The organism is Streptomyces sp. NPDC055400 (assembly GCF_053644375.1).
The window spans coordinates 112,993-170,663 of record NZ_JBSHLM010000001.1; the positions used below are offsets into that span (position 1 = coordinate 112,993).

General features: G+C 69.5%; 45 protein-coding genes and 7 pseudogenes (2 of these 52 only partly in view). 37 read left to right on the plus strand and 15 right to left on the minus strand.

The genetic code is table 11. The features are described from left to right. The 4 genes from ACWIGU_RS00520 to ACWIGU_RS00535 form a co-directional block, all read left to right on the plus strand. Nucleotides 1–1,364 carry the 3' portion of a purple acid phosphatase family protein gene (locus ACWIGU_RS00520; protein ID WP_454395950.1) on the plus strand. It extends 205 nt beyond the left edge of the window, so only the last 1,364 of its 1,569 coding nucleotides appear in the window; the start codon falls outside the window, past its left edge; it ends in the stop codon at nt 1,362–1,364. Between the two features lie 524 nt (nt 1,365–1,888). After that, entirely contained in the window at nt 1,889–2,830 is a 942-nt protein-coding gene (locus ACWIGU_RS00525) for an ABC transporter ATP-binding protein (protein ID WP_454395952.1), read from the plus strand. Next, nucleotides 2,827–4,197: an ABC transporter permease gene (locus ACWIGU_RS00530; protein ID WP_454395954.1), complete on the plus strand. Its 1,371-nt coding sequence runs from the start codon at nt 2,827–2,829 to the stop codon at nt 4,195–4,197. Before ACWIGU_RS00525 ends, ACWIGU_RS00530 begins: the two co-directional genes overlap by 4 nt. A gap of 6 nt (nt 4,198–4,203) precedes the next feature. Continuing rightward, nucleotides 4,204–6,954: an alkaline phosphatase family protein gene (locus tag ACWIGU_RS00535; RefSeq protein ID WP_454395956.1), complete on the plus strand. Its 2,751-nt coding sequence runs from the start codon at nt 4,204–4,206 to the stop codon at nt 6,952–6,954. Nucleotides 6,955–7,067: 113 nt separating this feature from the next. On the opposite strand, the pseudogene ACWIGU_RS00540 reads toward ACWIGU_RS00535, so the two are convergent. After that, nucleotides 7,068–7,202, minus strand: a pseudogene (locus tag ACWIGU_RS00540) (IS30 family transposase); the annotation flags it as partial. 469 nt (nt 7,203–7,671) lie between these two features. Between ACWIGU_RS00540 and ACWIGU_RS00545 the strand changes: the two are divergent. The 10 genes and pseudogenes from ACWIGU_RS00545 to ACWIGU_RS00590 all read left to right on the plus strand — a co-directional run bounded on the left by ACWIGU_RS00545 (nt 7,672) and on the right by ACWIGU_RS00590 (nt 15,443). Continuing rightward, nucleotides 7,672–8,043, plus strand: a complete 372-nt coding sequence (locus ACWIGU_RS00545; protein WP_454395958.1) for a hypothetical protein — start codon at nt 7,672–7,674, stop codon at nt 8,041–8,043. Nucleotides 8,044–8,078: 35 nt separating this feature from the next. After that, nucleotides 8,079–9,304, plus strand: a pseudogene (locus tag ACWIGU_RS00550) (RNase A-like domain-containing protein). A gap of 15 nt (nt 9,305–9,319) precedes the next feature. After that, nucleotides 9,320–10,009, plus strand: a complete 690-nt coding sequence (locus ACWIGU_RS00555) for a contact-dependent growth inhibition system immunity protein (RefSeq protein WP_454395960.1) — start codon at nt 9,320–9,322, stop codon at nt 10,007–10,009. Between the two features lie 439 nt (nt 10,010–10,448). Beyond that, nucleotides 10,449–10,646, plus strand: coding sequence for a hypothetical protein (locus ACWIGU_RS00560; protein ID WP_454395962.1), 198 nt, complete (start codon nt 10,449–10,451; stop codon nt 10,644–10,646). Between the two features lie 58 nt (nt 10,647–10,704). Then, nucleotides 10,705–11,394, plus strand: a complete 690-nt coding sequence (locus ACWIGU_RS00565; RefSeq protein ID WP_454395964.1) for a contact-dependent growth inhibition system immunity protein — start codon at nt 10,705–10,707, stop codon at nt 11,392–11,394. Nucleotides 11,395–11,591: 197 nt separating this feature from the next. Next, the gene (locus ACWIGU_RS00570) at nt 11,592–11,756 is read left to right on the plus strand and encodes a hypothetical protein (RefSeq protein ID WP_454395966.1); all 165 of its coding nucleotides are present in this window, start codon (nt 11,592–11,594) and stop codon (nt 11,754–11,756) included. A gap of 169 nt (nt 11,757–11,925) precedes the next feature. Beyond that, on the plus strand, nt 11,926–13,017 hold the full coding sequence (locus ACWIGU_RS00575) for an integrase core domain-containing protein (protein ID WP_454395968.1): 1,092 nt from the start codon (nt 11,926–11,928) through the stop codon (nt 13,015–13,017). A 328-nt stretch (nt 13,018–13,345) separates the two neighbouring features. Continuing rightward, on the plus strand, nt 13,346–13,804 hold the full coding sequence (locus tag ACWIGU_RS00580; RefSeq protein ID WP_454395970.1) for a hypothetical protein: 459 nt from the start codon (nt 13,346–13,348) through the stop codon (nt 13,802–13,804). A gap of 2 nt (nt 13,805–13,806) precedes the next feature. After that, nucleotides 13,807–15,069, plus strand: coding sequence for an amidase domain-containing protein (locus tag ACWIGU_RS00585; protein ID WP_454395972.1), 1,263 nt, complete (start codon nt 13,807–13,809; stop codon nt 15,067–15,069). Between the two features lie 8 nt (nt 15,070–15,077). After that, the gene (locus ACWIGU_RS00590) at nt 15,078–15,443 is read left to right on the plus strand and encodes a hypothetical protein (RefSeq protein WP_454395974.1); all 366 of its coding nucleotides are present in this window, start codon (nt 15,078–15,080) and stop codon (nt 15,441–15,443) included. Nucleotides 15,444–15,882: 439 nt separating this feature from the next. Here the strand turns inward: ACWIGU_RS00590 and tcuA are convergent, their stop codons facing one another. Beyond that, the gene (gene tcuA / locus ACWIGU_RS00595) at nt 15,883–17,355 is read right to left on the minus strand and encodes an FAD-dependent tricarballylate dehydrogenase TcuA (RefSeq protein WP_454395976.1); all 1,473 of its coding nucleotides are present in this window, start codon (nt 17,353–17,355) and stop codon (nt 15,883–15,885) included. Nucleotides 17,356–17,618: 263 nt separating this feature from the next. Between tcuA and ACWIGU_RS00600 the strand changes: the two genes are divergently transcribed. The 5 genes and pseudogenes from ACWIGU_RS00600 (at nt 17,619) to ACWIGU_RS00620 (ending at nt 22,592) form a co-directional block, all read left to right on the plus strand. Next, nucleotides 17,619–18,503, plus strand: a complete 885-nt coding sequence (locus ACWIGU_RS00600) for a LysR family transcriptional regulator (protein WP_454395978.1) — start codon at nt 17,619–17,621, stop codon at nt 18,501–18,503. A gap of 461 nt (nt 18,504–18,964) precedes the next feature. Then, nucleotides 18,965–19,752, plus strand: a pseudogene (locus tag ACWIGU_RS00605) (integrase core domain-containing protein). A gap of 18 nt (nt 19,753–19,770) precedes the next feature. Then, the gene (locus ACWIGU_RS00610; RefSeq protein WP_454395980.1) at nt 19,771–20,757 is read left to right on the plus strand and encodes an MFS transporter; all 987 of its coding nucleotides are present in this window, start codon (nt 19,771–19,773) and stop codon (nt 20,755–20,757) included. A gap of 105 nt (nt 20,758–20,862) precedes the next feature. Beyond that, nucleotides 20,863–21,534: a GntR family transcriptional regulator gene (locus ACWIGU_RS00615; RefSeq protein ID WP_454395982.1), complete on the plus strand. Its 672-nt coding sequence runs from the start codon at nt 20,863–20,865 to the stop codon at nt 21,532–21,534. 50 nt (nt 21,535–21,584) lie between these two features. Continuing rightward, nucleotides 21,585–22,592 carry a 1-aminocyclopropane-1-carboxylate deaminase gene (locus ACWIGU_RS00620; protein WP_454395984.1) on the plus strand — a complete coding sequence of 336 codons (1,008 nt, stop codon included), beginning with the start codon at nt 21,585–21,587 and terminating at the stop codon, nt 22,590–22,592. Between the two features lie 179 nt (nt 22,593–22,771). Here the strand turns inward: ACWIGU_RS00620 and ACWIGU_RS00625 are convergent, their stop codons facing one another. From ACWIGU_RS00625 to ACWIGU_RS00635, 3 genes are all read right to left on the minus strand, one after another. Then, the gene (locus ACWIGU_RS00625; RefSeq protein WP_454395986.1) at nt 22,772–23,386 is read right to left on the minus strand and encodes a hypothetical protein; all 615 of its coding nucleotides are present in this window, start codon (nt 23,384–23,386) and stop codon (nt 22,772–22,774) included. A gap of 82 nt (nt 23,387–23,468) precedes the next feature. Further along, entirely contained in the window at nt 23,469–24,233 is a 765-nt protein-coding gene (locus ACWIGU_RS00630; protein WP_454395988.1) for an IS5 family transposase, read from the minus strand. A 238-nt stretch (nt 24,234–24,471) separates the two neighbouring features. Then, nucleotides 24,472–25,116: a LysE family translocator gene (locus tag ACWIGU_RS00635; protein WP_454395990.1), complete on the minus strand. Its 645-nt coding sequence runs from the start codon at nt 25,114–25,116 to the stop codon at nt 24,472–24,474. 143 nt (nt 25,117–25,259) lie between these two features. On the opposite strand from ACWIGU_RS00635, the pseudogene ACWIGU_RS00640 reads away from it, so the two are divergent. The 6 genes and pseudogenes from ACWIGU_RS00640 to ACWIGU_RS00665 all read left to right on the plus strand — a co-directional run. After that, nucleotides 25,260–25,475 (plus strand): annotated as a pseudogene (locus tag ACWIGU_RS00640) (transposase family protein); the annotation flags it as partial. A 293-nt stretch (nt 25,476–25,768) separates the two neighbouring features. After that, complete coding sequence (locus tag ACWIGU_RS00645) at nt 25,769–26,146, plus strand: hypothetical protein (RefSeq protein WP_454395992.1); 378 nt, start codon at nt 25,769–25,771, stop codon at nt 26,144–26,146. Between the two features lie 154 nt (nt 26,147–26,300). Beyond that, nucleotides 26,301–26,996 carry a hypothetical protein gene (locus ACWIGU_RS00650; RefSeq protein ID WP_454395994.1) on the plus strand — a complete coding sequence of 232 codons (696 nt, stop codon included), beginning with the start codon at nt 26,301–26,303 and terminating at the stop codon, nt 26,994–26,996. Between the two features lie 274 nt (nt 26,997–27,270). Continuing rightward, nucleotides 27,271–28,366: pseudogene (locus tag ACWIGU_RS00655) on the plus strand (integrase core domain-containing protein). 209 nt (nt 28,367–28,575) lie between these two features. After that, nucleotides 28,576–28,755, plus strand: a pseudogene (locus ACWIGU_RS00660) (alcohol dehydrogenase catalytic domain-containing protein); the annotation flags it as partial. Nucleotides 28,756–28,771: 16 nt separating this feature from the next. Continuing rightward, nucleotides 28,772–29,452, plus strand: coding sequence for a zinc-binding dehydrogenase (locus ACWIGU_RS00665; RefSeq protein ID WP_454395996.1), 681 nt, complete (start codon nt 28,772–28,774; stop codon nt 29,450–29,452). A gap of 73 nt (nt 29,453–29,525) precedes the next feature. Here the strand turns inward: ACWIGU_RS00665 and ACWIGU_RS00670 are convergent, their stop codons facing one another. The 6 genes from ACWIGU_RS00670 to ACWIGU_RS00695 form a co-directional block, all read right to left on the minus strand. After that, nucleotides 29,526–30,410: an aldehyde dehydrogenase family protein gene (locus ACWIGU_RS00670; RefSeq protein ID WP_454395998.1), complete on the minus strand. Its 885-nt coding sequence runs from the start codon at nt 30,408–30,410 to the stop codon at nt 29,526–29,528. 67 nt (nt 30,411–30,477) lie between these two features. Beyond that, entirely contained in the window at nt 30,478–31,962 is a 1,485-nt protein-coding gene (locus ACWIGU_RS00675; RefSeq protein ID WP_454396000.1) for an MFS transporter, read from the minus strand. A gap of 40 nt (nt 31,963–32,002) precedes the next feature. Continuing rightward, a complete protein-coding gene (locus ACWIGU_RS00680; protein WP_454396002.1) occupies nt 32,003–33,061 on the minus strand; it encodes an amidohydrolase family protein in 1,059 nt (352 codons plus the stop codon). 18 nt (nt 33,062–33,079) lie between these two features. Next, nucleotides 33,080–34,567, minus strand: coding sequence for an aldehyde dehydrogenase family protein (locus tag ACWIGU_RS00685; protein ID WP_454396004.1), 1,488 nt, complete (start codon nt 34,565–34,567; stop codon nt 33,080–33,082). Further along, nucleotides 34,564–35,241 (minus strand): nuclear transport factor 2 family protein, encoded by a 678-nt coding sequence (locus ACWIGU_RS00690; protein WP_454396006.1) that lies wholly within the window; start codon nt 35,239–35,241, stop codon nt 34,564–34,566. The genes ACWIGU_RS00685 and ACWIGU_RS00690 overlap by 4 nt, the downstream gene beginning before the upstream one ends. A gap of 39 nt (nt 35,242–35,280) precedes the next feature. Next, nucleotides 35,281–36,738 (minus strand): carotenoid oxygenase family protein, encoded by a 1,458-nt coding sequence (locus ACWIGU_RS00695; RefSeq protein ID WP_454396008.1) that lies wholly within the window; start codon nt 36,736–36,738, stop codon nt 35,281–35,283. 134 nt (nt 36,739–36,872) lie between these two features. On the opposite strand from ACWIGU_RS00695, the gene ACWIGU_RS00700 reads away from it, so the two are divergent. Beyond that, entirely contained in the window at nt 36,873–37,652 is a 780-nt protein-coding gene (locus ACWIGU_RS00700) for an IclR family transcriptional regulator (protein ID WP_454396010.1), read from the plus strand. A 22-nt stretch (nt 37,653–37,674) separates the two neighbouring features. On the opposite strand, the gene ACWIGU_RS00705 is transcribed toward ACWIGU_RS00700, so the two are convergent. Continuing rightward, the gene (locus ACWIGU_RS00705) at nt 37,675–37,977 is read right to left on the minus strand and encodes an SDR family NAD(P)-dependent oxidoreductase (protein WP_454396011.1); all 303 of its coding nucleotides are present in this window, start codon (nt 37,975–37,977) and stop codon (nt 37,675–37,677) included. Here ACWIGU_RS00705 and ACWIGU_RS00710 point away from each other — a divergent pair. The 6 genes from ACWIGU_RS00710 to ACWIGU_RS00735 all read left to right on the plus strand — a co-directional run bounded on the left by ACWIGU_RS00710 (nt 37,976) and on the right by ACWIGU_RS00735 (nt 48,986). Further along, nucleotides 37,976–38,182, plus strand: coding sequence for a hypothetical protein (locus ACWIGU_RS00710; protein WP_454396013.1), 207 nt, complete (start codon nt 37,976–37,978; stop codon nt 38,180–38,182). The two genes, ACWIGU_RS00705 and ACWIGU_RS00710, sit on opposite strands and share 2 nt — an antisense overlap. A gap of 63 nt (nt 38,183–38,245) precedes the next feature. Beyond that, the gene (locus ACWIGU_RS00715; protein WP_454396015.1) at nt 38,246–39,826 is read left to right on the plus strand and encodes a TIGR02677 family protein; all 1,581 of its coding nucleotides are present in this window, start codon (nt 38,246–38,248) and stop codon (nt 39,824–39,826) included. Continuing rightward, nucleotides 39,823–41,079 carry a TIGR02678 family protein gene (locus ACWIGU_RS00720; protein WP_454396017.1) on the plus strand — a complete coding sequence of 419 codons (1,257 nt, stop codon included), beginning with the start codon at nt 39,823–39,825 and terminating at the stop codon, nt 41,077–41,079. The genes ACWIGU_RS00715 and ACWIGU_RS00720 overlap by 4 nt, the downstream gene beginning before the upstream one ends. Next, nucleotides 41,076–45,191 (plus strand): TIGR02680 family protein, encoded by a 4,116-nt coding sequence (locus tag ACWIGU_RS00725; protein WP_454396019.1) that lies wholly within the window; start codon nt 41,076–41,078, stop codon nt 45,189–45,191. Before ACWIGU_RS00720 ends, ACWIGU_RS00725 begins: the two co-directional genes overlap by 4 nt. Further along, nucleotides 45,188–46,636 (plus strand): TIGR02679 family protein, encoded by a 1,449-nt coding sequence (locus tag ACWIGU_RS00730; protein WP_454396020.1) that lies wholly within the window; start codon nt 45,188–45,190, stop codon nt 46,634–46,636. Before ACWIGU_RS00725 ends, ACWIGU_RS00730 begins: the two co-directional genes overlap by 4 nt. Before the next feature lie 133 nt (nt 46,637–46,769). Further along, on the plus strand, nt 46,770–48,986 hold the full coding sequence (locus ACWIGU_RS00735; protein WP_454396022.1) for a hypothetical protein: 2,217 nt from the start codon (nt 46,770–46,772) through the stop codon (nt 48,984–48,986). Nucleotides 48,987–49,157: 171 nt separating this feature from the next. Here ACWIGU_RS00735 and ACWIGU_RS00740 read toward each other — a convergent pair. Continuing rightward, a pseudogene (locus ACWIGU_RS00740) lies at nt 49,158–50,167 on the minus strand (integrase core domain-containing protein). Here ACWIGU_RS00740 and ACWIGU_RS00745 point away from each other — a divergent pair. Continuing rightward, nucleotides 50,063–50,287, plus strand: coding sequence for a hypothetical protein (locus ACWIGU_RS00745; protein WP_454397295.1), 225 nt, complete (start codon nt 50,063–50,065; stop codon nt 50,285–50,287). The pseudogene ACWIGU_RS00740 and the gene ACWIGU_RS00745 sit on opposite strands and share 105 nt — an antisense overlap. A 233-nt stretch (nt 50,288–50,520) precedes the next feature. Further along, nucleotides 50,521–50,928 carry a DUF6281 family protein gene (locus ACWIGU_RS00750; RefSeq protein WP_454396024.1) on the plus strand — a complete coding sequence of 136 codons (408 nt, stop codon included), beginning with the start codon at nt 50,521–50,523 and terminating at the stop codon, nt 50,926–50,928. A 40-nt stretch (nt 50,929–50,968) separates the two neighbouring features. Here ACWIGU_RS00750 and ACWIGU_RS00755 read toward each other — a convergent pair whose 3' ends face one another. Together ACWIGU_RS00755 and ACWIGU_RS00760 are read right to left on the minus strand one after the other, a co-directional pair. Next, entirely contained in the window at nt 50,969–51,730 is a 762-nt protein-coding gene (locus ACWIGU_RS00755; RefSeq protein ID WP_454396026.1) for an IclR family transcriptional regulator, read from the minus strand. Next, complete coding sequence (locus ACWIGU_RS00760) at nt 51,727–53,328, minus strand: APC family permease (protein ID WP_454396028.1); 1,602 nt, start codon at nt 53,326–53,328, stop codon at nt 51,727–51,729. The genes ACWIGU_RS00755 and ACWIGU_RS00760 overlap by 4 nt, the downstream gene beginning before the upstream one ends. Nucleotides 53,329–53,608: 280 nt before the next feature. On the opposite strand from ACWIGU_RS00760, the gene ACWIGU_RS00765 reads away from it, so the two are divergent. From ACWIGU_RS00765 to ACWIGU_RS00775, 3 genes are all read left to right on the plus strand, one after another. Next, nucleotides 53,609–55,060: an APC family permease gene (locus tag ACWIGU_RS00765; RefSeq protein ID WP_454396030.1), complete on the plus strand. Its 1,452-nt coding sequence runs from the start codon at nt 53,609–53,611 to the stop codon at nt 55,058–55,060. A 70-nt stretch (nt 55,061–55,130) separates the two neighbouring features. Next, nucleotides 55,131–57,110 carry a primary-amine oxidase gene (locus ACWIGU_RS00770; RefSeq protein ID WP_454396032.1) on the plus strand — a complete coding sequence of 660 codons (1,980 nt, stop codon included), beginning with the start codon at nt 55,131–55,133 and terminating at the stop codon, nt 57,108–57,110. Further along, nucleotides 57,101–57,671: the 5' portion of a hypothetical protein gene (locus ACWIGU_RS00775; RefSeq protein ID WP_454396033.1), read on the plus strand. The gene runs 35 nt beyond the window's last position; the window shows 571 of its 606 coding nt (coding positions 1–571); it begins with the start codon at nt 57,101–57,103; its stop codon lies off the right edge, out of view. Before ACWIGU_RS00770 ends, ACWIGU_RS00775 begins: the two co-directional genes overlap by 10 nt.

A 57,671-nucleotide genomic window follows, 5' to 3' on the forward strand; every position in this document is an offset into this window, starting at 1 on the left:
GCGCCCTGGTGGCCCCCTTCGGCCGCCATCTCGCCTTCGGCAACGACCCCCGCACGGAGATCACCGTGTCCTGGCAGGTCCCGGTCGCGGTAAAGAACCCCTTCATCCGGATCGGTGCCACCCCCCTGGACCTCTCCCGCAAGATCGAGGCCGAGGTGCGCACCCTCTACACCCCGGCCGGCGTCGGCGCGAGCGGTAACCACACGCAGTACTACCTGCACGCCAAGCTCACGAACCTGCGGCCGGGCAAGACGTACTACTACGGCGTCGGCCACGCGGGCTTCGACCCGGCCGAGTCGCACCTGCTCGGCACCCTCGGCACCTTCACCACGGCCCCCGCGAGGGCGGAGCCGTTCACCTTCACGGCCTTCGGCGACCAGGGCGTCAGCTACCACGCGCTCGCCAACGACAGCCTGATCCTCGGTCAGAACCCGGTCTTCCATCTGCACGCCGGCGACATCGCCTACGGTGACCCGGCCGGTCAGGGCAAGGCCTCCGACACGGGTTTCGACTCGCGCACGTGGGACCAGTTCCTGTACCAGACCGAGTCGGTCGCCAAGCAGATCCCGTGGATGGTGTCGTACGGCAACCACGACATGGAGGCGTGGTACTCGCCCAACGGCTACGGCGGCGAGGAAGCCCGCTTCACGCTCCCCGACAACGGCCCCGACAAGCAGCACCTGCCGGGCGTCTACTCCTTCGTCTACGGCAACACGGCGATCATCTCGCTGGACCCGAACGACGTCTCGTTCGAGATCCCGGCCAACCTCGGCATCTCCGGCGGCACCCAGACGAAGTGGTTCGAGGCTCAGCTGAAGAAGTTCCGGGCATCGGACGACGTCGACTTCGTCATCGTGTTCTTCCACCACTGCGCGTACTGCACCTCCACTGCGCACGCCTCGGAAGGAGGCGTGCGCCAGGAGTGGGTGCCGCTGTTCGAGAAGTACGACGTCGACCTCGTCATCAACGGCCACAACCACCAGTACGAACGCACCGACGTCATCAAGGGCAACGAGGTCGCGAAGAAGCTCCCGATCGGCGGTACGGCGTACCCCGAGACCGAGGGCGTGGTGTACGTCACCGCGGGTGCGGCGGGCCGCAGCCTGTACGCGTTCACCGCCCCGGACTCGTACGAGGGTCATGAGAACGAGGTCGAGTCCGTATCCTCGTTCATCTGCCTCAAGGACGGCGCAAAGCAGAACGAGACGGTCGCCTGGTCCCGGGTTCGCTACCTCAACTACTCCTTCCTGCGCGTGGACGTCGAGCCCGCGCCCAAGGGCCGCTACGCCAGGCTGAAGGTCCAGGGCATCGCCGAGACGGGCGACCGGATCGACCACTTCACGGTGGCGCGCCGCGCCAAGTAGGGCCACCCGTGCGCCCGGACGGCGGGCACAAGACCAGCAGGCGGTCCTCATACGCGTGTGAGGTCCGCCTGCTTGGCGTGAACTCCGACCGTCCCCGCGGCGGGCGCGGCGAGCACCTTCCACGGCGGCGGTGACCCACCTTCCGGCTTCGACCCAGCGATGTTCCAAGTAGAGCTTGAACGGGTCGAGTTCACTGCCCCGGCGGGCGGTTACTGATGCAGGACTCCCGGCATCTGGATGTTCGCGCACAGGGTCTGGCGGTCGGGCGAGAAGGGCCCGCGAAGGTGGCGGTGCCGTCGTGGTTGGACAAGTCCGGCTTGGTGCCTGCTACTTCGCGCAACACGCACGCGCGACACCTGGTCGTGATCACGATCCAACCGGCGGCGATGTTCGATCTCGACCGCAATCGGCGGGGCATCGGCGCGGGTACCCGCCATCTTCCATTCCATGAACGTTCAACCAGCCTTCCTGCCGAACGTTGGTTGCCACACCTAAAGTCCCCGAAGATACGAAGGAGGGGACTTATGGACAGGCCTATCTCACTCAAGGCTCGCGGGATCACCAAGTGTTTCGGCGACGTCGTCGCACTCGACGGCATCGACCTGGATGTGACGCGAGGTCAGATCCATGGCTTGGTCGGACCGAACGGCGCCGGCAAGACCACACTGCTCGGCCTCCTGCTGGGCCTGGCCGTCGCCGACAGCGGCAGCCTCGAGATCCTGGGTACGCCGGTCGGGCGGGCCCTCGACGTTGCCGACGGCGTCGCCGGCTTCGTGGACGGGCCAGGTCTCTACCCCTCGCTCACCGGTAGGCAGAACCTCACGGCGCTGGCCGCACTCCGAGGCCACGACGCGCGGACGACGGGAATCGACGACGTGCTCGACCAGGTCGGGCTCACCGATGTCGCCGACGACCGCACCCGCGGCTTCTCCCTCGGCATGCGCCAACGGCTCGGGCTCGCCGCCGCTCTGCTCACCAAGCCCCGGCTGCTCGTGCTCGACGAACCGTCCAACGGCCTCGACCCGGCGGGCAAGAGGCAAGTGCACGGTGTCCTCAACCGGCTCGCTGCCGGCGGAACCAGCGTCGTGCTGTCGAGCCACCGCATGGACGACCTCGAGGCGCTGTGCTCCGAGGTGACCATCCTCGCCACCGGACGCGTCGTCTTCTCCGGCCCGCTGAGCAAGCTCGCCACCGAGAGCCGTGAACTCGACTACCGGCTGCTCACCTCCGACCCGCAGGCCGCCCGCCGGGTGGCCGACGACGCGCCGGGGATCCAGGTCGTCGACGACGCCGGGGTACGGCAGGACGCCGAACTGCTCGTCGTACGCGCCCTGTTGCCCGCCCTCGACGGACTCGTGGCGCGGCTCGTGGAGAAGGGCGTCGCGCTGCGCGAGCTCACTCCCGTCGTGTCGCCGCTCGAAGCCGCGTTTCTCGCCCTCACCGAACAGCAGGAGTCCGGCAGATGACCACGACCCTCACCCGGGGCCGGGAACAGGAACAGGTGACCAGGGGCCGTCGCGTCCCCGTCACCCGCGCCTGTCGCTTCGAGCTCGTCAAGCTCGTCTCCCAGTGGCGGATCCGCCTCCTGGTCCTCGCCTGCTGGATTGCTCCCGCCCTCTTCGTCGCCGGCGTGAGCCAGCAGAGCACACTCCCCGTGGACACCCTCTTCGGACGCTGGATGCACGCCTCCGGGTGGGCCGGCCCGCTGGTGATGCTCGGTTTCGCGGGGACCTGGGCGCTCCCGCTGCTGACCTCGATCGTGGCCGGTGACGTGTTCGCCTCCGAGGACCGGCTCGGCACCTGGCGCCAGTTGCTCGTGGCGGTCCGCTCGCCCCGGCGGATCTTCGTGGCGAAGGCAGCCGCCAGCCTCACCGTCCTGCTGCTGCTCGTGGCCGGGCTCGCAGTCTCCAGCACGGTCGGCGGCCTCCTCGCGGTCGGCAACCAGCCGCTGGTCGGCCTCGACGGCCACCTCCTGGCACCGTCGGACGCCGCCGTTCAGGTCCTGCTCTCCTGGATCTGCGCCCTCGCCCCGACCCTGGCGCTCGCCGCGCTCGGCTTCCTCGGGTCGGTCACGCTGGGACGCTCCCCGATGGGGCTCCTGGTGCCCGTACTCGTCTCGCTCGCGATGGCGGTCGCCCAGATGTTGCCGCTTCCCGCGGCCGTGCGCGTCGCCCTGCCCAGCTACGCCTTCATCTCCTGGAACGGACTGTTCACCGGCCCGCAGCAGCTCGGCCCGCTGCTGATCGGCGTCGTCGTCAGCCTCGTGTGGGCCGTGGTCGCGACGGCGCTGGCCTATGTGCTCTTCGTACGGCGCGAATTCACCAACCCGACCCACGACGGTTCGGGCCGCCGCGCGATCACCGTCGGGGTCCTGCCGCTGGTCGGGTTGGCCGCCGTGTCGTTCGCGGTCGTCGCCGCGATGACTTCGGCGACGGGCTCCGGGGTCACGCAGGACAAGGTGCAGGGCTCGGTCGCCACGGCGTTCGCGCACCTGTACCGCATGCAGACCGGCCAACTCAACAGACCCGCCGTCACCGAGGCCCAGTTGAAGGCCACGGCGGCGTGCGACAAGGGAAGCACCGGGGTCGCAGCGCAAGGCCCGGGCAACGACTGGCGCTGCGTCGTGACCTGGCATCTTCCCGGCGTCGAGGCCACAGGACAGGCCATCTACCAACTCGACGTCACTCCGGACGGGCGGTTCATGGCCGATGGCGATGGACCGAAGGAAGTGAACGGCTACTTCCTGGTGCGGACCCCCGAAGGGGACGCACCGAACCCTCTGTGGCAGTTCGACGGCAACGTCGAGCTGCTCGACACCACCCTGAAGGGATAACACTCCATGCAGGTAACTCGCCGCCGCAAGCTCGCTGAGGAGGCTCGGATCAGCCTCCTCGGCAGACTCATCGGCAGACGGATACCGCTGTTCACGGCCGGCGCCACCGCCGTCGCTCTCGTGGCCGCCGGCACCGCGTTCGCGCAGACCCACCAGTTCGGCACGGACCAGGTCGGTCAGGTCACTGCCGACGGCCAGGTCGTCTCCGCCAACCAGTACATCGCCCCGTACGGCGACCGACTTGTCATCAACGAGGGCAAGATCATGTCGTCCTCGATCAGCCCGGACGGCACGCACATGGCCGCCTCGGTCACCGACGGTGGCGCGGCCCTGGCCATCGTGGACCTGAAGAACTGGAAGACGCAGCAGCTCGTCAGCAACGCCGCGTCGTCCAACCCCCGCCTCAGCAGCATCAACGTGGGCCAGGAAGGCCCGACGTACTCGCCCGACGGCAAGCAGCTGTGGCTGGGCCAGCCGGACGGCTACACCGTGCTCACCGTGAACGCGGACGGCAGCGTCTCCAGCCCGAGGACCGTCACCATCGCGGCGCAGGGGTCCAAGCACGCCCTGGTGGGCGAGGCGGTGTTCTCGGCCGACGGCAAGACCGTGTACTCCGCGGTCAACGGCCAGAACCGGGTCGTCTCCATCGACGCGGCGACCGGGACCATCAAGCAGAGCTGGGCCGTGGGCAACGCCCCGCGCGACATGATCGTCGTCGGCGGGAAGCTCTACGTCAGCAACGAGGGTGGCCGCCCGGCCAAGCCCGGCGAGCCCACGATCAACTCGTACGGCACGCAGGTACTCGCCGACCAGAAGACCGCTGCCGCCACCAGCGGCACGGTCAGCGTCATCGACCTGGCGAACCAGGACGCCGCCGTCTCCAGCATCGATGTCGGTCTGCACCCGACCGCCCTGTACGCCAAGAACGGGACGCTGTTCGTCACCAACACCGCGACCAACGACGTGTCGGTCATCGACACGGCGAAGGGCAAGGTCGTCCAGACCATCGCCACCCAGCCGTGGGCCAAGGCCTCCGTGGGTTACGAGCCCAACGCGGTGACCCTCACCGACGACGGTCACCTGCTGGTGACCCTCGGCCGCGCCAACGCCGTCGCCGTCTACAAGTACACGTCCGCGCAGGAGCCGGTGAGCTACGTCGGCCTGCTCCCGACGGACTACTTCCCCTCGGAGATCAGCACCGTCGGCGACCAGGTCTACGTCTCCAACACCCGTGGTATCGACGCGCGCCGGAAGGCCAGCGGTCACGGCACCCACGACACGACGTCGAGCGTGCAGAAGTTCACGCTGCCCGACGACAGCGTGATCAGGTCCTACACCGGCAAGGTCTTCAAGCAGAACGGCTGGAACGGCGAGTCGCTCAAGAAGTCCGACGGCTCCCCGGCCAAGCCGGTGCCGGTGCCGGTCAAGCTCGGCGACCCCTCGACGATCAAGCACGTCTTCATGATCGTCAAGGAGAACCGGACCTACGACCAGGTCTTCGGTGACATGCCGCAGGGCAACGGCGACCCGTCGCTGGCGCAGTACGGCGAGAACGTCACACCGAACCAGCACGCCCTGGCCAGGCAGTTCGGCCTGTTCGACAACACGTACGACATCGGCACGAACTCCGCCGAGGGTCATAACTGGCTGATGCAGTCCGACAACCCGGAGTACACCGAGTCCTCGGCCGGCGAGTACACCCGCAGCTACGACACCGAGGACGACGCCCTCGGCCACCAGCGGACCGGCTTCATCTGGACCGGTGCGCAGGACGCGGGCAAGTCCGTGCGGAACTTCGGTGAGTTCCAGCAGTTCCTGACCAAGCCGTCGGGTGCGAGCTGGCAGAACCTGTACTGCGACAGCAAGAACATGGCGGCGACCGGTCAGGACACCGCCTATCCGCTGAACTCGACCTCGCCGATCCCGTCGCTCAACGACGTGTCGGTGCACGGCTTCCCGAAGTTCGACACCAGCGTCCCGGACGTCTACCGTTCCGAGATCTGGAAGAAGGACTTCCAGAAGAACGGTCCGGCGAACCTGAACATGTTCTGGCTGTCCAGCGACCACACCGGTGGCCCGGTGAGCGGTGCCGCCCAGGTCGCGGACAACGACCTCGCCGTCGGCAAGATCGTTGACGAGATCTCGCACAGCAAGTACTGGAAGGACTCGGCGATCTTCGTCGTCGAGGACGACTCCCAGGCCGGCACCGACCACGTCGACGGCCACCGCGCCCCGGTCCAGATCATCAGCCCCTGGGCCAAGCACGGCGCGGTGGACAGCCACTACTACTCGCAGATCAACATGATGCGGACCATCGAGCAGATCCTCGGGGTCCAGCCGATGAACCAGAAGGACACCGCGGCCAGCCCGATGGCCGCGGCGTTCACCCAGAGCCCGGACTTCACGCCGTTCAGCGCGCTGCCCAACCGGGTCTCGCTGACCGACGGTGTGAAGAACGGCGCGCCGTCCTGTGGTCTGGACACCCCCGCGGCGCAGAACCCGAAGGCGGAGGCCGTGCCGGCGGCCTCGGTGCCGGCGGACATGAAGAACGTCGCCGCCGAGTGGGACCAGTGGAAGTCGAAGCAGCGGCTGACCGGCCCCCACGCCGTGCCGGACTACGCTCCCCCGGCGCAGATGAACCACCTGGCCTGGTACGAGCGGTACAACTGGAAGAAGCCGTTCCCGGGCGAGAAGAAGATCTACGCCCCCCAGGACGTGCCGGGCGCGCTCATCCCGTCGGCGGAGAACGACGGCTGACGTTTGCCGGTAATCCGAGCGGCAACTGCCGTTAAAACGCCCCGGAGCTTGATGGCGGATTCTAGTGATCGTCGCAACACGTGATTACTGACATGTGGTGGCGAGCAGTTCTGCAGGCGCTCGGCTGGGGTTTCCCAGCCGAGCGTTTTGCGTGGCCGCCCGTTGAGTTCGGCTGCGACGGCGTCGAGGTGCTCGCGGGTGTGGACGGCCAGGTTGGTGCCCTTGGGGAAGTACTGCCGCAGCAGGCCGTATTCCTCCCGCTCGCGCGTCAGCTTCTTCGACTACCGGCTGTACGCGCACCTCGCACGCCCACCGTGCCTCCCATCGAGACAGAGCTACTCAATCCGCTGACGCCCTCGACGCCCGCCGTGAGTCACTGCAGCACGTACACCGCCGGAAGAGATTGTTGGCATCAGTACGAGGCCCCCGTGCCGAGAAGGCGTGCCCTCAACTCTCGTAATCGCCACCGAAGTTTTGTGCTCGTATGAGGTGGCCAGGGCGGCAGGTGGACGGCGAGAAGGAGTCGATCGTGCCACGACGCGAGACCTCTGCGAGCCGACGCCCTACCAGGCTCCCAGCACTCATGCCGACCTGCCCGCCCTGCGGAAGCTTGAACGGAACTTTGCTGTCGCTTGACGCCGATCTCGACTGCGAAACCCGCAAACCATTCAGGGTCTTCGGGCTGGAGAGCCAACGGAGGGGACGGGGCAGAGAACCATGGGTGACCAGGGCAGTGGCGACGACGGCGAGATACTCGACATCAAAATCACCGACCTGAAGAAGACAGCCCCGTATTTCCACACGCTCAGCACGGACCTGGCTAAGGCGCTGACCAAGCTCAAGACGGGCCTGGCGGCGGCTGGTTCACCGTGGGGGGACGACAAGCAGGGCAAGCAGTTCCACGGGCACTACGGCCCGAACGTGAAGAAGATGGAGCACGCGGCCGAGATCCTGGCCCTCGGCCTGGCCAGCATCCACGACGCCATGAAGGACATGTCGGACGGCCACATCGACAACGAAGAGCTCGTCCGCTCGATGTTCAGCAAGATCAAGGCCACGCCGCACGACCGCCACGGAACCGACCAGTGAGCGTGGCCGACAAGGCGAAGAAGATCGTCCAGGACATGACCGGCATGTGGTGGCCGGATGCCGATGAGGACGGTCTGCGACACGCGGCCAAGGTGTGGCGGGACTTCGCCGACGACCTCGAAGACGTCACGGCCGCCGCGAACAAGTCGGCCCGCGGCATCATCGAGCACAACAAGGGCGAGGCGATATCCGCCTTCGACGACCCGTACTGGCGCCGCTACTACCACGACGGGCATGGCTGGCTCCAGGACATGATCGACGGCGCCCGCGACATGGCAAAGGCCCTCGACCAGTACGCCGATGCCGTCCACCACGCCGTCAAGCGTCTGGAACACGAGCTGGAGATCGTCGGCACGACCATCGCCGCCGGAACCCTGCTGGCCGTCTTCACCGCCGGCATCTCCGAAGCCGCCGCCGCGACCACCGCAACAATCGTCGACCTGGCCGCCATCCTCGGCGTGGCCGTCTCGACGGAGATCGCCACCATCGCGGGCACCACCCTGGCCACCGCGGCGATAGCAGGCATCGAATCGATCACCGTCGACCTGGCCGTCACCCAGCCCGTCGCCATGGCCACGGGAGAGAGCAAGGGCCTCAACCTCGACGAGGCCCATCAGGCACTGCTCTACGGCGCCCTCACCGGCGGAGCTCTCGGCGGCGCGTGCGCCACGTACCGCGCCGCGCAGAGTGCGGGCGGAACGACCGAACTGCTCGGCGGCATACGCATGCCTGGCTTCGGACCCCAGGTCGCCGTCGCGGGCGGCGAATCGGCAAGCCTCGAAGACCTCGGACTGCTCATCAAGGGCGACGGGGAACCCAGTGCCTGGCCACGGAGCAAGCGCAAGGGGGCACAGAAGCCGAAGTACAGAAGTGATCTCGCAGGTGATGAGGGGCAGAAAGGAGCCCACACCATCGATCGGCACGTCGAGAAGACAGACCGCGACCTGCGTGCCCGACTGCGCTCCGACAAGAACATCACCGGTAGCTCCAGCTTCATTAACGAGCAGGCGGCCCAAGACCTCACCGACCGGGCCGTGATCAAGAACAGACCAAAGTGAAGCGCTGGCTGGAGAAGACCCCCAAGAAGGAGCTGGAGCTCAACGTCGACTTCGGCCAGGAGACCACCGGCCGTAGCATGTCCCGCGATGACTTCGTCCGAGGCACAGGACCGCACAATGTGCACAAGGTCTTCGTTCTCCTACGCCGCGACCCCGACATGCCAAGCGGCTATCGCATCCACACCGCCTATCCGAAAGCCTGAGAGCAAGGACCACCCGTGCCCCAGCCCAAGGACATCACCGAGGACTTCATGGAGGAGGACGAGCGCTTCCCCCAGCTCCATGAACTGCTCGACTCCTACGCCTTCGCCGGCAACGCATTCACGGACACCGTCGAGACACCAGGCCCTGCCCTGCAGGCGTACGTACGTCAGGCCCTCCGCACGCCCGGTCTGCTCGACGAGGTGATCGGCGAGATCGACGACCTGCTGCAGGTCGGCCTGTTCAGCGATGAAATCGCCGACGACGTGGAGATCCTTCCGCACATCGAACCGCCGGAAGGCTGCACGGTCGAGCAGTGCCTCCAGGTGGCCCGGGCCCACCTGGAGCGCATCCGCAACGACGGCGCCTACCAGCACTCCGACGTCCCCCAGACCGACTGGGAATGGCGCAAGCAGTTCCCCGACCTCGGACACCTGTTGGCCGGATACTTCCACCAGGACTTCTCCAGGTTCTACGCCTCACACAGGGAGGCACTGGACGACTACTTCACCGGAAACCCTCCGGAGATGTTCACCCAGGCAGCTGAAGAGCTCCGCTCCTTCACCGAACTCCTGACCTCGGACAGCGAACTCGACCAAGCCACGCGCGTCCTCGGCCTGAGCATCTATCCGCCCGAGGGTGTCTCCCTCCGTCAGTGGCTCACCGATATCCAGGACATCCTCGCCCACCACCGCCCCACCACCTGAGAGTCACCTCACGCTCGCCCCCGCCGCAGGCCGTATGCAGCCGAGCCCCGAGATGCCCACTCTGATGTTCACCGACCTCAACGGCACTCCCGCCGTCCCGGACTGCGGAACCGAGTCGTTGGCTGATGGTGTGCCAGGGGCGGTATTGCCGGGGTTGCCCTTGTCCGAAACCTCATTCGCCCAGGTGGGGCCGGGTGTACAAGGTGACGGGACATCGAAGGTTGTCGCTTGAACAGGCGCTCTCGCGCGGCTGGTGGTTGTCGAGGCATGATGATCGACGCTGCAGGTGCGACTGGCGTTGCCCTTGCCGAATACCTCTTCCATGCAGGAGGGAGCGGGTAGCGGCGCCGGCTGAGACCGCTCGAGTCCCAGCTATCGCTTGGCGGCGGTAGGCGCGGCATGGTGATCAGTCGCGCTTCTGAGACTGGCGTACCTGGTTGTGACGAACGCGTTCGCGATGCTGCGACTGCTGCCGATGAGCGATCGGGAGAAGGATGTCGAGATCCTGGCCTTGCGCCACCAGATCGGCGTGGACTTCACCGTCGACCTTGGCGAGCCCACGGGGTTGAGCTTGTCGCGTAGCAACTTCAAAAACGGCTTGCCCCCAGAATGGGTCACGGCGCAACCGTGGTTCTGAAGAAGGATCCGACCGCTGCGCTGGGCTACCGAGTCCTGACCTCCTACCCCACCACCCCATGAACACCACACCGGACAGGCAGCCCATGACGCCGACGCCCAACGACCGTTTCCGCGAACTGCGCGACCTGCTCCGCGCTTACGAATCGACCGGGCACACCTTCGACGACACCCTGGAGACACCCGGCACCGCGCTGAGTTCCTATTTGCGTACTGCAGCGTTCGCACCCGAGCGAGCGGAGACTGCGGCGCGAGAGATCGACGACCTCCTCGCCGCCGGTCTGTTCAGCGACGAGATCGCCGACGACGTTGACCTCCTGCCTCACATCGAGCCCTCCAAGGGCGTCGGCGTTGAGGAGTGTCTGCGTGCCGTACGGCACCATCTGAGCATCTTCCTGGCGAAGCGCCCCGCGCCCAAGGCCGGCTTCCGCCCGCAGACTTCGTGGGAATGGCGGCACCGCTTTCCAGCTCTCTCACACCTGTTGACGTCCTACTTCCATCAGGACTTCTCGCTTGAGTACCAGTCCCGGGGGGAGGCGATCGACGACTACCTCTCAATCGAGGCAGGAGAAGACCATGAGGCCGTTGATCAGGAAGTTGTCGGATTCCTCGCTGTCAACACGAGCGACGACGACCTGCAGGAAGCCACTCGCGTTCTCGGCCTGCGGATTGCTCCACCCGGTGATGTGACGTTGCGTCAATGGCTCCTCGACATTCAAGGCATCCTCCGTCACCATGGGCTCCAATAGCCCAAGAAGCCGCGCGAGCGTGTGGGGTTCCAGAACCCGGCCTGGCCCGGTGACCAGCCGCGGATGGGTAGAGCAACGCGCGCCGGGAAGGATCTCGGACTGTGTCGCTACGTCTGCACTAGCTGGTCTTCACCCGACTGCTCGGCTGGCTGGCGCTTCTCTGCCGCTCCTCAGCGTCCAAGGACATCGAGCTGCTGGTGCTGCGGCACGAGGTCGCGGTGCTGCGCCGCACGAACCCCAAACCACGCTTCGACTGGGCCGACCGCGCCTACCTCGCCGTGCTGATCCGACAGCTACCCCGGCAACTGCGACGACACCATCTCATCACGCCCGACATCTGCGGTGGCACCGTCGGCTGGTGACGAAAAAGTGGACGTACCCGAACCGGACAGGCCTGTAGGTGCCAGCAATCTCATCCGTGCTGGTCAGTCCGCATGCGGGCACTGTCGTGGGTCCCTGCCGTTCGGCGGTGATGGTGGGGGCCTCGCCCGGTGATTGCGGGCCCGCTGCGGCCGACGCCAGGATGGTCCGGTGCTGCTGCGACTGCCCTACCTGGCCCTGACGAGCGTGTTCACCCTGATACGGCTCCTGCCGATGGGCGACCGCCACAAGGATGCCGAGATCTTGGCCCTGCGCCATCAACTCGCCGTTCTGCAGCGGCAGATAGACAAGCCGAAGCTCACCTGGCCCGACCGCGCGCTTCTCGCCGCTCTTCTGCACCGCCTCCCCCGAGGGCAACTTCATCGACTCCAGTTGATCGTCTCCCCCGACACGCTGCTGCGCTGGCACCGCGACCTGCTGCGCCGCCGCCACGCCAAGGCCTCACGCCCCAAGCGCCCGGGCCCACCGCGCACCGTGCGCTCCGTCCGCACCCTGGTGCTACGGCTCGCCAGCGAGAACCGCAACTGGGGCTACAGGCGCATCCACGGCGAGCTCGCCGCGCTCGGAATCAACGTCGCCGCCTCCACCGTGTGGAACATCCTCAAAAAGCACGGCATCGACCCCGCACCCGAACGCGACCACACCACCTGGGCAGCATTCCTTCGCTCCCAAGCACACGCCATCCTCGCCGCCGACTTCTTCGAGACCAAGACACTGACCGGGACGACCCTGTACGTCCTCGCGGTAATCGAGCACGCCACCCGGCGCGTGCGAATCCTCGGCGCGACCACGCACCCCATCGCGGCCTGGGTCACCCAACTCGCCCGAAACATGGTCATGGACCTTCAGGACACCGGCGGCAGGGCGAAGTTCCTGATCCGGGACCGGGACGCTCGCTACCCCGCCGCCTTCGACGCCGTCCTGCACGCTGAGGGTATCGGGGTCGTCCAGAGCGGCGTCCGGATGCCGCGGATGAACGTGATCATGGAGCGATGGGTACGTTCCTGCCGAACTGAGCTCCTCGACCGCACCCTCGTATGGAATCAGGCCCATCTACTCCACGCCCTGCGCGAGTACGAGCAGTTCTACAACCACCACAGGCCCCACCGCGCTCTCGCAAGCGCCGCGCCACTCCGCGCCCTGCCCGAACCGATCACCAGGCCCGACCGACTCTCCCACCTCGACGTCCACCGACGCGACCGCCTCGCCGGCATCCTGCACGAGTACCAACACGTGGCGTGACCAGCCCGGACCTAGTTCTTGGCACCTACAGGGGTGAGCCACGAATACACGCAGGTCGCATAGGGCGGGCGAGTTTCGGGCACCCACAGGCTCCGTGCAGCCTGCAGAGCGGAACCGAGCTGCGACCGGACCCTTCCGGGGGCTGCCCGAAAACCTTCACAGCGGGGACATGTCTCCCGCCCATGGATTTGGCGTGTCCATTGCTATGGGCTGCTAGCTTGATTGGTTGCGGGTTGCTCCGTGAGGTACGGCGCTGCGGACTTGATCCGTCGATCGTGTCGCCGCGAGCGCGCAGGTGGGGCAGTACGTACGGGGGACGGGGACCTTCATGGCGTGGGACGAGTGGGAACAGCTGAAGGCAGAGGTAGCGGAGCGGCACCGGAACGCGGCTGGCGCATCCGATCGGCCGTCGACGCAGATGCGGCTCAATGAGCTTGCCGCCCCTGACGGCGGTGGCGGAGGCCGCCCAGACATCGACATCAAGCAAAAGGGCGTGCGCGGCGCCGCCGACGACACCGAGACCCTGTCGCGCGATGCCATGAAGCGCCTGGATCATGCACTCGACACTAGTGACGAGGTGTACGCGGCGCACTACGGCAACGGCTGGCTCAGCCCCGTCCAGCTTCAGGTGTGTGCCCTGAACTGGGAGGAACACATGGTGTCCCTCGCCAGGCAGATGGGCGATCTGAGCGCGAAGTTGAGGGATTCGGCCAACGGCTACCAGGGTGCGGACCTCGAGGCGGAGGCCCGGCTGCGTGCCGCCGTCCAGGATCTACGGAAGGGGTGAGCGTGGTCTCGTACGAAGGCATCAACAACGCACGCCCGAGCAAGTGGAAGACGGCCTCGGACGAATGGCACTCGCTGGCCGGGTACGCACTGGCTGCGGCGAAGGACCTGCGTGACTACGGGGTCAAACCCCTCGCCGAGAATTGGACCGACGCGGTTGGCAAGGGCGCCGCGGGCAAGTTCGAGAACCTGGCCAACCAGTTCGAGGTGGCCTACGACATCCTCCTCGCCGTCAACATGGTCGCCGACGGCATGACCACAGCCATCGAGACCGCCCACAGCACCATGCGCGAGGCACAGCAGCTCGCCGACCAGTACGGCCTGACCATCGGCATCGACGGCACGATCACCGGCCCACCCGTGCACAACAGGACCGAGGCCGAGGAGATGGGCCCGTACCGCTCGCAGGTGCAGGACCTCATCAACCAGGCCGTCGAGCAGGTGACAACCGCCGACAAGCTGGCCGCCGCCGAGTTCACCAAGCTCGCGAACCAGACGGGTCTGACCGACCCCGACAAGGCACTCAACGAACTGCAGACCCACGCCTCACACACGCAGATGGACATGCTGGCCGCCGATATCCCCGTAGGTCAGGACCCGACGACGGTCCGGCAATGGTGGAGCGGTCTGACCGACAAGCAGCGCAAGGACATGATGCTGGCCGAGCCGGTCCTCATCGGCAATCTCGACGGCATCCCGGAGGATGTCCGCACAGACCTGCGCGGCAACGGCAAGTACGACCGCGTGAAACTCGTCCAGTACGCCCTGGACAACTGGGACAAGGGCGACCCCACCGATTTCGGCAACAACTGCACCAACTTCGTCTCCAACGCGCTGCACGCCGCCGGGATGAAGGAGAAGACGTCGTTCTGGGAAGGCACGACCGACGACGACAGCTGGATGATCGGCAACCCGAGCGGCATCGACTGGGTCGACAAGAAACTGGCCTACTCGGACAACTGGACTGCTGCCGAGAACAACCAGAACTTCATGCTCCGGCATGGTGGCCAGGAGGTCTCGCGCGCCGATGTGAAGCCGGGTGACATCCTCTACTACGAGCAGGCCGGCCCCAACGACTCCCTCGAGAAGGGCACCACGCACCACGCGGCGATCGTCACGGCGGTCATGCCGGATGGTGAGATCAAGTACACCCAGCACACCGACTCGTACCAGAATGTCAGCCTCGAAGGCCGGATCAACGCCACAGAGAAGCACGAAGGTGCGCAGAACGTCCGCATTGTTCGACCCAACCCCGACTGGTACTGATGTCAACGATGAGCCCCACCACGACTCCGTCCCGCAGCCGCAACGGCCTCCTCCTCGTCGCCGTTGCGCTGGCCGTCATATCGGCCGGGCTGCTCGCTGCTCACATCTCCTTCGACGGGGACACGTTCCAGAACTGCGAGTATCTGGGGCCTTCGACGAGGATGTACGTCACCGCGTGGGCAGGGCCCCTGTGCAGCGTCGCCGCGTTGGTGCTCACCTGCCGCCGCACCCCCCGTTTCACCGGCGCCCAGGTGACCCTCGTCTGCGTAGTCGCGCTGCTGCTGTTCGTCCAGCTCTTCGCGCTGTACTGGGTGTACGCGCCGGACCCGAGCGGTGGCACGGGCTGCTCGGGCCTCAGTCCTCTCATGCCGTAGCTGAGGGACTACGTCGACGTCCCGGTGCTTATTGACGAACAACTGTTGTCCGTCCAATCAACTCATCCTGTGCATACCACTTACGGGTTGATAGGCGGCAACAACAGAAACTCCCGACGCTGAACTTGTGGGGCTCAAAAACACGAATCTCATGCGGCTTTGAAGCCCGTCGCCATGAGGAACGGGACCCGGTCCCCGCGCATCGGTTCTACCGTCTGGATCATGCTCCGTATAGCACGTCATCAAGGGAGGCACACCGATCCGACCTTGACCCATCCTCCCTCGCACGGACAAAACGATGGCGCGCCGTCAGCGCCGTATGAGGTTCTTGCCGACCCGCCGCTGTCGGCTGATGTCGTTGGGTCGTGGATCGAAGCCCGTGTGGCACCGGATCGCGTGACGGTCTGGCCTTACGAGGTCTCACTCGGCTGGGGGGCCGTCAGCGCTTGTCGGTGGCTGCTGAGCGCCCGGCGCGCCTGCCGAGTACTGAACCGGCGGTGAGGCCGGAGCCGCCGGGGTAGTTGAACCAGAAGAGCCCGCCGACGATTTCGCCGGCCGCGTACAGCCCGGGGACGGGGTGGCCGCCCTGGTCCAGCACGCGCGCGTCGGCGTCGATCCGCAGCCCGCCGAAGGTGAAGGTGATGCCGCAGGTCACCGGGAAGGCGACGTACGGAGGAGTGGTCAGTGGCTGGGCCCAGTTGGACTTGGGAGGGGTGATGCCCTCGGTCCGGCAGCCGTCCTTGACCGTCGGGTCGAAGTCACCCGGGACAACGGAGGCGTTGAACCGGTCGACCGTGTCCGCCAGCTGGCCCTCGTCGATGTCGAGTTGCTTGGCCAGGCCCTCCACGGTGTCGGACTCGACCCTGGTGACGCTTGCTGAGGCGTACTCCTCGGGGCGCAGCAGCGTCGCGGACTTTGCGTCGAAGAGCTGGTAGGCGACACCCGCCGGTTGCTTGAGGATCTCGGCACCGTACTTGGCGTAGGTGTAGTTGCGGAAGTCCGCTCCCTCGTCGACGAACCGGCGGCCCTCGGCGTTGACTACGATGCCGAACGGGTAGCCGCCGCGGGTGAGTTGGTTGGTCAGCTCCCGGTCGCCGGTCGCTCGAGCCTGGCTGTCCCAGGCCACCGCGTGGCAGCCGCTCCAGTGGCCGTAGGGTTGCGCGCCGGCCGCGAGGGCCATGCGGATGCCCTCGCCGGTGTTGTGCGGGGTTCCGCGCACCAGGGCCAGGTCCCAGCCCGCGCCCAGGTAGCCGGCCCGCATCTGCGGGTTGGCCTCGAAGCCGCCGCTGGTGAGTATCACGCCGCCGGCCTCGATGCGCTGCCCGTCGGCGAGCATCACGCCGCGGACGGCGCCGTCGGGTCCGGTGTCCAGGTCGGTGACGGGGCTGTCGAAGCGGACTTCGACGCCGCTGCGATCGGCGGCGGCCAGGTGCTGGTCGATCATTCCTTTGCCCCCGCCGACCACGCCGACGGCCAGTCCGCCCCAGAACCGGTAGCGCCCGTCCACCTCGTAAGCCTGCCGGTGGAACATCAGCTCGAATCGCAGCCCCAGGTCGCGTAGCCAGGTCATCGTCTCGCGCGATTCACCGACCAGGATCCGGGCGAGTTCAGGGTCGGTCCTTCCCTGGGTCACCCGGGTCAGGTCGGCGAGGAAGTCGTCGTCGGTGTAGGGGGCGAGGTCGACGCGTCCTGCGCGGTCCGCGGGAAGCGGCTCGACCAGCGAGGTGAGGTCGGCGAGCCCGCGGTGGCTGGTGCGCATCGCCCCGGCAGTGAAGTAGGAGTTGCCTCCGGCCCACTGGCGGGGGGCCTTCTCCAGCAGCAGTACCTGTGCTCCCTGCTGTCGGGCGGACTGAGCCGCACTGAAGCCGGCGTTCCCGCCGCCGACCACGACGACGTCCCACTGCTCGGTCATGTGTACTCCCATGGGTTCGGTTAGCAGATGTCCGGATCGGAGTTCCTATCGGGCCTGGGGCGTACGGATCAGGGGCTTTGTGCGTACGCGCCGCAGCATGGATCTCTTTCACCAGGGCCCGGTGAGCGGGTCGACGGCTGTGCGGCCCGCCTGCCGGTCAGATACGACGATGCGCCAGCAGATGCCATCAGTACAATCGAAAGAAACTGATATTGCTTTCATGAATGCTTAAGGCGGTTGGGGTGAGCTTTGACGTACGACGCATGCTGGTGCTGGCCGAGGTGGCTCGCCGGGGCTCCATCACGGCGGCCTCGATTGCCCTGAGCTATACGCCCTCGGCGGTGTCCCAGCAGATCAGCAGGCTGGAAGCGGAGGCCGGGCAGCCGCTCATCGAGCGGCACCCCCGGGGCGTCACGCTCACCGAGGCCGGCCGCACTCTGGCCGAGCATGCTGCACGGATCGATCGCCAGCTGCGGGCCGCGCGCCGATCCCTCGATGACATCGCGGGCCTTTACAGCGGGACCTTGCACTTCGGCACCTTCCCCACCATCGCCGCATCCCTGCTGCCTCGCGTCGTGCGCGCCTTCCGCACCCGGCACCCGCAGGTTGAGCTGGTCGTGCACAGCGACCGCAACTCCGGCCTGATGGACATGCTGGAGAGCCGGGAGATCGAGCTGTCGTTGATGTGGGACTACCCGTGGCGGCGCCTGGACGAGACCAACCTCGATGTCATCCATCTGCTGGACGACCACACCTGCCTGGTCGTCGCCACCAGCCACCCGCTCGCCGCCCGGCACTCCGCCGGTTTTGAGGAGCTGGCCGAGGAGAACTGGATCGTGCGGGGCGATCACCCGGTCGCCGAGCTGCTCACCCGTAGCTGCCGTGCCGCAGGCTTCGAACCGAAGATCGCCTACCGGGCACACGACTACCAGGAGGCCCAGGCCATGGCGGCGGTCGGCCTGGGCATCACGCTCGCCCCGAGGTTCGCCCTGGCCGGCCTGCGGGATGACGTCACCACCATCGACCTGGGCCCCGCGGCCCCGGTTCGCCGCATCCTGCTCACCCGGCTGCGCGACAATCAACCGACACCGTCGGCCAAGGCCATCTCGGAACTGTTCATCGAGACCGCCGGGACCCTGCGTTCATAGGCAGGCGTTCCGTGATGTGACTGCCGGCGACCGGCCGCCGCCCCGGGGCGGTGCGGCATGCCCCAGGTCCCGTGGCCGCTGAGCTGCGCTAGAGGACGCAGGGGCGGCCGTAGGCGCCGCCGTGGACGCTGGCATGCCCCCTAGCACCAGGCGGGGACCGCTTCTTCACTGGTGACGCTGCGCCTGCCGAAAACTCCATCCACGCAGCTCGAGCAACATGTTGGTATTCATGGAGGACTCCGCCGAGGCGGTCTTTCCGACGTTGTAGGTGCCAGTAACCTCATCCGTGCTGGTCATGCTGTGTGTGAGCACAGTCGTGAGTCCCTGTCAGTCGGGGGTAACGGCAGGGACCTGCTCGATGATTGCCAGCTGTCTGCCGCCGACGCCGGGATGGTCTGGTGCTGCTGTGACTGCCGTACATGGCCCTGACGAGTATGTTCACCCTGATACGGCTACTGCCAATGGGCGCCCGCGACAAAGACGCGGAAATCTTGGCACTGCGCTATCAACTCGCCGTGCTGCAACGGCAGATCGACAAGCCGAAGCTCACCTGGCCCGACCGCGCACTACTGGCTACGCTGTTGCACCGCCTCCCCCGAGTACAACTTCATCGACTCCAATTGATCGCCTCACCCGATACGCTGCTGCGCTGGCACCGCGACCTACTCAGCCGCCGCCACACCAAGGCCTCACGTCCCAAGCGTCCCGGTCGACCGCGCACCCTGCGTTCCGTCCGCGTCTTGGTGCTTCAGCTCGCCCGGGAGAACCCGGTTTGGGGGTACCGGCGCATCCACGGCGAACTCGCGCCGCGGCCTGGGTGACCCAACTCGCCCGAAACGCGGTCATGGACCTTCAGGACACGGGCGCCAAGGTCACGTTCTTGATCCGGGACCGGGACGTTAGCTACCCGACCTCCTTCGACGCCGTCCTGTAGGCGGAAGGTATCGAGGTCGTACAGACCGGCGTCCGGATGCCGCGCATGAACGCGATCATGGAGCGATGGGTGCTTTCCTGCCGGACCGAGCTCCTCGACCGCACCCTCATCTGGAACCAGGCCCATCTACTCCACGCCCTGCGCGAGTACGAGCAGTTCTACAACCAGCACAGGCCCCACCGCACTCTCGCAAGCGCCGCGCCGCTACGTCCGCTGCCCGAACCGATCAGCGAACCCGACCGGCTCACCCACCTCGAGGTCCATCGACGCGACCGTCTCAGCGGCATCCTGCACGAGTACCAACATGCGGCGTGACCAGCCCGGACGTGGTTCTTGACACCTACAACGCTGCTCATCTGCGTCATGCCCTCGTACGCGGCGATCGGCGTGGCCGCGCCGATCGGCATCCTCGTGGCCCGGCTCAACCAGGGCTTCGCAGCGGGTGGGGAGTTCGGCAGCGCGACGGCCCTCATGGTCGAACTCATGCCGCGCCGAAGGGGCTTCGCGGCCAGCTGGCAGTTCACCAGCCAGGCCGCGAGCACGCTGCTCGCCGCACTCGCCGGCACCGTTCTCACCTCTGCCCTCAGCCCTGAACAGCTGGGCTCCTGGGGCTTCAGGATCCCGTTCGCCGTCGGCCTGCTCATCGCACCCGTGGGGATCTACATCCGCCGTACGGTCCCCGAGCCGCCCGCCGCCGCGCAGCACCGCACGCCGATCCGTACGGTGCTCCGCGGACACAAGACCGGCGTGCTGATCACCACCGGACTGCTCGCCGTCACGACCTGCCTCAACTACTTGTTCACGTACCTGCCGACGTACGCGACGAAGACGCTCGGGCTGCCCGACTCCACAGGCTTCATCGCGACCCTGACAGGCGGCCTGGTCCTGCTCGCGGTGACGAGTGTGGCGGGCCATTTCTCCGACAAGGTGGGCCAGATCGCCATCATGGTGCCGGCGGCGTGCAGCGTCCTGCTGCTCATCTACCCGATGTTCGAGCTCCTGGCGGCCGCGCCGTCGCTCGCTCTGCTGATCGGCGTCGTCATGGTGATGGCGCTCATGAAGGGCTGCTACTACGGGCCGATGGGCGCCCTGATGGGTGCGATCTTCCCCAGCGAGACGCGGGCGACCGGCATGGCCCTCGGCTACAACATCGGGGTCACCTTCTTCGGCGGGTTCACACCAATGATCATCACCTGGCTGCTCGACACGACCGGCCAGGCGGCCGCACCCGGCTACTGGGTGGCCATCGCGGCCATGGCGAGCCTCTGCAGCCTTGCCGTACTGCACCGCCAAGGACGCCGCCGATCCGTGCGGGGCTGAGCCCGACGGCCGCCAACTCTTCTGTTGCGCCGCCTCGTTGCGGGTGCCACTCGACGTGACCACCAACCCTTGACAGGCCGCATCATGCGAAGTGCAATATGTTGCATGCCAGTTCCGCAGAGCCGAGGACTCGTCTCCCGGTCGCTCCTTCGGGAGACGGCCTACCAAGCGATTCGGGACGCCATCGTCGACGGCACATTCGCTCCGGGGGAGCGTCTCAACGACGCGGCCCTTGTGGAGTGGTTGGGCGTCAGCCGCACTCCGGTCCGCGAGGCCCTCACCCGCCTCGAACAGATGGGCCTGGTGCAGACGAAGCCCGGCCGCTACACCCTCGTCAGTCCGCTGGACGTACGGGCCGTGCGCAACGCCCAGTCGGTCACCACGGCCATGCACGAACTCGCCGTACGCGAAGCTGTCCCCCACCTGTCCGCAACCGAACTCGACGCGATGCGGGACGCCAACGCACGCTTCGCTCACGCCCTGCGTGGCAATGACGCCGCGGCAGCGCTCGCCGCCGACGACGACTTCCACAACATCACCGTCACCGCCTGCGCCAACGACGCGGTGCGCACCGTCCTCGAGCAGTTCACCCCACTGCTGCGACGGCTCGAACGCGTCCACTTCTCCTCCCTGAGCGGACGCGGCTCAGTGGCCCAGCACGAGCGGATCATCTCCCTGTGCGAGGCCGGCGACACCGAAGGTGCCGTGGCCGCGACGCGCGCCAACTGGCAGACGTTGCGCCCCCTGCTCGACATCTCGCTCCCCGAAAGCCCTTGACCGGACGATGCCCCCAGCCCCAACAGCCCGTCTCTCGCATGGAGTTACCCATGCCCCTGAAGGACTTCGAGCGCCACCCCCTTCTGTTCGGTCACAGCCCGGTGCACCCCCTGGACCGACTCAGCGCGTACCTCGGCGGAGCCCGCGTCTGGGCCAAGCGCGAGGACTGTAACTCCGGACTCGCCTATGGCGGCAACAAGACCCGCAAGCTTGAGTACCTGATCCCCGACGTGCTCGCCCAGGGCGCCGACACCCTGGTGAGCATCGGCGGGGTGCAGTCCAATCACACGCGTCAAGTCGCGGCGGTGGCTGCCAAGTTGGGCCTCAAGGCCGTGCTGGTCCAGGAGAGCTGGGTGGACTGGCCCGACGCAGTCAACGACAAGGTCGGCAACATCCTCCTGTCCCGGATCATGGGCGCCGATGTCCGCCTCGTCCAGGCCGGTTTCGGCATCGGCTTCAAGGACAGCTGGCAGCAGGCCCTGGACGACGTACGCGCATCCGGCTCCACCCCGTACGCCATCCCGGCCGGCGCCTCCGACCACCCGCTCGGCGGCCTCGGCTTCGCCAACTGGGCCTACGAGGTGGAGCAGCAGGAGCGAGAGCTCGGCGTCTTCTTCGACACCATCGTGGTCTGCAGCGTCACCGGCTCCACCCACGCCGGCATGATCGCCGGCTTCGCCGGCCAGGACCGGCCGCGCCGCGTCATCGGCATCGACGCCTCCGCGAAGATCGGCGAAACCCGGTCCCAGGTGGAGAAGATCGCCCGGAACACCGCTGAACTCATCGGCCTGCGGCGGGAGTTGCACGACGTCGAGATCACCGTCCTGGAGGGCTGGGCGGGAGACCTGTACGGCATCCCCGTCGACTCCACCCTGGATGCCATCCGGCTCACCGGAGAGCTGGAGGGCGTGATCATCGACCCGGTGTACGAGGGCAAGTCCATGGCCGGCCTCATCGACCTCGTCCGCGACGGTGACATCCCCAAGGACTCCAACGTCCTCTACGCCCATTTGGGCGGCCAGCCCGCCCTCAACGCCTACAGCGGCGTGTTCGGCTGAACCGAGCACGACGGTTCGGGTCGCGGGCTTCAACCATATGGCGGCACGAGGGAGTCGGCATGCCTAGAGGCCTGGGGGCCTCCCCCAAGGCCGGGTAGTTAACGGATTCGCGCTGGTGGCAAGGGGTTTATGAGGTGCCTTGGCTGGTGTAGGCGGCGGGTCCGGCTTTGTCGGCGACGTCACCCTGGGCAGACGAAGCTGCGGCAGTAGTAGCGGTGCCACCAGGATCGGTGTTCGCTCAGCAGGCCCGTGGTGGAGGCGGCGAGGGTGCGGTCGACCGCGGCGAGGGCGAGGCGCGTGGTGCCGCTCGGCTCCTCCGGGTGCCGATACACGACATGGGCGGCCAGCACCCGGCGGGTGCCGTCGCTGCGCTCGCGCCAGGCCGTGGTCCAGCCGCCGCCCGCTATCAGCGGCTGCTCGACATAGGAGGTGCCCTCGGCAGTGCCGGTCGCGGGGTCCGGGGTGCCCACGTAGTCGGCGGGCTTGTCCTTTGTGCGCGACGTGGTGGCGGGCATCCAGGTGAAGGACCAGGCCGCGTCCTCTTCCCCCGGGCTCGGCTCGGTGAACGCCACCAGCGCGTCACGGGAGTTGTGCACCATGATGCTGAACGCGACGCTGCCCCGGACCGTTGTGATGGTGCCGCGCAGTTCGGCGTTGTACAGGTCGAGGGTCCAGTCGACGGCCGTGATCTCGCCGGAGAGGCTGAGGGTGAGACAGCCGATCGGCAGCCGGGAGTAGCCGATGGCCGCACGCCACTGCCCGCGCTGGTCCTGCACCTTGGTGTGGCTGAGCATCACCTGGAGGGTGTTCGCGGCGACGCCCTTGGAGACGACGGCGCCCAGCAGCCCGTTGCCGAGCAGTGAGCCTTTTTCAACCTCAGTTGCAGCAGGTCAGGTGCAGGACGAGGACGGCTTGGACGAGGTGGGTTATGCGGGTGGTGGAGCACGGAGGCTTGCGCAGTAGCCGCCAGGTCTTGAGGGCGGCCATGGCCTGTTCGACGAGTGCGCGGATCTTGGCGTGTGAGCGGTTGACCGCTTGCTGACCTGTGGACAGCGTCTCCCAACGGCCCCAGTAGGGCAGCCGTATGGTGCCGCCGGCGCCTCGGTAGCCCTTGTCCGCCCAGCAGGGCACGCGAGCCTCCGCAAGGGCGTCGATGATGCCGTGCGTCCGGGCCGCCTTGATGTCGTGGACCGCGCCCGGCAGTACGGGTGCGGCCCACAACAGTCGCCCGGCGTGGTCAGCGATGACCTGCACGTTCATTCCGTGTTTCTTGTGCTTGCCGGAGTAGAAAGGGCGGTCGGCGGCAACGCGGTCGATCGGCAACAGTGTGCCGTCCAACATCACGAACGCCTTGGTTGAGGCGGTCATCATGGCCTGAGCCAGGGTCGGGGCCCGGGTGGCCAAGATCTCGACGGCTTCGGCGATGTAGCGGTAGGCGGTGGTGGTGCCGATACCGAAGCCGGCGGCGAGCTGAGCGTAGGTGTGGCCGGATCGCAAGTGTGCGAGGACAAGCAGGGCCTGCCGTCCGGCGGTCAGACGACGCCATCGGGTGCCGCGTTCCCGGCGGCTGGTGCGCAGGCGGGCGGTCAGGAAGCGCAGGCTCTCGGTGGACACATCGACGCCGGAAGGATAGACAAGCACGCGGAAACTCCTGACGGACAGGCGATCTTGGTCGTGAACCCGTCTACCATGAGCTTATTCACGTCTCACCGCCGCCCCACCCCTCAACTACCCACCCCGCCGAATCAGGTTGGACGCGGCCCGTGTCCGTGGGTGGTTCGTCGATGTGGCGACCAATGTGATCGCGGGGATGGCCCTCACACTGCATGAGCCGGGCCGGGATGCGGCACTGGCCGCGTTACGGATACGAAGGCATGGCTCAAGTGGAGACGGGGGTGCGGGACAGTGCGGTGCGCAGAGCGAAGATGCCGAGCAGGCCGCCTGCCGTGAACCGCTGGGCGGTCATGACGCGGGGCCGGGCGGCCAGAAACCCGGACACCCGTGCTGCACCCAACATGATCACAGCGTTCACGGTGATCCCCACAATGATCTGTACACCGCCGAGCTGGAGCAGTTGCTTCCAGGCCGGACCCGCCTGAGGGTTCAGGAACTGCGGAAGTAGGGCGGCGTACAGCAGAGCGATCTTAGGGTTGAGCAGGTTGGTCAGCAGCCCCATCGAAAACAGTCGGACGTCGGAGACCGGGGTCAGGTCCTGGGCCGGGGCGAAAGGCGAACGGCCGCCGGGCTTGAGCATGCCCCAGGCGAGGTAGGCCAGGTAGACGGCCCCGGCAAGCTTGACCACTGTGTAGGCCACCGGCACGGCAGTGAACAGCGCGGACAGGCCCGCAGCCGCGGCCAGCAGGTAGCACAGGAAGCCCACGGCGGTTCCACTGAGGCTGACCAGACCCGCCCTGCGGCCTTGGGTGATCGCGCGGGATGCGAGGTGGATCATGTTCGGTCCCGGAGTCAGGGCCATGCCTAGTTCGACCAGAGCCACTCCTCCCACTGCGGACAGAGTGATCACCGGTCAACCTCCTGGTAGTTCGTCGGGTGCCTGGCACCCCGGAGTGGGGATGCGCCCACTGCAATGGATAACCGGCGCATCTACAGCGCCTGCTTCGCCCACCGCAGGATACGGCCTTGCCATTCGGCACATCCACGCTCGCTGTCCGGCTGCCCTACTGGGGCCGCTGGGAGACGCTGTTCACAGGTCAGCAAGCGGTCAACCGCTCACACGCCAAGATCCGCGCACTCGTCGAACAGGCCATGGCCGCCCTCAAGACCTGGCGGCTACTGCGCAAGCTTCGGTGCTCCACCACCCGCATAACCCACCTCGTCCAAGCCGTCCTCGTCCTGTACCTGACCTGCTGCAACCGAGGTTGAAAAAAGCTCACGGTCTGGGCGCATGATGAGGTAGCAGCTGCACTCGGGAGGTGACCTCTCACCGAGTAGTGTGACGTCCTTGAGCCTACTCAAGGTGCCTCAGCGGACCGATCTGACGAGGGCCCGACACCATGTGCACGCAAACCTTTCCTTCGCCTCAACAATCGTGTGTACAGCATGAGTTGAGTCGCCACTCAAGGGATCCCTCTGGCATCATCTAACCCTGCGCCGGCCCGGGCGAGTGAGCCGCCCGGCCGCCAGTCGTGCGCGCACGCCAGTTGTCGGAGGGGTACATGGACGCATCATCGCTTGCAGTGGCGGTCGCCACAGCCGTCGGACAGGGTGCGTTGAACAGCGTCGGCACTCGCGCAGTGGACAACGCACTGGAGATGATTCGGCACCGTTTCCGGCGCGACTCCGAGGCCACAGCGACCATCGATCACGCCGCCTCGGACCCCACGGCTCTCGCCACGGCGTTGGTACGGTATATCGAGACCGATCCGGACTTCGCTGCGGACCTGCTTGACTGGCTGAACGCGGCCGACCCTAGCCCCGCCCGTGAGATCTCCAACCAGGTCTCCGGCACGGTGCACGGGTCCGTCATCCAGGGCCAGAACGTGAACCTCAAGGGGCGCTTCTCGTTCCGCGGCTCTCGAGGCCAAGGGCGATAGTTCGGTGGGATCACACGGGTCGCGTTCCAGGTCCACCTCCGGCTCTCCGTCCCCTGCCGTCCCCGCGCCCGCCGCGTCAGATTCCAGCGACCGCACCAGCAACGAGATTTCCGACGGCTCTCGGGTGGGCGGCGACGCGTACCAGGCAAAGCACATGACCTTTGGCGCCCACCGCGCGGCGTTCACTGTCGTGGCGGTGGTGGCGGTCGCTGGCCTGCTGACCGCCGTTGCCCTCGCGTTGATCAACAAACCGGATGGCGACAAGAGCACATCCTCACCGTCCGCCGATCGGTCCGCCCCGGCGGTGCCCACAGGTACGGCACAGGGCACCAGCGCCAAACCGACGGCCACGAAGAAGCCTGCGTCAGCGACCGTGGAGTTCGCGGAGACGAACACCTACTGCTCGGGGTGGAGATCGACACCCGAAGGTTCCGAGGTCCTCAAGGCGCGTGGTTGTGTTCGTGTCACCGGCCATGACGCCGCGTTCGGCGTGGCTGTGAGGAACGACAGTAAGGATCAAGTCACGGCATCCGTACTGGTGCAGTACCTGTACGGGGGCAATCCGAAGGACTGCCCGCTGAGTCGGTATCCGGCCGAAGGGATTGTCATCAACCCCGGCGACACCTGGTACAGCAGCATGGCGAACTGCTCCGTGCCCAACCTTGGAACCCAACAGTTCCAGGCCGTCTCGACCGCAGTTGAGAACCCCGACGGGACGACGAGCATGAATAGCGGCAGGAACGTGTATTCGCCGAGCATGTCCATCAGCTCCACCGGCGGGCTCGCATGCCGCCATATGGACGACACTTGGGGCACCTGCGCACCGTTCGAGTACGTCTCCGGAAGCTGAGTACTCCCTGCGACGTCGGCGGGAAGTCCATACTCCTGTGCCCTTGTCGCGGAAGCGGGCAGGATCGCCGGGGCGTTGAACGCAGCCGATTCGCACTGCGCGGCCGTGGCGGCCCTCGGGGACTGGCGATATCTCTTCGGGCGGTAGCCGCGACCGACGCCTGCCCTTGCCGATAATCTCATCCATGCAGGTGGAAGCGGGTTTCGGTGCCAGCCATGATCACCCGCGTCAGCGCTCTCGCACAGGGGCGGTGGAGGCGGCATGATGATCGGCCGTGCTGTTGAGACTGGCGTACCTGGGTGTGACGAATGCGGTCGCGATGCTGCGACTGCTGCCGATGAGCGATCGCGAGAAAGATGCCGAGAGCCTGGCCCTGCGCCATCAGATCGGCGTTCTGGAACGGCAGCTGAACGGGCAGCAGCTTCGGTTCCACGCGAGCGACCGGGCGTTCCTGGCATCGCTCCTCCATAGCCTGCCACGGGAGGTGTTGCGCCGGATGCGGCTGCTGGTACGGCCAGTCACGGTACTTCGCTGGCACCGCAACGTCATCGCCCGCCGACACGCCGCTCGATCCCGGCCGAAGCGCGGAGGCCGGCCCCGCACCGTGCGCTCGGTCCGGGTGCTGGTGCTGCGCCTGGCCAGGGAGACCCCAAGCTGGGGCTAGCGGCGCCTACACGGAGAGGTGCTCGTACTCGGCGTGAAGGTGGCAGCATCCACGGTTTGGGAAATCTTGAAGGAGGCCGGCATAGACCCAGCTCCCAAGCGGACCTCGACCACCTGGGCGGACTTCCTGCGCTCCCAGGCCGACGCGCTCCTGGCATGCGACTTCTTCGAAACCGTCACCCTGGCCGGGACCCGCTTGTACGTGTTCGCCGCGATCGAGCACGCGAACCGCCGGATCCGGATCCTGGGCGCCACCGCGCACCCGACCGCGTCCTGGGTAGTCCAGGCCGCGAAGAATCTCGTCATGGACCTCGAAGACGCCGGCTGCCGAGCCCGCTACCTGATCCGCGACCGGGACGGAAAGTTCCCGCAGCTGTTCGACGACGTGCTCAACGATGCGGGCATCGAAGTGGTGCTCAGCGGCATCCGGATGCCGCGTATGAACTCGATCACGGAGCGGTGGGTTCAAACCTGCAGGCGAGAAACGCTGGACCGCACGTTGATCTGGAACCAGCGCCATCTCCTGTACGCCCTGAGCGAGTTCGAGACGTTCTACAACGAGCACAGGCCGCACCAGGGCCTCGCCAACGCCCGCCCTCCACCCGCTGCCCACCCCTATCGAAGACCCAGACCGGATCGCCCGCCTAAACATACGACGACGAGCACGACTTGGCGGCACGCTCCACGAGTACCAACATGCTGCCTGACCAGCGTGGATGAGGTATTCGGCAAGCGCAGCGCTGGTAGTCCACCGACACCACCGACCAGGCCACCCCTTCACACCGCACCGGCACCTGCGACTCGGCTTCGCCGCGCCGACTGCGCGTCCGCATCTCGCGGATCCGCGGTGACCTCTGTGTCGGCGGTGTTGCCGCCCTCGGCCTCGGCGGTCGGCGACGCGGCCGCCGAACGCTGGGGCGTACAGGTCGGCGACCGGGTCGCGGTCGAGGTACTCGTGCCGTGCCGGGCCTGCCGACGCTGCCTGTCGGGCCAGTACATGTCCTGCGCACAGCGCCGCGCCACGCACGGTTGTACGCCGCTCGACCGGGCGCCGGGCCTGTGGGGCGGGCTCGCCGAGTACCTGTACCTGCAACCGAACGCGGTGCTGCACAATGTACGCGGCGATCTGCCGCCCGAAGTCGCGGTCATGTACAACCCGTTGGGGGCGGGCGTGCGGTGGACCGCGCACCTGGGGCAGGTCGGCCTCGGCGACACCGTCGCCACCCTCGGCGCGGGCCAGCGCGGCATCCTCGCCGCCGCGGCGAAGGCGGCGGGGCGCATCCACCGTCGTCGTCACCGGGCTGGCAGCCGACGCGCACAAGCTGGCGCTGGCCCGCGAGTTCGGCGCGGACCACACCGTCGTCGTCGACGAGCAGGACACCGTCACCCGCATCACCGAGATCACCAACGGCGAACTGGCCGACGTGGTCCTGGAGATGACACCGATGGCCGGCCAGCCGCTGGACGACGCGCTGCGTGCCGCCCGGCACGGCGGCCGCATCGTCGCCGGCCTCAAGGGCGGCGCGAAGATCCCGCTCGACTCCGACCTCATCGTCAACAAGGCGCTCACCCTCGTCGGGGCGTACGGCGTCGACTCGCGTGGCTACGCGGAGGCCATCCGCCTCCTGGAGTCCGGCAGCTCCCCCTTCGAGAAGCTGCACACCCACACCTTCGAACTGGCTGACACCGTCGAGGCCTTGGACGCCCTGGCCGGTGAGGTCCCCCCGGCGAGGAGGCCGTCCACGCCGCCGTCCGACCGGGAGCCTGACCACGCACGGGGACGGGGCGCGTGATCTCCGGTGAGGACCTGGACATGGTGCCGCTCGGCGGGCCCGGCCGGCACAGGCCGGCCGGGCCCGCTTCGGGTCAGAACGGGTAGTGCGGCAGCTCCGCGCGGAGGGTGAGCCACTGTGTCTCGGTGAAGGCCTCCAGGTTGGCCTGGGGGCCGCCATGGCGCGAGCCGGTGCCTGAGGCACCAACGCCGCCGAAGGGGGCGGTGGGCTCGTCGTTGACGGTCTGGTCGTTGATGTGGACCAGGCCGCTGGGGATGCGATCGGCGAGGCGCAGTGCGCGGCCGAGGTCGCCGGTGAGGATGCCGAGGGACAGACCGTACTCGGTGGCACCGGCCAGCTCGACGGCCTCGTCCTCGGTCTCGAACGTCGTCACGGGCGCCACTGGACCGAAGATCTCTCGGGTGAAGGCGGGCGCGGTGGCGGGGACGTCGCCGAGGACGGTGGGCCGGTAGAAGAGCCCGTCGTACGTGCCGCCGGCGGCCAGCCGTGCGCCGGCCTCGACGGTGGCGGTGACGCCGACCACGCCGACGGGCACCCGGCGGGCCATGCTGAGCTGCGGCTGGGCGGTGCGCAGCAGCTCCCCGTACGGATGCGAGGCCAGGCCCGCCGCCTCGTGGCACTCCTCGGCCGCGGTGGCGGTCTGGAAGTGCGTGAGGCCCGGGGCCGCGCCGGTCTCGGCGGCGAGCCAGCCGCCGATCTCCTCGGCGTGCTGCTCGAACAGCTCGCCGGCCCGGCGCAGCACCGCGGCCCGCTCCTGGTGCGGCCGGGCGGCCCAGGCCCGCTGCGCGTCGGCGGCGGCGCCGGCCGCCGCGGCGACGTCCTCGGGGCCTGCGGCGCCCACGGTGGCGAGCCGTTCGCCGGTGGCCGGGGAGGTGACGGGCAAGGTGCCGGCACCGCCGCGCCGCCAGCCGCCGGCGAGCATCCGTTCCTGCCAGGTGCCGTCCTTGAGCAGAGTCATCCGCAATCTGTCCTTACGTTTCCAGGGGGTCGTGATCCCACGGCGGATGCCGTGGGATACGGGAAGGTCAAGCGGCCGTCGGAGCGGAGTCCCTGGGGGCCTTGGGGGCCGCGGCGGACTCCGTCACGCCGTCGCGCGGGCCGCCGGTGCCGTAGCTCTTCAGGTAGACCGCGCCGCAGATGCCCGCGAGGACCGCGCTCGCCGCGGCCAGCCACCAGAAGGCGATGAAGCCGTCCGCCGAGGGGAGTTTGCCGCCGGGGAGGCGGTTGGACGCGAGCAGTGCGGCGAAGAGGGCGCCGGATATGGAGCCGCCCACGCCCTGGGAGAGGATCGGGGCGATGCCGTAGACCCGGCCGACGTGCTGGGGCGGGATGTCCTCGACGTACATCAGCGCCCACACCGGGCCGATCAGGCCGGTGCCCGCGCCGATGACCACGATCGCGGTGACGACCTCGGCCAGGCTGCCGTGCGAGGCGATCAGGAGCAGGTAGCCGAGGGCCTGCACCGCCGGGCCCGCGACCAGGAACATGCCCTTGCCCCAGCGGGCCGTGAGGCGGCCGATCACCGGGCCGAAGCCCAGCATCAGCAGCTCGGCGGGGAGGATGAGCAGCGCCGCCGTCAGGCCGGACCTGCCCAGGCCGCCGAGGCCGGGGACCGGCGGCATCTGGATGAACGTGGAGGTGGAGGCCATCGAGCCGAAGATGGCGAAGCCCACGAAGACGGAGGAGATGTTGGCGATGGTGATGGGCCGGGAGAAGAACACCTTCAGGTCCACCAGCGGTTCGCGGGTGCGGCGTTCGATCGCCACCCAGACGGGAAGGGCGAGGACGCCGAACGCGCACAGGCCCAGGAATCGGGCCGAGCTCCAGCCCCACTGAGTGGCATACGAGAAGGCGATGGCGAGCGCCGCCACCGGGAGGACGAAGCCGATCGCGCCCGGGATGTCGACGGCCCGGATCCGCCTGTCCGGGATCGTGGGCGTGGCCGGCACGGCTGTCGCCACCAGCGCGAGGCCCAGCGCGGGCACCGCCGCCGACACCCAGAACAGGGTGCGGAAGCCGTTTGCCTCGTCCACCAGCAGCGCCGCCATGATGCCGCCGCCACCGGCGCCGGCGAAGAGCGACGCCGCCTTGATGGGCAGGCCGATCCGGCGCAGGGTCGGAGTGAAGTGCTCGTTGACGATGGCCGAGGTCATCGGCGTGGCGGCGGCGCCGATGCCTTGCAGTCCGCGGCCGAGCAGCAAGGTGGGCAGGTTCTCGCTGAGGGCGGCGATCGCGCCGCCGACGACGACGCAGGCCACGGCGACCAGCAGGATCTGCTTGCGCCAGCCCCGGATGTCGGCGAGTCGGCACAGCGACGGGATGAACAGGGCGCCGGTGAGGAAGGTGGAGATCGTCACCCACACCGCCTGCACCTCGTCGAGGCCGTACTCCCGCTGCACTTGCGGCAGGAGGGGCACGAGCATGTTGGTGGAGACGGCGTAGCCGAGCGTGACGTAGACGAACACCACGAGGACGGCCCGCATACGGGGTGCCGAGTACGGTGCGTTCACAGTCGCTCCTTTGCGACTCGGGCAGAGCTCAGGCGGAGGGTCAGGCGGGCGGGAGTCCGAAGACGTGCTCGGCGTTGGTCTGGAAGAACGCGCGCAGCTCGGCGTCGGGGAAGGGCAGGTCGTCCTGGGCGCGCACCTCGTCGGCGACGTACTGGTACGGGTAGTCCATGGCGTACATCACGCGGTCGGCGCCGAGGACTTCGTGGACGAAGCGGATCGCGGGCTGCCAGGCCATGCCGGAGGTGGTGACCCAGACGTTGCGGCGCAGGTATTCGCTGGGCTTGAGCTCCAGCGGCGGCATCGCCTCGTAGCGGCCCGCCTTGACGCTGGCGGCGTGCATAAAGTCCAGACGCGGCAGCCAGAACGGCAGCGCCTCGCCGAGATGGCCGACGACCACACGCAGCCGTGGGTGCCGGTCGAAGACGCCGGAGGTGATGAGCCGCAGCAGGTGCATCCCGGTCTCGACGGCGAATCCGTAGATCGCGCCGTCGAGGCCCGCCTCCAGGAGGGGGCCGATCAGGCCCTTGGAGGGGGTGTTGGGGTGGAGGTAGATCGGGGTGCCGAGGTCTTCGGCGGTGGCCAGGATCGGCTCGAAGCGCGGGTCGTCCAGATAGGCGCCCTGGGTGTGGGAGTTGACGATGACGCCGCGGAAGCCGAGGTCGCGGTGGCCGCGGGTGATCTCCGCGGCGGCCTTGCCGGGATCCTGCGGGGCGATGGCGGTGAGGCCGGTGTAGCGGTCGGGGTGGCGGCGGCAGGCGTCGGCGAGCACGTCGTTGGCCTGCTCGGCGAGGGCGACCGCACGACCCGAGTCGAAGATCTGCACCCCGGGCGAGGTCAGCGACAGGATCGCCCGGTCGATGCCGGTGGCGTCCATGTCGGCCAGGCGGCGCTCGCCCAGGTCGACGAGGCGTTCGCGCAGCAGCCGGGCGCGCGGGCTGTCGCCGGCGTAGAAGCCCCAGAGGCTGCTGAAGCCGGGGTCGTCGGCCTCGCCGGAGTCCAGCAGCGTGCGGTACTCGGCGAGGAGTTCGGGGGTGGCGAAGGCTTCTTCGGTGGCGATGCGCAGGTAGCCGCGGTCGCCGCCGGTGGTGAGGTCGTGCATGCAAGGTCCTTTGCGGGTTTACGAGCTGCGAGTCAGCCCGGTCCAGTGCTGAAGACCGGGCAGGGCGCCCGGAGGGTCGACGCGGACGACGGCCTGCGGCTCCTGGCAGGCCCGTACGGACGGCAGCCCGTGGTTGCGGCCGATGCCGGACTGCTTCATGCCGCCGAAGGGGACGGCCATCGGCGAGGCGCCGACGCGGTGGACGTTGACGAAGGCGCTGCCGCACTCCAGCCGGCGGGCCACGGCGGTGGCGTGGTCCACATCTGTGGACCACACGGACCCCGCAAGCCCGTACTCGGTGTCGTTGGCGAGCCGTACCGCCTCGTCCTCGTCGTCGAAGGCGAGCACGGGCACGATGGGCCCGAACTGCTCGGTGGTGACCAGTTCGGCGCCGGGGTCGATGCCGGTGACGACGGTGGGCAACTGGAACCAGCCGTGGTCCCACGCCTCGCCCCGCACTCCGACGGTGGCCACGTGGGCGCCCGCCTTCTCGGCGTCGGCGCGCAGCCGCGCCGTCCGCTCGCAGCCCTCGCGGGTGGCCAGCGGCCCCATGTGCGTACGCGGGTCGAGTCCGTCGCCGACGACGATCTGCGCGGCGAGGTCGGTGTAGGCCGCGACGAACTCGTCGTGGCGCGACCGATGGACGTAGATCCGCTTGACGTTGTAGCAGATCTGCCCGGCGGCGCTGAACGTGCCCGCGATGAACTCCCGGGCCAGCTCCTCCGTGATGTCCGCCGACTCCAGCACCAGCGCCGCGTCGTTGCCGCCCAGTTCCATGCCGAGTGACTTGAGGTTCCCGGCGGCCGCACGCATCACGGCCCGCCCGGTGGCGACGGAGCCGGTGAAGAGGATCTTCCGTACGCGGGGGTGTGCGGTGAGCGCGGCGCCCGCCCCGTCGCCGCGGCCGGGGACGCTGTTGACGACCCCCGGCGGCAGCACCCGCGCCACCGCGGCGAGGGTCCGGCTCAGCGCGAGCGGCGCGATCTCCGGGGGCTTGACGACGACGGTGTTGCCGGCGATGAGGGCGGGCCCGAGCGCCATGAAGGCCAGGAGGACGGGCGTGTTCCAGGGCGCGATGACGCCGACCGGGCCCATCGGCACGTGGTGGACGAGCGCCGGACCGATGCCGGTGGCCAGCTCCTCCTCGGCGTCGACCTGCGCGGCGAGCGCGGCGAAGGACCGCAGCAGGTTCCCGGCGCCGCCGGCGTCGACGCGGGCCTCGCCGAGGACCTTGCCGGTCTCCCTGGTGATGAGCACGGCCCGCTCCTCGACGGAGGCGTCCAACTCGTCGGCGGCCCGGAGCAGATACGCGGCCCGCTCGGCTGCGGTCAGGGCAGCCCACCCGGGAAAGGCCTCGTGGGCGGCCCGCACCGCCGCGTCCACGTCGTCCGCCCCGCCCCGCGCATAGCGCCCGACGACCTCGCGGGTACGGGCCGGGTTGACGACATCGTCGTATGCGATGCCGTGCCGTGGCTCCCCCGCGATCAGGACCGGCGCGGTGCTCACTGCTGCTTCCATTCCTCGCGGGTGACCGGGTGCGGGTAGTGGAAGGGGACGACGTCGGTGGACGGCCACAGCTCGTGCGGCTTGTCGACCAGCTCGTCGGGGCCGACTGGATTCTCCGGGAAGGCGACGTCCTCAGGCACGAAGTGCTGCTCGCTGCGGGCCCAGCCGGTCTCGAAGTCGGCGTGCCAGAGCGGCTGGTAGTTCAGCCGCTGGATCTTCCAGACGCCGTCGACCCGCAGGTACTCGTTCTCGTAGATGCCGCCCTCCCACCACTGGTCGCGGCTGCTGCGCTGCTCGCCCGCGGCCTTGACGGTGTAGTGCGTGCCGGCCTGCATCAGGGTGCGCAGCCGCGCCCGGGCGCTGCCGCCGTCCTCTGAGACGGTGATGACGTCCTGCAGCTGCGGGTGGTCGAGCAGGAAGCCCTGCATCGGACCGTTGCGGCCGTCGGTGAACCTCTGCCGGAAGCGCTGAAGGTACAGCCGTTCGGCGCCGGCGCGGCCGCGGTAGACGCCGCCCATGAAGACGATCTGGCAGTCCTCGGTGAAGAGCTCGACGACCTCGGAGTAGAGGGTCTTGTCGAGGTAGTAGCCGTACGCGTGCTGCAGATTGCGGATGGCGAGCAGGGACTCGACACGGTCGAGCCGCCGGGCGAGTTCCTCGAGGGTGACGGTCACGGTTCCTCCGTATGTGGCGTGTGTGGTGGGAGCAGGCGGTCAGACGGCGCGGTGGGCGAGCTCGGCGGCGGTGATCCAGTTGCCGTGCAGCCCGTAGGGGACGCGCATCGGGAAGCGCAGGGTGGCGACGGGCGGGGCGGAGATGTCGCGGGCGTCGAGGATGAGCAGATCGCTGCGGTTCTCGGCGAGGCGGCCGACGACGGCGAGGACATATCCCTCGCCCTCGGCGGCGTCGTCGTGGGCGGGGATGAACACGGGCTCGGCGACGGATGTGTGGTCGCCGGCGTAGTGCGTCGTGGTGGCACCGGTGCGGTGGTCGACGGCCGCCACCCAGCGGAAGCCGCCGCCCGGCCGCTCCTGGCCGGGCACCTCGTATGCGGCCATGACGCCCCAGTGGTACGGGAGGGTCTCGTGCCGGTCGTCCATCCGCGGGAACTCGCCGGCCGTGTCCGTCAGCCGCTTTTCCGTGAAGCCGTCCTCGGGCGCCGCCTGGGTGTCGACGGTCCAGCGCGACAGGAAGCCCTTGGTGCGCGCCGGGTCGTACGGGGCACCGGACAGGTCCGGGAAGAAGGGAAAGTAGCTCGACTCGGAGACGGGTGTGTCCACATGGACGTGCCGGCCGTCGTCCCAGGCGCCCATGATGTGGCTGGCGAACCGGTTGGAGGCCCGGTACCAGCGCACGTCCCGCGCCCGGCCCTTGCGCGGCAGCACCCCGAGGTACACGTCCTTCGACGGGTCCCAGGCGAAGATCGGCTCGCCGGCCTTGAGTCGCTCCGCGTCGCTGACCAGCGGGATGATCGGGAAGACCACGAAGTTCTGGGTGACGGCGAAGTCGTGGACCATGCTCGCGTACGGGGCGGTGAGCCAGGTCTCGTGCACGATGCGGCCTTTGGCGTCGGCCTCGTAGTAGGCGATGTCCGGCGTGGTCTCGCCCTTCGCGGCGTACCCGAAGAACACCATCTCCCCCGTGCGTGGGTCGAACTTGGGGTGTGCGGTGCAGGTTTCGGAGGTCAGGGCGCCCTCGAAGGTGTCCTCGCCGAGGGTCTCCAGGGTGTCCGGGTCGATGCGGATCGGCGGGCTGTCCTCCTTCGCCGCGAAGAGCTTGCCGGCGTGCCAGAACACGTTGGTGTTGGCCAGACCGCGGCGCATCCCCGCCACGGCGGGGTCGTCGGTGTGGGCGTTGCGGTAGGCGCCGAACAGCGCGCGCCGCGCCTGTGCCTGGGCGACGAAACGGGGGGTGCGCACGTAGCGGCTCTTGAAGTCGACGTGGCCGTCGCGAAAGCGCATCGACATGACCATGCCGTCGCCGTTGAACTTGATGTCGTCGCCGAGCAGCGGCGGCCACTGGTGGTCCGCGACCACCCGGTAGTACGTGCCGTCGAGCTGTGCGGGCACCTCTCCCTGCACGCATTCGACGTCCATGATGTCGGCCTCCACCCGCATCGGGGCGTTGGCGCCGGTGAACACCGGGGTCTCCGGGAATCGGGGCGCGGGCATGCGGCATCTCCAAAGGGCGTGCGGGGCTGGTGAGTTGACGGGGCGGCCCTCCGAGGCGAGCCCAGTGACCCTCGTCACAGTCAGGTAAACAGCGGATTTCCTGCGGCAGCAAGGAAACTCCCTACGATTCCTCTATGCGGAAATCACCGGGTCAGGAACCGTCCACCGGAGTCCTCCAGTCGGCGGACCACGCGCTGCGGCTTGTCCTGTTGGTGGCTCAGCGCGGCTCCGTGACCCTCTCCGAAGTGGCGGCCGAGCTGGGCGTCGGCGCCTCCACCGCGCACCGGCTGCTGCGCACGTGCAAGCACGTCGGCTTCGTACGGCAGGACCGTCCTGGCGCGCCGTACATCACGGGGCCCGCGGTCCTGGAGCTGTCCCTGGCCACGACGGCGGCGATCAGCCTCCGGGACGCCGCCGATCCCGTCCTGCGCGAACTCGCCGCGCAGGCAGGGGAGACGGCGGGCCTCGTCGTCCTCGAAGGTCCCCGGATCCGGTTCGTGTCCTGCCTGGAGGGCCGCGGCCGGGACCGGGTGGCCTCGCGCGTGGGCGTCGTGCTCCCCGCACACCGCACGGCCGGCGGCAGGGCGATGCTCGCCTGCTACGACGAGGAGGAGCTGCGCCGCCGCATTCCGGGCCCGCTGCTGAGCGAGGACGGCGCGGACTGGCCGGGCCTGCTGCGCGACTTGGAACGGATACGCAAGCGCGGCTGGGCGGCCGCCTTCGGCGACAGCGACCGCGGTGTGGCAGCAATCGGCGCGTGCGTGCGCACGGGCACGGGCGAGCCGCGCGCCGCGGTGACGCTGGCGGTGCCCCGGGCGCGGATGTCCACAGGGCGGGAGGCGAGCGCGATGGCCCCCATGGTGGCCGCGGCGGCGGAACGCATCGAGCGACGGCTGCGCGGTGCGTCGGCCTGAGAGCACCGGACGCCTCGCGGGTTCAGCGGCTCGGGCGGGTCATGCCGCCGCCCTCGACGGTGAGGACGTGCCCGGAGACCCAGCGGGCCTTGTCGCTGGCCAGGTAGAGGGCGGCGTAGGCGATGTCCCAGGGGGTGCCCTCGGTGCCGAGGGTGATGGCGCGGCGGCGTGGTTCGCGCATCCCCTCGGCCATGTTGGCGGCGGCGAAGGAGGACCAGATGCCGCCGACCTGGACGGCGTTGACGCGGATGCCGCGCGGGCCGAGGGTGGTGGCGGCGCCCTTGGTCAGGTTCTCCAGGCCCGCCTTGGCGACGGTGTAGACCATGGCGGGTCCGGTGCCGCGGGCGCCGACGGAGGAGACGTTGACGGTGGCGGCGCCCGCGGGCGGACCGGCCGCCGACCTGCTGCTTCCCGTCGAACTGGCGGCGCTGTGCTGGGCCGAGGTCGATCCTGACGAGCACGAGACTTGGGTGGTCCACCGGGGCGACTGTCCGGTCGTCGCCGACGACGGGTCCTCACCCTGGCGGTGAGCCCCTGGCCGTGAGGCTCCGTGGTCCCCGAAGGGATGTGGCAGGGCCACGCTTGCCGACGTCGTGCATCAGGAAGAATGGCCGATGATGAAGGCACAACCTCCTGGCTTCGATCCGTCCGACGATTACGCCGCGTTCGCTCACCTGACCGTGCCGAACGCCGCGCTCTACCGCGCCGTGATGGACGTCTTCGTCGGCGCCAAGGAGCGGTTCACGGTGCATCTGCGGCCCGAAGACGTGCAGGCCGCGCTTCCCACCGAGCGGCGCCCCGCCGACGTGGAAGATGTGGCCAAGGCCCTGGACAGCCTGGTCGGCTGGGGGAATCTGCGGGCCGACCCGGACACGGCGAGGGTCACCGCGGTCGAGGACTTCTACCGCAAACGGTTCATCTACCAGCTGACCCGGGCCGGTGAGGCCGCCGAGGAGGCGCTTGGTGTCTTCGGCGAGGCCCTCGGGCGGCGAGGCGCGTTGCAGGCCGTGGCGCTGCACGACATCGTCGCCCAACTGCGTACCCTGCTGGTGCTCGCGGCGGAGCCCGCACCCGACCCCACTCGCACGCACCTCACCCTCGTCGCGCTCGGCAGCCGCTTCGCCGCGCTCGCGGAGAACGCGCGGGCGTTCATGGGGTCCCTGCAGCGCACCATCGACCTGCACGAGGTGGAGGTCGAGGACTTCCTCGCGTACAAGGACCGGCTGATCCAGTACCTGGAGCGGTTCATCCAGGATCTGATCACCCTGGGCGGCCGAATAGCCCTGCTCCTCACTGAACTCGGCGATGTGGACCCGCTGTTGCGGGCTGCGGCGGCGCGCGAGGCCGCCGACGCCTCACCGGCGGAAGCTTCGATCGCCGAGAAGGCCGCGCTGGAGCGGTGGCGGGAGAAGTGGGCGGGACTGCGCGCCTGGTTCCTGTCGGACACACAGGGCGAGGGGCGTGCTTCGCAGGCCCGTCTGCTGCGCGGGCAGGCGCTCGGTGCGATTCCGCAACTCCTGGCTGTCGTCAGGATGTTGAACGAGCGCAGGTCCGGGCGTTCGGACCGGTCCGCGGACTTTCGGGTGCTCGCCCGCTGGTTCGCCGAGGCGCCCGACGAAGCGGCACGGCACCGGCTGTGGCGCACCGCGTTCGGCCTGTATCCGGCACGGCATCTGACGGTGGACGCCGACACCCTGGCGGCGCGGGACGCCGATCCCGTGCCACCCGCCACATCGTGGGAGCGGGCCGATCCGCTGCGGATCAGCCCGCAGCTGCGGCGGACCGGGAGTTATGAGCGGCGCGGCAAGGCCCGCAAGGTGGAGGACCGGTCGGCGGGGCGGCGCGCGCTTGCCGCACTCGCGGCCCAGCAATCGGCACAGATGGCCGAGGCCCGGCGACGTCTCGTGACGCGGGGAGAGGTCCGCCTCTCCGATCTGGGCGAGCTGGATCAGGTGGCGTTCGGCCTGTTCCTGCAGCTGCTCGGCGACGCGCTCGCCACCTGGCGGCCCGGCATGACGCGCACGGTGGCGACCAGCAACGACGGCTCCATGGAGATCCGGCTCGCACTGCTGCCGGGCGGCGGACGGGCCGAGATCCGGACACCGGACGGGGTTCTGCGCGGGCCCGACCACCTGATTGAGATCCGCGACATCACGGGCGGGAGCGGACGATGAGCACGCCGAGTACAGCCAGTACGCCGTTGGCCGAGGTTCTGGAGGGGCAGCGCGCCGCCGAGCTGCGCCGGGCGGCGCGCGCCCTGCTGAAGCGACCTCTGCTGCTCGCGCACGGCCCGTACGCGGAGGAGTTCCGCCTCGTACGGCGTCACGCCTCCGAGTTGCGCGAGTGGTTCGAGCGCAACACCGGCTGGGCGCTGCAGGTGGACGCGGAGGCGGCCCGGCTACGCAAGACACCGGGCAGGCTCGACGACGCGACCCATCCCGCCCGCGAGGCCACCCGTACCCAGGCCCCCTTCACCCGGCGCCGCTACGTCCTGCTGTGCCTGGCCCTTGCGGCCCTGGAGCGCGGCGAGGCACAGATCGCGCTCGGTCGGCTCGCCGAGCACATCGTCCTGGACGCCGCCGACCCCCAACTGACCGCCACCGGGATCGAGTTCACTCTGGAGCGACGGGACGAGCGGCTTGATCTGGCCGCCGTCGTACGGGTGCTGCTCGATCTCGGCGTGCTGCGCCGGGTGGCCGGTGACGAGGACGCGTATGTGAGCGGCGCGGGCGATGTGCTGTACGACGTCGAGCGGCGGGTGCTCGCCGGGCTGCTCGCCACCCGCCGCGGCCCGTCGACGGTCCGGGCCACGGAGGCGTACGAGCGGCTCGTGGAGCTGACCACCGACAGCGCTCTCGACACCGAGGAGGCGCGGTTCAGTGCGATCCGCCGGCATCTGACGCGCCGCCTGATCGATGATCCGGTGCTGTACTACGACGAGTTGAGCGATGCCGAGCTGGCCTATCTCACCAAGCAGCGGCCGTTCATCCTGGCCCGGATCGGCGAACTGACCGGCCTGGTCGCCGAGGTCCGCGCCGAGGGCATCGCGATGGTCGACCCGCAGGACGACCTCACCGACGTACGGATGCCGGAGCAGGGTACACACGGGCATGTGACGCTGCTGCTCGCCGAGCATCTCGCGGCGGCGGGCACACCGGTGGCGGACGTCGAACTGCACCGCCATATCCGTGAACTCGGCGTCGAATTCGCCGGATTCTGGTCCAAGAGCGCCAAGGCGGCGGGCGCCGAGATCGAGCTCGTCGAGCAGGCACTGACCAAGCTCGCCGCCCTCGATCTGATCACCCGCGGCGCCGACGGCGCCGCGCCCCGTCCCGCGCTCGCCCGCTACGCCGTCGGTGACACCGTCGTCCTCGAACGACGCGCCCGCGCCCACGTATCCGCCTCGGCACGAAAGGCCACCCAGTGAAGAGCGGCACCCTGCCCGCCCCCGCCCGAGGCCGCTGGCAGCCGCTGCGGACCGGGCTCGTCGACCTCTTCTACTACGACGAGGAAGAGTTCTGGTTCCGCGACGGACGGCTGCTGCTGCGCGGCAACAACGGCACCGGCAAGTCGAAGGTGCTCGCCCTGACCGTGCCGTTCCTGCTCGACGGCGACCTGTCCGCGCGCCGCGTCGAGCCCGACGGTGACCCGAAGAAGCGCATGGAGTGGAATTTGCTCCTGGGCGGGGAACACCCGCATCCGGAGCGGCTCGGCTACACCTGGATCGAGTTCGGGCGCCTCGACGAGGGCGGGCGCGCGCACTACCGCACCCTGCTGTGCGGACTCAAGGCGGTCACGGGGAGGGGCATCGCCCGGCACTGGTTCGCCGTCACGGAGCAGCGTATGGGGCCCGAGCTGAGGCTGCTGGACGCGACGGGCAGCGCGCTGGGCCGGGACCGTCTGATCGAGGCGATCGGCGGACACGGCAGGGTGTACGACCAGGCGCGCGCCTACCGCAGGGCCGTCGACGAGGCGCTGTTCGGGCTCGGCGAACAGCGGTACGCGGCCCTGGTCGACCTGCTCGTCCAGCTGAGGCAGCCGCAGCTGTCCAAGCGGCCCAACGAGGCGGCCCTGTCCAAGGCGCTGACCGAGGCACTGCCGCCGATGGACCAGGCCGTGGTCGCCGACGTGGCGGAGGCGTTCCGTTCCCTGGACGAGGAGAAGGACGAGCTGCGGGCCGCGGCGGAGGCCGAGCGCGCCGCGAGCGGTTTCCTGGAGCACTACCGCCGCTACGCGCGCGTGGCCTCGCGCCGCCGCGCCCGGCCGCCGCGCAGTGAGCACGCGCGCTACGAGCAGCTCCACCGTGACCTGTCCCAGGCCCAGGAGGAGAAAGGCGGCGCCGTGGCCGAGCGGGAGGAGGCCGAGGTCAGGATCGCAGAGCTTGAGGAGACCACGACGCGGCTGAAGGCGCAGGACGCGGCGCTGCGCGCGGGTCCCGAGATGCGCAGCGCCCGCGAGTTGGAGCGTGCCGCGCGGGAGGCTTCCCGTACGGCGGCGGCGCACCGGCAGGCCGCCGACGACCGGGACCGGGCCGCCCTCGCGCACACTCGGGCGCTCGACCGGCTCGGCACGGCGCACCGGCGGGCCGAGGCCGCCGGTGAACAGGTGGCCCAGATCCTCGGCCAGGCGAGGGAGCATGCGAGCGCGGGGGCCCTGGACGGCGAGCCCGCCATCGACGATCGGCTGGGCGACGACGGCCGGCCAGGCGGCAGCGACGATGCCGCCGTGCCCGAACTGCGGCGTGCCGCCGAGGAGGCCCTCGCCCGCCGGCACCGCACCGTCGACCACGTCGAGCGGCTCGCCCGTGATGACGGGACTGCCGAGGCCGAGCGGCTCACCGCGCTGCGCCGCCTGGACGAGGCGGCCGCCGAACGTGACCAGTGCCGCACCCGGCAGGCCGACACCGAGGGAGCCGTGGCCGACGCCGTACGCCGCCTGGTCTGCGACGTGTCCGAACACCTCGATGATTGTACGGAGTTGAGGCCAGCCGACCCGGTGGGGCTGCTCGACCGGCTGCAGGACTGGGGCGCTCACCTGGAGGGGCCGGGTCCCGTGCGCGAGGAGACCGCGGCCGCCCATCGCGCCGTGGGGCGCGAACTGGCCGAGCTGGAGGCGTTGTTGACGCAGCGCCAGAACGAGATCGAGGCGCGGACCGCGCAAGCGCGGGCCGAGCTGGCACGCCTGGAGACGGGTGGGCAGCGGGCTCCCGTCGCACCCGCGACCCGTACCCCTTCGGTACGCGAAGGTCGGCCGGGCGCTCCGCTGTGGCGGCTCGTCGACTTCCGAGAGGGCCTCGACGACGGCCAACGGGCCAGTGTCGAGGCCGCGTTGGAGGCGGGCGGGCTGCTCGACGCCTGGGTGAGTCCGGACGGCGCCCTGCTCGATCTCGATGCCGATCCGCGTGCGGGCCACGACGTCATCCTCGTCGCACCCGAGGGGCCCGTTGCGGAACCCCATCTGGGCCAGGTGCTGCGCCCGGCCGTCGATCACGGCGACCGGCTCGCGTCGGCCGTGGGCGAGACGGCCGTCGAGCGGCTCCTCGCATCGATCGGACTCGGAGCGCAAGAGGACGGGGCGCACACCTGGGTCGCCGTCGACGGCCGTTTCCGGGTCGGCGTGCTGCGCGGCAGCTGGGCCAAGCCGGCCGCGGAGTTCGTCGGCGAAGGCGCACGCGAGGAGGCGCGGCGCGCTCGAATCGACGTACTGCACGATGAACTCACCTTGTTGGAAGGCGAGTTGACTTCCAGTCTGGGCGAGCGGGAAGCCGTCACGGTGCGGCGTCGCACCTTGGACGTGGAACTCGATGCCGTCCCCGACGACGCACCGCTGCGGCAGGCGCACGCACGGTCCGTCGCGGCGGGCGAGGCCACCCGGCGCGCCCAGGAACGGCACGCCGAGCGGACCGAAGATCTGGCCGAGGCCGCGGTGCGGGCCGACGCGGCCCGCACCGAGCTCACCGCCGCCGCGGCCGAACTCGCCCTGCCCGCAGAGCGGGAGGCCCTGACCTCCGTACGCCAGGCGCTCACCGACTACGCGCTCGCGCTCGCCGCCCTGTGGCCCGCCCTACGCGAGCGGGCCGAGGCGACGTCCTCCGTCAGGCGCGAACGCGCGGACGCCGAGCAGGCCGGGGAGCGCACCGCCGAACTCGCCCTGCGCGCCGACGAGCGCGGCCATGAGGCCGCTGCGGCCGAGGAACATCACACCACGCTGCGCTCCACGGTCGGCGCGGCCGTCGCCGAACTCGAACGGCGCCTCGCCGACACCGCCCGCGCCCTCACCGACACCGAGACGGCGCTGCGCCGGGCGGCCGAGGAACGGGCCGCCGCCGACCGCCGGGCCAGCCGCGCCGAAGGCCGAATCGACCAGCTCGACCAGGACGTGGCACAGGCCGCCGCGAGCCGCGCCGAGGCGATCGGCGCCCTGCAGCGCTTCGCCACCACCGGACTACTCGCCCTCGCCCTGCCCGACATTCCCGCCCCCGACCCGCACGGACCGGCCTGGGCCGCCACCCCCGCCGTCGCCCTCGCCCGCGCCGTCGAGGCCGAACTGACCCGCACCGAGGACACAGACGCCGCCTGGGAACGCGTCCAGTCGCACCTCAACTCCGAGCTGAAGAAGCTCCAGGACAGCCTCTCCCGGGGCGGCCACAGCGCGTCCGCGCGGATGGTCGAGGACGGCATGATCGTCGACATCGAGTACCAGGGCCGTGAACGCGGGGTCGCGGAGCTCGCCGAGGCGCTCGGCACGGAGGTCGGCGAGCTGCAGCGGATCCTGTCCGCGCACGAGCGGGAGATCCTGGAAACGCATCTGCTCACCGAAGTCGCGGGCACCCTCCAGGAGTTGATCATTACGGCGGAGCGTCGGGTGCAGGCCATGAACACGGAGCTGGAGGAGCGGCCGACCTCCACCGGCATGCAGCTCAGGCTGGTGTGGCGGCCCGCCCGCTCCGCGCCGGCCGGGCTCGGGCAGGCCCGGGAGCGGCTGCGCCAGTCGGCCGACGCATGGTCGCGCGAGGACCGGGCGGCCGTCGGCGAGTTCCTGCAGGGACAGATCGCCCGCCACCAGTCCGAGGACGCCTCCGGCAGCTGGCTGGAACACCTCACCCAGGCCCTCGACTACCGCACCTGGCACGAGTTCGGCGTCGAGCGCCGGCAGCACGGCAAGTGGGTCCCGGCGACCGGGCCCGCCTCCGGCGGGGAGCGCGTCCTCGCCGTGTCCGTCCCGCTGTTCGCCGCCGCCTCCTCGCACTACGCGAGCGCCGCGAGCCCGTACGCGCCGCGCCTGATCACCCTGGACGAGGCGTTCGCGGGCGTGGACGACGACTCGCGCGCCAAGTGCCTCGGCCTGCTCCACGCCTTCGACCTGGACGTGGTGATGACCAGCGAACGCGAGTGGGCCTGCTACCCGCAGGTGCCCGGCGTCGCCATCGCCCAGCTCTCCCGCGTCGACGAGGTCGCGGCCGTGCTCGTCACACGCTGGGAGTGGGACGGCACCGCGCGGACGCGCGTCGACGACCCGCGTGAGCAGGTGACGGTGTGAGCGTCGATGTGGGACGACTCCAACGACTGCTGGGCGACTCGGATTTGACCTGGCTCGTCGAGCGGGCCCGGCGGCGCATGGCACGCGAGGAGCCGCTGACCGGACCCGTCACCCTGGCCGCCCCGACCCCGCCCCAACGGGCCGCGGTCGAACGCCTCCTGGGGCGTGCCCCACGCGCGGGCCGCTCGCTGACCGTGCGCCTGGACGCGCTGGACGAACTGCTGCGGCGCTCGGGCGTGAGCCCCGAAGGACTCGCCGCCGCCCTCGTCGCCCTGGGCGGCCCCGTGGAGCCGATCAGTGCCGCCCGCGAGCGGGAGACGCGGGCCTGGGACGCGGCGTACGCACCGCTCGGGGAGCTCTCGGGGGCCACATCGCTGGCCGAGCCAAGCGGGATCACACGCTTGGCCGAGCCGGGCGGAAACACATCCCTGGCCGAGCCGGTCGGAGACACACCACTCGACCCAGCTGACAGCGGCACAGCACTCGGCGAGCCCGCCGGTGACGCTGCGCTCCATGAGCCCGCCGGAGCCACCTCGCCCTCAAGCTCCCCCGCGCTCGCCGTCTGGTCCGAGCGGCTGCCCCGCGAGGGCCTGGTGCGCCGCCTTGCCGGTGATCCACACACCGCCGCGCTCCTCGTCGAGCAGACGGTACGCGCCCTGCGGGAGCTGCCCGCCGAACCGCCGCTCGCCCTGAGCACCTTCGCCGCCCGCGTACTCGGTGACGCGCACGCCCTGGACGACGGCCGCCCCCTCGCCACCGTGCTGCTCTCCGGCGTGCGCGCGCTCACCGGGCACCCTCCCGGCTCCGGCGCACAGTGGCGACGCGACGCCTGGGCCTCCGCCGGACTGCTCAGGGACGACGTCTCCTCCACCGTTCTCACCCAGAACCTGCGCGGCACACCGGCCCTGGAGTGGCATGCTGACGCAGGTGAACCAGCCGTTCTGACACTACGCCAACTCAACTATCGTCCAATTGACTTGACCGCTCGATCCCTTTGGGTCTGCGAGAACCCGGCGGTCCTCTCGGCCGCCGCGGACGCCCACGGCCCTCATTGCCCACCCCTCATCTGCCTCCAGGGCCAGCCGTCGGCCGCCGCCCTCACCCTCCTGCGTCGGGCCCACGCGCAGGGCGTCACCCTCCACTACCACGGCGACTTCGACTGGGGCGGCCTCAGGATCGCCGCCGGCCTGCTGCGCCACGTGCCCTGGCGGCCATGGCGCTATCGGACGGCCGACTACCGGCAAGCCGCTCATCGCCCGGGCCTGCCGCCGCTGGCGGGCACCCCGGTCGCCGCCCCGTGGGACTCCGAACTCGCCCCGGCCCTGAGGGAGTTCGGCGTGCGCGTCGAAGAGGAAACGGTGATGGACGCGCTGGTCAAGGATCTCGGTATGCAAGGCATCGCACCTGTCGTCGACAGACTGCGGCCGGAGCTCGAGCAGAGATGAGCGGTGCCGCATCTCCCAGAAGCCACGGCAGACCACCGATCGCGGGCCCGATTCGCCAGAGGCGCGGTCGCGTAGCCTCGTAGCGCGCAGGCCCGGCGCCCGGGAAAACGGGCAAGACAAAGGGGAGCAAAGAATGAGGCTACTGTTCGATCCCGAGGCCGAATCCCCCGACGAGGCGGGAACCGAGGCCGAAGGCGACGCATTCGAGACGACCTGCGACATGCTGGTACGCCTCGTCGCCGAGCACCATGCCGATCGGCAGGAGGCGCCGACCGGCCGAGCACCGGCACCCGGCGGCCCACTCGGCTCCACCGTCGACGCGTTTCTCCTGGGGAACATGCTGGAGTACCGCCACCTCTCCACGGTGGACGGACGCCTTGCCCTGTGGCGCGAGGAGCATGTGCGGGCCGTGCTGCTGGAGTGGCTGCCGCGGCGGGTCACCGTTCCGCTGGACGAGGCCGCCGAACACGACGCACCCGGCGCGCTGACCGCCCTCGTCGCATTCCTGGCCGACACCGGCGTTCTCGACCCGCGCTCCGACGATCCACACCGACTGGCTTCGCTGGCACAGGAGTTGCGGGCCGACCACGAGGCCGCCATGCAGGACCCGCACTTCATGGGGCCGGCCAAGTTCTGGATGCTCACCGCCGCCCGCGACGGCGTCGACATCCATGACGAGCGGGCCCTGGACCGCTTCCTGTCCGACGCCCGCGCCGGACGGGTCGCGTACGACGAGAAGCAGCTCGCCCAGATCATGGAGAACCAGTTCTTCGGGGCGGCCTTGAACACCGGGGCCGGGCCGGGCGGTCGCAGCCTGCTGCAGGAGCGGGCGCTGCCGCTGCCCGTCGTCGACCTCGGCGACACGGCAGCGCTGCGCCGGGCCGCGGCCGGATCGGACCTGCTGGAACAACTCGCCGAGGTGGCACGTTGGGTGGGCGCCGAGGGGCGGCCGGTGACCGGGACGGGCCGCCTCAAGGTCGCCGACGCCCTCGCCCTGGCCGGCCATCTCGGCACCGACCGAGGGCTGGGGGAAGCCGCGGGTCCCCTGACCCATCTCGCCGGAGATTCCCGGGAACGCGTCCGCCGGGCCGACCAGCTCCCCTTCCTGCGGCTGCTCGTGGACTGGGCGCGGCAGGCCCGGCTCGTACGGGTGTACCGCGGCCGCCTCGTCGCCGTGGCCGGCGCCCGCGCGGTGCGTGAGGATCCGCTCGCTCTGGCCACCCGCGCGCTGACCGCCCTGCCCGAGCTGCGGGACCCCCTGCTCACGGGCCCGGTGTGGGACGTGCCGTCCGATCTCTACCCACGCTTCGACCTGCTGCTCACCGACATCCTGGCCACCTTGTACGGGATGCCGTTCGCCATGCCGTGGCCGCTGCTGTGCGCCCAGGTCCATGAAGGTCACCTGGCGGACGACGGCTGGTTCGCGACGCCCGAGGCGCGGGAGGCGGCCGATGAGCGATCCACCGCCGAACTGCGCGCCGTCCTGGAGCTGCTGGCCGCGGCGGGCATGGTCACGTTCGAACGGGGCACGCCCGACGCCGTCTTCGCGGAACACCTGCGCGACTTGGACGGCACCGCGGCGCGCGGCGACACGGAACTCCTCCGCCTCACCCCGCTGGGCACGTACGCCGTCCGCAGCCTGTTGATGTCCCTCGGCCGCAGCGCCCCGGCCATCGGCGACCTGCGGGACGCCGAAGGGCCCGCGCTCCTGGCGACCCTCCTTGACGAGTACGACCCCGCGCACGCCCGTACGGAACTGGCCGGCTGGATCGAGGCACGCGGCGGTTGGGACCCGGCCCGCACAATGCTCACCGACGCTCTGGGCCGTGTACGACTGCACTCCCGACGCCATGCGCTGCTGCGTCTGTTGGCCGAGGAACTGCCCGACGGGCGCGGGCCCGAGCTGCTTTCCGCTCTCACCGGCGACAACGAACTGCGCCCCAGCGCACTGTTGGTCGCACAGGAGCAAGCGGCGAACGAGGCGGACGGCGCTCCCGAGGAGGTAGCCCAGGCGCTGGCCCGGGCAGGCGATGAGCTGGATGACCGAGAGATCGCCCTGACGGCCGCCGAAAGCCTGCTCCTGATGCGCGAAGTCGGCGGCGAGGAAGCCCTGTTGCAGCATACGGGCCATCACCGTGGCGACGCCGACGCGTTCGCCACCATGCTCGACGTGGCTCTCGCCTCCGGCCACCCGGACCAGACGAGCCTGCAACGGCTCGGCCGGATCGACATCGCCGCGCTGCACAGGGAGGCAGCCTCCCGCGGACGACTGCGCGCGGTCGCCGCCCGACGACACAAGGGCGGCGGGAGCTCCACAGGCAAACGCAAGAAGCGCAAGAGGCGCCACTGAGCCGTGTCCACGGTGCCCTTGCCGGTAACCACATCCGCCCTGGTGGGAGTTGGTGCACGGGTTGATCGCGGTCGGCCGGATCGCATGTCGGTGAGGTTGGTGATCAACGCGGCATGATGGTCCACCGTGCTGCTGCGACTGTGCGGGTGCCGATTAATCATCCCGGCCTGGTCAAGCCGCACGTCGGTACTGATGCAGCGTTCCGCCGAGTCGCTCTCGTCGATAGACCTGTAGGTTCTCGATCTCCCCTGGTTCGATGATCGGTTCGGGTGGTGAGCGGAGCTGGGAGGCCGGATCCAAGGCCCGGTGTGGCCGGTGCCCGTTGTAGAAGGACTCGAACTCGCGTAGCGCGTGGAGCAGGTGGCTGTGGTTCCAGATCAACATGCGGTCCAGCAGCTCGCGCCGGCAGGTTTGTATCCAGCGCTCCATGATGGAGTTCATCCGCGGCATCCGGATACCGCTGGTGACGACCTTCAGCCCGGCGTCGGCCAGCACCCCGTCGAAGGCCTGCGTGAACTTCGAGTCACGGTCACGGATCAGGAACCTGGCCCCGCTCCTCGCATCCTCCAGGTCCATAACGAGGTTACGCCCAAGCTGCACCACCCACTGTGCGGTGGGGTGCGCGGTGGCGCCGAGAACCCGGATACGCCGGGCGGAGTGCTCGATCACTGCAAAGACGTACAACCGTGCCCCGGCCAGGGTGCGGGCCTCGAAGAAGTCGCAGGCCAGCAGCGCGTCGGCCTGGCTGCGCAAGAAGTCGGCCCAGGACGTGCCTTCCCTCTCCGAGGCGGGAGGGATGCCGTGCTCACGAAGAATCTCCCAAACGGTGGAGGCGGCGACCTTGATACCCAGCGCCGCGAGTTCACCATGGATCCGGCGGTGCCCCCCCGGGCTGTTTTCGCGGGCCATGCGGCAGGACGAGGGCGCGGATCGAACGGATGGTCGGCGGGCGACCGCGTCGCCTCGGCACGCAGGTCGCGGCGTGGCGCCGTTTGAACAGACTGCGGTGCCCGCGCAAGAGCGTGTCCGGGCGCACCAGCAGCAGGACGTGCCGCAACTTCTCCCCCCGGGAGGCGGTGGAGCAGGCCAGCGAGGACGACGCGGTCGGCATCGTTGAACGCGGGCTTGCCGACCTGGCGCTGCAGGACCAGCAACTGGTGCCGCAGCGCCAGTATTTCGATGTCCTTCTCCCGGTCACTCATAGGCACCAGGCGCAGGAGCGCAACGGTCGCCGTCGCGGTGAGGTAGGCCAGGCGCAGCAGCATGACACGCCATCCTGCCGTCCTGCCGAGTACAGGTGAAGACAGCGGGGCGGGCGGCGAATACGGCCCAAGATCGGCCATCAATGCCTTCACCTGGGCGGATGATTTGTCGGCACCCGCAGTCTCGGTGTCCAGGTCTGGGCCCAGATGTGTGTGATGGTGTGCTCCGGGGCTGCGTCCGGGCCCGGTCCGGTCTTCGCGTGCACCTGTCCGAACGAAAACGGCATCTACTCCGTCTGTGTCATGAAGCCGGACACAGAGGAGGCGTACCGATGAAAGCCCTATTCCGAGTCGGCCAGAGCGGATCCGTGTGGATACTGCTGGCGGCAGCTGCCGTCGCGGTGTCCGCCGCCTGCACCTCGTCGAGCGGGGGCGGCGATTCCGCGTCGTCCTGCGCGTTCCTGGTCGAGTACAAGAACCGCACGTACTCGGACGTGGCCAACGTCGACTTCTCAGTCGGGGAGAAACTCGGTACTGCAACCCTTCCGCCGTGCGACGACACACCAAACGACGATGACGACGGGGCGCCAGCGACCTTGACGACCGCCTATGCGGTCGAGGGACTGGACCCCGGCATCGCCATCGCGGTGGGAGACGCACCCAGCGATGTCCACTTTGTCGCCGTCGACGCCAACAAGACGCTGCCCCCTGAGGTCAAGAAACTGATCAACAGCTCTTGACGCCGAGTGCGACGCGCCACTGCGGAGGTGGCTCGCTACCTCAGATCACCAATGCCGCGAGCTGTCGCGCGCAGTCCCGTAGCCGGTCGACGAGCGCAGCGCCCGGCTCTCCGGGCCGGGCGAGTGCGCCGATCCGGTCGGGAGTGCCGCACACCGCGAGCCCTGCTGCCAGGCGGCCCGTGGTCTCGCTGTGGACGGGCACGGCCAGGCAGGCATGGTGCGGGTCGAGCTCGCACTGCTGCATGGCGACGCCGTCGCTGCGGACCCGGACAAGTTCGGCGGCGAGGGCCTCGGGCGTGGTGATGGTGTGCCGTGTCAGCGCGGGCAGTTGGGCCGGCACGGCGTGTGCGTCGGCGAGGAGCAGTTTGCCGAGAGCCGAAGCGTGTGGGTGGCGGGTGAGGAGGGCGGCATCGGTGGGCGGGTGATCCGGGTCAGGATCGGTGAAGTCGATGCGGCCGTCCGCGTATCCGGCGAGATGGACGCCGAACCGTACGTGGTCACGCAGCCTGGAGACCACGGCATGCGCGGCGGCCGGCGCCGCGGGCACCGGACGCGGCGGTGCGAGCTCGGCGACCTTGCGTCCGAGCGCGAAGCCACGCAGGTCGGGCATCCGTACGAGATATTCCTCCTCGACCAGGAGATTGAGGAGCCGGTACGTCGTCGCGGATGCCAGCCGCAGGGCGGCGGAGATCTCTTTGGCGGTGACGCCGGGACCGGTTGCCGCCACGTGCTGCAGCACGGCCAGTGCACTGCGTATGGCGCGTGGCTGGCGCCCGCTCAGGGCGATCGTGTCACCGCTCACCGTGCCTGCCGGCCGTCGGAGGGCGCAGGCCCGCTATTCGCGGTATGAGGGGGCGGGTGTGGTGCGTCGGCCGGCAGGTGTCGTGCGACGGTCCGTGCGTACGCGGCAAGGCCGCGCACGTCGAGGACGTCACCCGACCTGTGCAGGACGTCGGCCGCGCTCGTCTCGTCGTACACACCGATCGCCCCGACCCGCTCCGGGTCACGTCGGCGGGCCAGCAGGAACCAGACCCATCCCGCACCCATCAGTAGGGCGAAGAGGCCCGGCACCAGCGCATTGCCCGCGGACACGTTTCGCTGGGTGTGGGCGCCGAGGACCAGCAGCAAGGACGGGACGCAGACCGCGGCCACGGCCACGGGTCCGCGGGTGAGCTCGCCTATTCGGTGCAGAAAGACGGGTGCGGCCAGGCACACCAAGGCGTACGCGGCGAGGAACCCGTAAGTGCACAGGTTCAGCATCAGCGCGAAAACAGTGCGCAGTTCCAAGCCGGCGGCGAGCAGACCGAGAGGCACCAGAACGACGACGGGCAGGACCAGGAGGACCGCGATGTGCGGGGTGCCGTGGGTGGGGTGCGTGCTGCCCAGTCGGCGCGGTGTCATGCGTTCGCGCCCCATGGAGAACAGCAGGCGCACGAGGGCGGTGCCCGCGGCCATGGCGCAGGCGAAGAACGAGATGGCGATGCCCAGGTCGAGCAGGACGGGCAGCCGCATCGCGGCGCGGCGGCCGGAGTCGTCGAGCGGGGACAGCACGCCGTCCTCCACCCCTGCCAGCACCTGGGTGTAGGTCGCCAGCAGATACAGGGCGGCGGAGCACACGACGGTCCACCGCACGGCGCGCCCCACGACGAGAAACGGCCGGCGGGCCTCGGCGCCGAGCACGGTCGCGCTCTCGAACCCGATGAACGCGCCGAACGCGGGCAGTGCCCCCGCGACGACCGAGCCGAGTGCCACCGGGCTCGATGAGGGCGGCGCCAATTGCCGCATGTCGGGATGCAGGCCGTGGCGTATGAGCAGCACGGCGAAGAACGCCAGGGCCAGGACGATCGACGCGGCCTCCAGGCAGAGCGCGAGGCCGGCGGACAACCGCACTCCTCGTACGAGGAAGTACGCGGTGACGGCGCCCGCCGCCAACAGTGCGAGCGCGACCGGCAGTTCGGGCGGCCAGGCCGTCAGGCCGAGCCGGGCGAACAGCTGGCCTGCATACAGTCCGGCGCCGGTCAGGGCGGCCATCGTCAGCACGCCGTAGCCGATCAGCAGGGCGCATCCGCAGGCGAAGGCCGCGGCCGGTCCCAGGCCTTTGGCCGTGAAGCTGTACAGGGCGCCGGGTGCGGCCATCCGGATCGAGAAAGTGCGTACGCACGCGGTGACCAGCAGCGCGAGGAGCGCGGCGAGCGCCACCGACCACACCGCGGAGGTGCCCGCCTGAGCGGTCACGAGGGCGGGCGTTGTGGCCATCGCGGCGGCCGGGGCGACGGCCGAGACGGACTGGGCGAGCACGGGCAGCGGCCCGAGAGAGCGCCGGTCGAGGCCCGCGACGGGCGAGTTGTCGCGCAGCAGCGGGGGCGACGAGGCCTGTGCGGCTGTACTGGTGGCGCTCATGGCCGTCCTCCTGGATCCTGTCCGGCCCGGATCGCTCGGACAAGCTCTGGTGCCGATGCCGATGCCGATGCCGCTGCCGATGCCGTCCGGCAGGGTAGGGGCGGCATGTTTCAGCCATGTGATCAACGGATCGCGAGGGTGTGTTCCCCGAACGGGAAAACCTGCGTCTGACCTTCCCGTTCGGCATGCCGCGGTCCGTGACGGAGGTGTGACGGACCGGCAATCGGAGGCGTTGAGACTGCCGCGCAGGCCAACTCCCGCCGATCACCCTGGAGGCACCGTGAGCAGTACGGCGAGTCCACCACCCCCCGCAGCCGCCGCGACCGACAACAGCATCGCGGCGCGCCCCGGGCTGCGCGGCTCTCTCGGCACCGCTTCGATCGTGCTGATGGTCCTGGCGGCCGCCGCACCGCTGACCGTCGTGGGCGGGGCCGTCCCCCTGGGCATCGCCCTGGGCAACGGCCCCGCGTATCCGGCCGCTTTCGCCGTCTGCTGCGTGGTGCTGCTGCTCTTCGCGGTCGGCTTCTGCGCGATGGCACGACACGTGCGCCAGGCCGGAGCGTTCTACGCATACGTCGACAAGGGCCTCGGCCGGCGCGCCGGACTCGGCTCCGCGTTCCTCGCCCTGGTCACCTACACGGCGATCCAGGTGTCGGTGTACGGGTACATCGGTGTCGCCCTCGACAGCCTCGTCCAGTCCTACGGCGGGCCGCACATCCCGTGGTGGGTATGGACCGGTGCCATGATCGCCCTGGTAGGGGTGCTCGGCTACCGGCATGTCGACCTCAGCGGCAAGGTGCTCGGCGCACTGCTGATCGGAGAGGTCGGCATCGTCCTCGCGCTGGACGCAGCCGTCGTGGCCACCGGCGGCGACCACGGTCTGTCCACCGCGCTGGTCACTCCCTCGCAGCTCACCTCCGGATCGCCGGGCGTCGCGGTCACCTTCGCCATCGCCGCGTTCATCGGCTTCGAGGCCACGGCCGTCTTCCGCAGCGAGGCCCGCGACCCCGACCGGACCATTCCGCGCGCCACATATCTGGCCCTCGCGCTCGTGGGCGGCTTCTACACGCTCTCCAGCTGGGCTCTGGTGTCCGCGTGGGGCGATGAGCAGGCGGTGGCAGCCGCCGGCCGCGACCCCGAGGGCATGCTGATGGCGACCGTGAGCCGCTACCTCGGGCCGTTCGCCGAACACCTCGCCCAGGCCCTGTTCGTGACGAGCCTCTTCGCCTGCGTGCTGTCCTTCCACCACGTCATCGCCCGCTATCTGCACTCGCTCGCCGAACGCGAGGCCCTGCCCTCACGGCTCGGCCGCGCCCACCCGCGCCACCACTCGCCGTACACGGCGTCCCTGGTGCAGACGGCGAGCGCCGCAGCGCTGATCGCCGTGTTCACCCTCGCCGGGATGGATCCCATCACCCAGATCTTCACGTGGATGGCGGGCGTGGCCACCGCGGGCGTCGACGTCCTGATGCTGCTCACGTGTGTCGCGGTGCTGGTGTTCTTCCACCGCACGGGAAGCGACACCCGTCCCTGGCACACCCGCTGGGCGCCCGCTCTCGGCGGCCTGGGCCTGGCCGCGCTGCTGACCCTGACGGTCCTCAACTTCCCTCTGCTGATCGGCGGTTCCACCACCCTGGCCGCAGCGCTGCTCGGCGTGCCGGCCGCTTCCTTCGTGGTCGGTGTCGTACGAGAACGGCGGCGCCCCACCGGCGAGGTTCCCGTCCCCGCCTGAGTCCGGGGGGTCCTCCCCCCACCGTCCCGACCCCTGACCACCCGCACATCCAGAGATCCAGGAGCATTCCATGACCGTGACCGACACCGCTGCCACCGGGGCCCTCACCGTGCCCCCGCCCGCGCACCCCCTCGCCATGCTCACCGCCGACGAGATACACGCCGCCCGCGCCGTCCTGGACGCGGCCGGGCACCTCGGCGACGGCGTGCGTTTCGTCTCCGCGGTGCCCGAGGAGCCGGCCAAGGCCGAGCTGCTCGCCTTCTCCCCCGGCGGCCCGGTGGACCGGCGGCTGCGGATCCTGCTCCTCGACCGGGCGAACGGCGCCTCGTACGACACGATCGTCTCCGTCACGCGCGGCACCGTGGACCGCTTCGAGAAGATCGACACCGCGGCGTCCGGTCAACTTCCCATCCTCGACGAGGAGTTCGAGACCGTTCAGGAGATCCTCGACGCGGACGCTTCCTGGAGGAAGGCGCTGGCCCGCCGGGGCCTGGATGCCTCGACCGTGCGAGCGGTCCCGCTCTCCGCCGGCCACTACGGGTACGAGAGCGAGGCAGGCCGCCGTATCGTCCGCAGCTTCGGATTCCACCAGGACCACGAGCAGGACCACCCCTGGGCCCACCCGGTCGACGGCCTGGTCGCGTACGTCGACCTGACGGCACGCACCGTCGTGCAGGTCATCGACGACGAGCTGGTCCCGGTGCCCGAGGAGCCCGGCAACTTCCAGGACCCCGCGTACACCGGACCGGCCCGCAGCACCCTCAAGCCCATCGAGATCACGCAGCCCGAGGGCGTCAGCTTCTCCGTCGAGGACGGGGTCGTCCGCTGGGAGAACTGGACTCTGCGGCTCGGCTTCAACGTCCGCGAGGGCCTGACCCTCCACCAGATCAGTTTCCACGACCGTGAAAAGGGTCGCGACCGGTCCGTCGTGCACCGTGCCTCGATCGCGGAAATGGTCGTCCCGTACGCCGATCCGTCCCCGGTGCGGTTCTGGCAGAACTACTTCGACCAGGGCGAATACCTCTTCGGCCGCTACACCAACTCCCTGGAGCTCGGCTGCGACTGCCTCGGTGAGATCCACTACACGGACGTCGTCGTCGCCGACGAGCACGGCGAGCCGCGGACCATCCGCAACGCGATCTGCATGCACGAGGAGGACTACGGCGTGCTGTGGAAGCACTCCGACCTCTTCGCGGGCTCGAACGAGACCCGCCGCCAGCGCCGCCTGGTGATCTCGTTCTTCACCACCGTCGGGAACTACGACTACGGCTTCTACTGGTACCTCTACCTGGACGGCACCATCGAGTGCGAGTCCAAGGCCACCGGCGTCGTCTTCACGTCCGGGTACCCGGAGCAGGGGCGGGAGTTCGCGACCGAGATCGCCCCCGGCCTGGGCGCACCCTTCCACCAGCACCTCTTCTCCGCCCGGCTGGACATGGCCGTCGACGGGCAGTTCAACGCCGTCGACGAGATCGATGCCGTACGCGTGCCCGTGAGCGACAAGAACCCGCACGGCAACGCCTTCGGACGGCAGGTCACCCGCCTGCGCAGCGAGCAGGCGGCGCAGCGGCAGGCCGACGGCAGCCGGGGCAGGGTCTGGCACGTGGTCAACCCGGAGGTGACCAACCGGCTCGGGCAGCCCGTCGGTTACGCCCTCGTCCCCGAAGGACTGCCGACACTGCTCGCCGACGACTCGGCGTCCGTCACCTCCCGAGCAGCCTTCGCCACCCGCCACCTGTGGGTCACCCGCCACGCAGACGACGAGCGCTACCCGGCGGGCGACCTGGTCAACCAGCACCCTGGCGGCGCGGGACTGCCTGCCTGGACGGCCGCCGACCGCAGCGTCGAGGGCGAGGACATCGTGCTGTGGCACACCTTCGGTCTCACCCACTTCCCGCGTCCCGAGGACTGGCCGGTCATGCCGGTCGACTACGCGGGCTTCTCCCTCAAGCCCGTCGGTTTCTTCGACCGCAACCCCACCCTTGACGTGCCGCGCAGCAGCAGCGGGGGGCACTGCCACGGCGATGAGCAGGCGTCGGCGTGCCACTGAGGCACGCGGTGGTGCACGGCACAGCGGGTCACGGTTCGGCGGCGCACGGATCAGCGCTGCACGGATCAGCGCTGCACACCGCGCTGATGGCGGTCATGGCGATCCTCGGTTCGGTCTGCGCACTGGCCGCACTGTGGTCCGGGCGGCGGGGCAGCGCAGGCCGGTGCTGGCTGCCACACCTCGTCATGGGGGTCGTCATGGCCGCTGTCTGCCTGCCGGACGCCGGTGCCGTCGTGCCCTGGACGGGCGCGGCGGCGCTGGCCGCGGTGGCGGTGTGGTCGACGCGGCCGACCACCCGCCCGGCTACCGTCAGCTGGTACACCTGCACCGACCTGGTGGCTTGCGGTGTGCTGCTCGCCCTGACCGCCTGGGCGGCATCCACACCCGACGGTCCGGCAGGCCATCCCGCCCTTCCCGGTGCGGCCGTGCCGGTCACCGTCGCTGTCACGCTGGCCTGGGCGGCCGCACGCGCGGCCCTTTTCGCAGGCACCCTGCCGCCCCGTACACCAGTCCGCGACCCACTGGGAGCACGGCTCGCCCGGCTGGGCGGCCCGCTCATGG

Coding starts and splice junctions, on each gene's coding strand:
- ACWIGU_RS00670 (WP_454395998.1), bottom strand. CDS start 30,410: ATGACTCTGCTCAAGGACGGCACCTGGCAGGAACGGATGCTCGCCGGC.
- ACWIGU_RS00545 (WP_454395958.1), top strand. CDS start 7,672: ATGGGTGACCAGGGCAGTGGCGACGACGGCGAGATACTCGACATCAAA.
- ACWIGU_RS00590 (WP_454395974.1), top strand. CDS start 15,078: ATGAGCCCCACCACGACTCCGTCCCGCAGCCGCAACGGCCTCCTCCTC.
- ACWIGU_RS00645 (WP_454395992.1), top strand. CDS start 25,769: ATGGACGCATCATCGCTTGCAGTGGCGGTCGCCACAGCCGTCGGACAG.
- ACWIGU_RS00760 (WP_454396028.1), bottom strand. CDS start 53,328: ATGAGCGCCACCAGTACAGCCGCACAGGCCTCGTCGCCCCCGCTGCTG.
- ACWIGU_RS00525 (WP_454395952.1), top strand. CDS start 1,889: ATGGACAGGCCTATCTCACTCAAGGCTCGCGGGATCACCAAGTGTTTC.
- ACWIGU_RS00750 (WP_454396024.1), top strand. CDS start 50,521: ATGAAAGCCCTATTCCGAGTCGGCCAGAGCGGATCCGTGTGGATACTG.
- ACWIGU_RS00580 (WP_454395970.1), top strand. CDS start 13,346: ATGGCGTGGGACGAGTGGGAACAGCTGAAGGCAGAGGTAGCGGAGCGG.
- ACWIGU_RS00565 (WP_454395964.1), top strand. CDS start 10,705: ATGAACACCACACCGGACAGGCAGCCCATGACGCCGACGCCCAACGAC.
- ACWIGU_RS00535 (WP_454395956.1), top strand. CDS start 4,204: ATGCAGGTAACTCGCCGCCGCAAGCTCGCTGAGGAGGCTCGGATCAGC.
- ACWIGU_RS00710 (WP_454396013.1), top strand. CDS start 37,976: ATGGCGGGTCCGGTGCCGCGGGCGCCGACGGAGGAGACGTTGACGGTG.
- ACWIGU_RS00700 (WP_454396010.1), top strand. CDS start 36,873: ATGCGGAAATCACCGGGTCAGGAACCGTCCACCGGAGTCCTCCAGTCG.
- ACWIGU_RS00680 (WP_454396002.1), bottom strand. CDS start 33,061: ATGCACGACCTCACCACCGGCGGCGACCGCGGCTACCTGCGCATCGCC.
- ACWIGU_RS00620 (WP_454395984.1), top strand. CDS start 21,585: ATGCCCCTGAAGGACTTCGAGCGCCACCCCCTTCTGTTCGGTCACAGC.
- ACWIGU_RS00615 (WP_454395982.1), top strand. CDS start 20,863: ATGCCAGTTCCGCAGAGCCGAGGACTCGTCTCCCGGTCGCTCCTTCGG.
- ACWIGU_RS00695 (WP_454396008.1), bottom strand. CDS start 36,738: ATGCCCGCGCCCCGATTCCCGGAGACCCCGGTGTTCACCGGCGCCAAC.
- ACWIGU_RS00650 (WP_454395994.1), top strand. CDS start 26,301: ATGACCTTTGGCGCCCACCGCGCGGCGTTCACTGTCGTGGCGGTGGTG.
- ACWIGU_RS00530 (WP_454395954.1), top strand. CDS start 2,827: ATGACCACGACCCTCACCCGGGGCCGGGAACAGGAACAGGTGACCAGG.
- ACWIGU_RS00665 (WP_454395996.1), top strand. CDS start 28,772: ATGTACGCGGCGATCTGCCGCCCGAAGTCGCGGTCATGTACAACCCGT.
- ACWIGU_RS00625 (WP_454395986.1), bottom strand. CDS start 23,386: ATGCTCAGCCACACCAAGGTGCAGGACCAGCGCGGGCAGTGGCGTGCG.
- ACWIGU_RS00735 (WP_454396022.1), top strand. CDS start 46,770: ATGAGGCTACTGTTCGATCCCGAGGCCGAATCCCCCGACGAGGCGGGA.
- ACWIGU_RS00770 (WP_454396032.1), top strand. CDS start 55,131: ATGACCGTGACCGACACCGCTGCCACCGGGGCCCTCACCGTGCCCCCG.
- ACWIGU_RS00705 (WP_454396011.1), bottom strand. CDS start 37,977: ATGGTCTACACCGTCGCCAAGGCGGGCCTGGAGAACCTGACCAAGGGC.
- tcuA (WP_454395976.1), bottom strand. CDS start 17,355: ATGACCGAGCAGTGGGACGTCGTCGTGGTCGGCGGCGGGAACGCCGGC.
- ACWIGU_RS00720 (WP_454396017.1), top strand. CDS start 39,823: ATGAGCACGCCGAGTACAGCCAGTACGCCGTTGGCCGAGGTTCTGGAG.
- ACWIGU_RS00600 (WP_454395978.1), top strand. CDS start 17,619: ATGCTGGTGCTGGCCGAGGTGGCTCGCCGGGGCTCCATCACGGCGGCC.